This window comes from Streptomyces changanensis (genome assembly GCF_024600715.1).
GTDB lineage: Bacteria > Actinomycetota > Actinomycetes > Streptomycetales > Streptomycetaceae > Streptomyces > Streptomyces changanensis.
Genome location: NZ_CP102332.1, coordinates 3998938 through 4054705, shown reverse-complemented (window position 1 = coordinate 4054705; position 55768 = coordinate 3998938). Strand labels below are relative to the sequence as shown.

Here is a 55768-nt window from a genome sequence, read left to right as displayed (position 1 = left end):
TGCGGCGCGCGTCCGTGGCGACCACGAACGGCTCCTCGATGCCGGAGGCGTACGCGAGCCCGTCGAGCGTGCACAGCCCGTGGACGGGGACGCCGAGCGCGGAGGCGAAGGTGGCGGCCGTGACGAGGCCGACGCGCAGCCCGGTGTACGGGCCGGGCCCGACCCCCACGACGACGTCCGTGACGGCGTCGAGGCCGAGGCCCGCGTCGCCCAGCACGCGGTGGACGGCGGGGAGCAGCAGCTCCCCGTGGCGACGGGCGTCGACCTGGTGGGACCGGGCGAGGACGGACCGCCCGTCGTGCAGGGCGACGGTGACGGCGGGCGTGGCGGTATCCATGGCGAGCAACAGCACGCGAACAGCCTACGGCGCCCGTGGGCCGGGCACGGCGCCCCGGTACCGGCCCGGCGCTGCTGCTACCGTCACACACCGATACGTCGTACGAGAGGTGGGGCAGCGTGGCAAGGAGCAGCTCGGGATTCGTGGCCGGGCTCACGGCGGCGGCGCTCGCGGCGGTCGGCTTCCTCGCCTACCAGGCGTCGGCCGGCGCCGCCGACCTCCGGTCCCGCACGAAGCCCGCGAGCACCGCGTCACCGTCCCCGGCGACCGCCCCGGCCGCTCCGGGGTCCGCCGGCAAGCCCGCCCCCGACGCCCTGGCGCTGCCTCCGCGGTCCGGGTCGGGCGAGCGGGTCGTGTACGCGCTGGGCGACCGGCGGGTCTGGTTGGTCGACGACGGTGACAAGGTCCTGCGGACGTTCCCGGTCATGCCGAGCGCGGTCAGCCCGACGCCCGGCACCTACACGGTGACCTCCCGGACCGGAAAGGTCCGCGGCTCGGACGGGGTGCAGGTCGAGCACGTGGTGCGGTTCGCCGTGGTGGACGGCGTGACCGTGGGCTTCAGCGCGGCCGTGGACGGCTCGATGTCCAGCCCCGACCCGTCCCGCAGGACCGGCGGGGTGCGGATGGCGCGCGCCGACGGCGACGCGCTGTGGACGGTCGCGACGGTCAAGTCCACGGTCGTCGTCGTCCCCTGACGTCCCCACCGCCGCCCCGTTCGGGGGCGGGCCCCCCTCTCCGGACGCGCCTCGGCGCCGCGGTCACGCGGCCCGGGGCGCCTGGTGTTTCCGGGGCCCGGTGGACCCGTCCGCCCCGCCGGCACCCTCGGCCGGGGCCGCGGCGGCGTCGTCGGCCTCGCCCGCCGCCGCGTCGTCGGCGGTGTCCTCGACGGGGACACGGCGCGGCGGCGTGGACACGGCGTCGGCGGCAGCGCAGGACGCCAGCAGATCACGCATGGACACGTCCGACGGCTGCGGCCGCTCCGACTGCTGCTGCGGCATGGTTGCCTCCTGGCTCCACGGGCGGGACGAGCGTAGTTAGGCAGACCTAACCAACGGCTGGTATCCATGTGACCACGCCTCGGAGGTACGGCGCAACAATGTGCCGACGAGTTGTCGGAAAGTACGGCCCCGGGTCGGGGCGCACAGTGACGCGACGTCAGCGCAGCGCGAGGTCCGCGCCCTCCCAGCGCGACCCGAGGCCGGTCAGCGTGACCTCGCGCCGGTCGTCGTCGGTCGCGCCGACGACCCGGTCGATCACCACGTGCAGCCGGTCGTCGGTCAGCTCCTCGACCTTGCCGTCGCCCCACTCCACGACGACCACCGAGTCCGGCAGCGAGACGTCGAGGTCCAGGTCCTCCATCTCGTCCAGGCCGCCGTTCAGCCGGTACGCGTCGACGTGCACGAGGGCGGGTCCGTCGACCAGGGACGGGTGGACGCGGGCGATGACGAACGTCGGGGAGGTGACCGCGCCGCGCACGCCGAGCCCTTCGCCGAGGCCCCGCGTCAGGGTCGTCTTGCCGGCGCCCAGCTCGCCGGTGAGCATCACGAGGTCACCGGGGCGCAGCAGCCCGGCCAGGGCGCGGCCGAGCTCCTGCATCTCGTCGGGCGAGTGGACGGTCAGTCGGGCTGTGGCGGCCACGGGGACCCCCGCCGTCTCCGTGTGGGCCGCTTCCATGTGCGACGCCTCCGTGTGCGCCGCTTCGGTGTGTGCTGCTTCCATACCGCCAACCTAACCGCTGTCGGCGACCGCCCCCACCGCCCCCGGGGCCAGCGCGCCGGCCCGTACGAGCAGCGCGGCGAGGTGCTCGGTGACCGTCTCCGGGTGCTCCAGCATCACGAGGTGCCCGCCGTCCGGCACGACGACCAGCTCGGCCTCCGGCAGCAGGGCGGCGATGGCCTCCGTGTGGGAGCCGGGCGTCACCATGTCGCGCCCGCCCGCCAGCGCCAGCACCGGGACGCCCGCGGCGGCGAGGACGGCGAGCGCGTCCGCCTTGTCGTGCTCGGCGAAGGCCGGGTAGAACTCGGCGACCACGTCTATCGGGGTCGCCTCGATCATCCGCTCCGCGAAACGCGCGACGGCCGGGTCCACGTCCCGCGTCCCGAAGCTGTAGCGGCGCACCACCCCGGCGAAGAGGTCGGCGGTGGCCCGCCGGCCCCGCTCCACCAGCTCCGGCCGGGTGCCCAGGGCGCGCAGCACGCCCGGGAGCATCCGGCGCGCGGCGTTCACCCCGGTCACCGGCAGGCCGAAGGTGACCTCGGCGAGCCGCCCCGACGACGTACCGACGAAGGCGACGCCGGCGACCCGGTCCCGCACGAGATCGGGGTACTGGTCGGCCAGCGCCATGATCGTCATGCCGCCCATGGAGTGGCCCACGAGGACCAGCGGGCCCTCGGGCGCCGCCGCGTCGATGACGGCCCGCAGGTCGCGGCCGAGCTGGTCCATGGAGACCGGCGTCCCGTCGGCGCCGCCCTGCGCGACACCGCGCCCGGAGCGGCCGTGGCTGCGCTGGTCCCAGTGGACGGTGCGGACCAGGCCGCGCAGCGCGGCCCGCTGGAAGTGCCAGGAGTCCTGGTTGAGGCAGTAGCCGTGGCTGAAGACGACGGTGACGGGAGTGGTGATGGCACTCCCCCGCGCCTCGGCGTCCCCGCGCACCCGCCCGGCCGCGCCGGCCCCACCGGTTCCACCAGCCCCACCGGTCCTGTCGGGGTCCTCCGCCCTGCGGAGCTCGCCGCCCCGGCCGTCCCCGTCGACCTCGTCCGCCCCGCCGACCTCGTCGACCTCGTACCGCAGCGCCGTGCCGTCGTCGGCGTACGCCGTGCCGGGTGTGCCGCGCAGCGCGCCGTACGGGCCGGCCGTGTCGAGGGCGAGCCGGGCGTCGCGGCGGACGCCGCGTCCGACCGTGAGCCGCTCCAGGGCGACCCCGGCGGCCGCCGTCGCGGCGACGACCCCGAGCGCGGCCCCGGCGAACCCGGCGCGCCGGCGCCAGGCGCCGCCCGCCGCGGCCCCGGCGACGGCCCCGACGGTGTCGCCGACCATCCCGCCGACCACGTCACCGACCGCGCCCGCCGCCGCCCCGCCGACCGCGAACGCCCCCGCACCGGTCTCCGCCACGGCTCCCCCTACTCCCGCTCGTCGAGGTGGACGCGTGGGACGCGTGCGCCGACGCGGGTGACGATCTCGTACGCGATGGTCCCGGCCGCGCGCGCCCAGTCCTCGGCCGTCGGCTCGCCGTCGTCGCCGGGGCCGAAGAGCACCGCGCGTTCGCCCGGCTCGACGGTGTCGCCGCCCAGGTCGAGGACGAACTGGTCCATCGCGACCCGCCCCGCGACGGTCCGCACGGCCCCGCCGAGCAGGACCGGGCCACGGCCCGAGGCGTGGCGGGGGACGCCGTCGGCGTACCCGAGCGGGACGAGGGCGAGGGTGGTCTCCGCGTCGGTCACGTGGTGGTGGCCGTAGCTGACGCCCAGGCCGGCGGGCGCCTGCTTCACGGACGCCACGGAGGCGCTCAGCCGCATCACGGGGCGGAGCCCGAAGTCGGCGGGCGTGCCGATCTCGGGGCCGGGCGAGATGCCGTACATCGCCACGCCGGTGCGGACCAGGTCGAAGTGCGACTCGGGGAGGGTGAGGGTCGCCGGGGAGTTGGCCATGTGCCGCACCTCCGGGGTGACGCCGGCCTTCTCCGCGTGCTCCAGCATGTCGTGGAACCGTGCGAGTTGGGCGCCGACCGAGGGGTGGCCCGGCTCGTCGGCGCAGGCGAAGTGGGACCACAGGCCGGTCACCCGGACGAGCCCGTCGGCCTGCGCCCGCAGGGCCTCCCCGACGAGGCGCGGCCAGTCGGCGGCCAGGCAGCCGTTGCGGCCGAGGCCGGTGTCCGCCTTGAGCTGCACCCGGGCGGTGCGCCCGGCGGCCCGCGCCGCCGCGGTGACCTCGTCGAGCGCCCACAGCCCGCTGACCGTGATGTCGACGTCCGCCTCGATCGCCGCGCGGAAGGGCCCGCCGGGCGTCCACAGCCAGCACAGGACCGGGGCGTCGATGCCCGCGGCGCGCAGCGCGAGCGCCTCGTACGGCGTGGCGGTGCCGAGCCAGGCGGCCCCCGCCTGGAGTGCGGCGCGGGCGCACGGGACGGCGCCGTGGCCGTACGCGTCGGCCTTCACGACACCCATGAGCCCGGCGCCGCCGGGCGCGACGCGGGCGCGCAGCGCGCGGACGTTGGCGCGCAGCGCACCGAGGTCGATCTCGGCGCGGGCGCGGGTGTCGGGGCGCTCGGGCTCGCGGGTGGCGCTGGTGTGCTGCGGTGTCTCACTCATCGCGCCCAGTGTCTCAGGTGCGCCCCGGCACCCCGGCGCCCCGCCGTGTCGCCCCGGTCACTGTCGTCCCGGCCACTGTCGTCCCGACCGGTGCCAGCCGGCCGCCGGCACCCCGGTCACCGGCCGGCCGCCGGCGCCCGCTCGCCGGCACCCCGGTCACCGTCCCGCCCGCCGCCGTGGCCCGCTCGCCGCCGCCCTGCTCACCGTCCGGCCTCCGGCGCCCCGGTCACTCCGGTCCCGGGCCGTCCGCCGGGCGGTGCCGCGGCTGGGCGTACGGGTCGGGCTCGCCGGTGACCGGGTCGAGGCCGGCCACGTACCGCCGCTGCTCCTCGCGCCAGTGCACGAATCGGGCCGGCGTGCCGTCCCAGAAGACGAGGCTGACCGGCGGGTCGTCGAACTCGTCGGCGAGGAGGCGGTGCAGGAAGGCCGCCATCCCGTACGGGTGGACGCTGAACGTCGGGGAGGTGTGGCGCCCGCACACGACGACCGGCCAGCGGTCGGGGTCAGGGTCCGTGGTGAGCCAGCACAGGATGTCCGGACCGGCCGTGACGCCCCAGGCCAACAGGTGCTCCGGGTCCACGTCGAGGGCGTCGCGCCCGCCCTCCGCCCGCCACGCGAGGCGGACGTTCGCCGTCTCCTCCGCGAGGTCGCCCGGCTGCCACCGCACGCCCCGCCGCGGCAGCGGCAGCAGGACGACGGCCTCGCCGTTGACGGAACCGCCGCCGTAGCGCGCCATGAAGTCCCGGTAGTCGGCGGGGAACCGGACGCCCCACCGGGCCTCGGCCGCCGCCCAGTCGACCTGCTCGTCGGCCCCGTGGTCCGACGGCATGAGCCGCGCGAGCGCGGCGACGTGCGGGTTCTCCGCCACGATCTCTCCCACCCCTGGTGAACGAGGGAATCCTACGCAGCCGGGTCCCCGCTCCCCCGCCCCGGGGCGGGGCGGCAAGGGGCGGCGGCCGGCCGGGGCCGTCAGGCGGCGACATCCCGCCACGCGCCCGGCAGCGCGTCGGCCACGTCGTGCGCCGCGACCGGCGCCCCGGCGGCGGCCCGGCGGGCGGCGAGCCCGTGCAGGTACGCGGCGGCCGACGCGGCGTCGCGCGGGGCGAGCCCGGTGGCGAGCAGCGAACCGGCGAGGCCCGACAGGACGTCGCCGCTGCCGGCGGTCGCGAGCCACGGCGTGCCTGTCGGGTTCACCCGTACCGGAACGCCCGGGTCGGGGTCGGCGACGAGCGTCGTGGACCCCTTGAGCAGGACCGTCGCCCCGTACCGCGCCGCCAGTTCGCGCACCGCCTCCAGCCGCCGCGCCTCCACGTCGGCGCGGTCCGTGCCGAGCAGCGCTGCCGCCTCGCCCGCGTGCGGGGTGAGGAGCGTGGGCGCGGGGCGGGCCCGTACCGCCGCCATGTCCAGCGCGCGCAGGCCGTCGGCGTCGACGAGGACCGGCACGTCCGAGCCGAGGACGTCGTCCGCGCCCGGCGTGTCGCCGAGCCCCGGCCCGAGCACCCACGCCTGGACGCGCCCGGCGTCCGCCGGCGGCCCGGCGTGCACCAGCGTCTCCGGGTACCGCGCCAGCACGGCCGCGCCCGCGGGCCCCACGTACCGCACGGCCCCGGCCCCGCCGCGCAGCGCCCCCGCGACGGCCAGCACGGCCGCGCCCGGGTAGCGGGCCGACCCGGCGACGACCCCGACGACGCCGCGCCGGTACTTGTCGCTCTCGGCGGCCGGCACCGGCAGCAGCCCCGCCACGTCGGCGTGGTGGAGCGCCTCCAGCTCCGGCGGGGACGGCAGCAGATCGGCCAGGCCGATGTCGACGAGCCGCACCGCGCCCGCGTACTCCCGCGCCGGGTCGACGAGCAGCCCCGGCTTGTACGCCCCGAACGTCACCGTCGCGTCGGCCCGCACGGCCTCGCCGTCGACGGCCCCGGTGTCGGCGTCCACGCCGCTCGGCAGGTCCACGGCCACCACGACGGCGCCGGAGCCGCGCGCCGCCCGCACCAGGGGCACGGCCTCCGGGCGGAGCCCGCCCCGGCCGCCGATGCCGGTGATGCCGTCCAGCACCAGGTCGGCGCGGGCCAGCACGGCGAACGGGTCGTCGGCCACCCGGCCGCCCGCCGCGAGCAGCGCGGCCAGCCCGCCCTCGTGGGCCCGTGCGCCGAGCAGGACGGCCGTCACGCCGGCGCCGCGCCGCGCGAGCCCCGCCCCGGCGTACAGGGCGTCACCGCCGTTGGCACCGCTGCCGACCAGCAGCACGACCCGCGAGCCGTACACCCGCCCGAGGAGCCCCGCGCAGGCCCCCGCGAGCCCGGCGGCGGCCCGCCGCATCAACGTCCCCTCGGGGAGCCCCGCCATCAGCGCCGCCTCGGCGGCCCGCACACTCTCCACGCGATACGCAGTACGCATGACGTCAACCCTCCGCGATCACCACGGCCGACGCCACCCCCGCGTCGTGGCTGAGCGACACGTGCCAGTTCCGCACGCCCAGTTCGGCCGCGCGCGCGGCGACGGTCCCCCGCACCCGCAGCCGCGGCTGTCCGCTCTCCTCGACGTACACCTCGGCGTCCGTCCAGTGCAGTCCCCCCGGCGCGCCGAGCGCCTTGGCGATGGCCTCCTTGGCGGCGAACCGCGCGGCGAGCGAGGCGACTCCGCGCCGCTCGCCGCTCGGCAGCAGCAACTCCCGCTCCAGGAAGAGCCGTTCGGCCATCTGCGGCGTCCGCTCCAGCGCCTCCGCGAACCGGACGATCTCGGCGACGTCGATCCCCACCCCGATGATCATTCGACGGTGACCGACTTGGCGAGGTTGCGCGGCTGGTCCACCTCGTTGCCGCGGGCCGTCGCCAGCTCGCAGGCGAAGACCTGGAGCGGCACGGTCGAGACGAGCGGCTGCAGGAGCGTGGGCGTCACCGGGATGCGGATCAGGTGGTCCGCGTACGGCACGACGGCCTCGTCCCCCTCCTCGGCGATGACGATGGTCCGCGCGCCGCGCGCCCGGATCTCCTGGATGTTCGACACGACCTTGCCGTGGAGCACCGACCGGCCGCGCGGCGAGGGCACCACCACGACGACGGGCAGGTCCTCCTCGATGAGGGCGATGGGGCCGTGCTTCAGCTCGCCCGCGGCGAACCCCTCGGCGTGCATGTAGGCCAGTTCCTTGAGCTTCAGCGCGCCCTCCAGCGCCACCGGGTAGCCGACGTGCCGGCCGAGGAAGAGCACCGTGTCGTGGCCGGCGAGGGACCGGGCGAGCGCGCGGACGGGCTCCATGGTCTCCAGGACCCGCTCCACGTCCTCGGCGATCCGGGCGAGGTCCCGGATGACGGCGCGGATCTCGTCGCCCCACTTGGTGCCGCGCACCTGGCCGAGGTAGAGCGCGACGAGGTAGCAGGCGACGAGCTGGGTGAGGAACGCCTTCGTCGACGCGACGGCGACCTCGGGCCCGGCGTGGGTGTAGAGGACGGCGTCCGACTCGCGCGGGATCGTCGACCCGTTGGTGTTGCAGATCGCGAGGACGCGGGCGCCCTGTTCGCGGGCGTGGCGCAGCGCCATCAGGGTGTCCATGGTCTCACCGGACTGCGAGATGGCGACCACCAGCGTCCGGTGGTCGAGGATGGGGTCGCGGTAGCGGAACTCGCTGGCCAGCTCCACCTCGCAGGGGATGCGGGTCCAGTGCTCGATGGCGTACTTGGCGATGAGCCCGGCGTGGAAGGCCGTGCCGCAGGCGACGATGACGACCTTGGTGGCCTCGCGCAGCACGGCGGCGGGGATGCGCACCTCGTCCAGGGTGAGCGAGCCCTCGGCGTCGATCCGGCCGAGCAGCGTGTCGGCGACGGCCTTCGGCTGCTCGGCGATCTCCTTGAGCATGAAGTAGTCGTAGCCGCCCTTCTCGGCGGCGGAGGCGTCCCAGTCGACGTGGTACGCCCGCACGTCGGCGGGGGCGCCGTCGAAGGTCGTGACGGTGACGCCGTCCCGGCGCAGCTCGACGACCTGGTCCTGGCCGAGCTCGACGGCCGAGCGGGTGTGGTCGATGAACGCGGCCACGTCGGAGGCGAGGAACGACTCGCCGTCACCGATGCCGACGACGAGCGGGGAGTTGCGCCGGGCGCCGACGACCACGTCCGGTTCGTCGGCGTGGACGGCGACGAGCGTGAACGCCCCTTCGAGCCGGCGGCACACCTGCCGCATGGCCTCGGCGAGGTCGGCGGTGGACGAGTGGGCCTCGGCGAGGAGGTGGGCGACCACCTCCGTGTCGGTCTCGGAGGCGAGTTCGTGCCCCCGCTCGGCGAGCTCGGTCCGGAGCGACGCGAAGTTCTCGATGATCCCGTTGTGCACGACGGCGACGCGGCCCGCGTTGTCCAGGTGCGGGTGCGCGTTGGCGTCGGTCGGTCCGCCGTGCGTGGCCCACCGGGTGTGCCCGATCCCGGTGGACCCGCTCGGCAGGGGCCGGCCGGCCAACTCCTTGTCGAGGTTGACGAGCTTGCCGGCCTTCTTCGCCGCGGCCAGGCCGCCGTCGGCGAGGACGGCGACCCCGGCCGAGTCGTAGCCCCGGTACTCGAGCCGCTTCAGACCCGCGATGACGACATCAAGCGCCGACTGCCCGCCGACGTATCCCACGATTCCGCACATGGCGGCAGCCTACGGCTCCGGGGGCGCCACGGGCGGCCCCGACGGGCGGACACCGCGTCAGGCCCCGGCCGGATGGACGCCGGGGCGGTCCCCGGCCGGACGAACGGCGGGTCAGCCCGGCGGGACGGACGGCCGGACGGACGGCGGGCGAACGGGAGGTCACCCTCGCCGGACCGACGGAAGGTCAGCCCCGCCGGACCGACGGGAGGTCAGCCCCGCCGGACGGGCGGTAGGTCGCCCCCGCCGGACGTCGGCCCCGCGGGGGCGGACGGCGGGTCAGCCCTGCTTGGCGACCTTGGCGACCTGGGCGTCGATGACGGCGGTCGGCAGCGGGAAGTCCTTGCCGCCGACGGCCGCGCCGATGTTCACCGCCGTGAAGGTGGCGAGCGTGGAGCCCTGGCGGACGGCCGCGACCTTGACCGCCATGGTGTCGCCGTCCTCCATGTCGGCGGCGAGCACCCAGGCGCCGGCCTCGTCGCCGCCGGACACCTTGGCCTCCGTCACCTTGACGATCTTCGTCTTCTCGCCGTCCTGCGTCAGGGTGAAGCCCCCGGCGCAGGCGGTGGCGGCGGCGCGCAGCGAGGCGAGCGCGTCGGCCGCGCCCTTGGCCTCGTACGAGGCGAGCTTGTCGATGGTGACCGTGACGGCCATCGTCGAGGCGAGGGCCTCCTCGATCTGCTTCTCCGTCATGCCCTCGAAGGACGGCTTCTCCGCGCCGGCCTTCGGCTCCTCCATCACCTTGCGGGTGACGTCGGCGGTGGACTTGCCGAGCGCGACGCCGGAGCTGGCCTCGGCCAGCGGGAGGCACTCGGCCTTGTCGACGGTGACCGAGCCGGGCTTGCCGACCTCGTCCGCCCCGGCCGGCTGGACCTTGTGGCCCTTGACGTCACCCTGGGCCAGCACCGCCTTCTCCAGCTCCGCGGCGGTGAGGACCTTGGCGGCGGGCGCGGCCGGCGCGGCCGACGTCGCGTCCTTGGCGGCGCCCTTGTCACCGTCACCCGCCTTCTCACCACCGCCACAGGCGGTCAGGAGCAGGGCGAAGGAGACCGCGGAGGCGGCGACGGCGGAACGACGGATGACGGAGGCGCGCATGGACACAACTTTCTCTGTGAATGTTGTGCACACGATAAGTGCCGGTTCCCGACGGCCCGCCCGCTTCCCGATCCACGGTCCATGCCGGTACCCGACCGTGATGCGGGCGTGATCAGCGGGCCTGCCGGGCGGCCCGTCCGGCGGGGGCCCGGTGGCGCGCCGGGGCGGCCTCGCCACCCACGTGACCGACCCCACCCCCCACGCCGGTCCCGTACGCCCGACAATGGCCCTGTGATCACTTCGCCGCCACGAAGCAGCACACCGCCGCCCGGCAGCGCCGCCGCCCCGGCCCGGCGTGCCGAGACGACGCCGTATGTCGACCTGACCCGGGACCAGTGGAGCGCGCTGCGGGACAAGACGCCACTGCCGCTCACCGCCGACGAGGTGGAGCGGCTGCGCGGCCTCGGCGACGTCATCGACCTCGACGAGGTCCGCGACATCTACCTGCCGCTCTCCCGGCTCCTCAACCTCTACGTGGGCGCCACCGCGAACCTCCGCGGGACGCTCAACACCTTCCTCGGCGAGAAGGGCGCCCAGCGGGGCACCCCGTTCGTCATAGGCGTCGCCGGCTCCGTCGCCGTCGGCAAGTCGACCGTGGCCCGCCTCCTGCAGGCGCTGCTGGCGCGCTGGCCGGAGCACCCGCGCGTCGAGCTGGTCACCACGGACGGCTTCCTGCTGCCCATGAAGGAGCTCCAGGCGCGGGGGCTGATGTCGCGCAAGGGGTTCCCCGAGTCGTACGACCGGCGGGCGCTCACGCGGTTCGTCGCCGACATCAAGGCCGGCAAGGACGAGGTGACCGCGCCCGTCTACTCGCACCTGATCTACGACATCGTCCCCGGCCGGCTCCTGACCGTACGACGCCCCGACATCCTCATCGTCGAGGGCCTCAACGTCCTCCAGCCGGCCCTGCCCGGCAAGGACGGCCGCACCCGTGTGGGCCTCGCCGACTACTTCGACTTCTCCGTGTACGTCGACGCCCGGCCCGAGGACATCGAGCGCTGGTACCTGAACCGCTTCCGCAAGCTGCGCGCGACCGCCTTCCAGGACCCCTCCTCGTACTTCCGCAAGTACACGCAGGTCGGCGAGGAGGAGGCGCTCGACTACGCGCGCACGATGTGGCGCACGATCAACAAGGTGAACCTGCTGGAGAACGTCGCCCCGACCCGCGGCCGTGCCAACCTGGTCGTCCGCAAGGGCCCGGACCACAAGGTGCAACGGCTCTCCCTGCGCAAGCTCTGACGCCCACCGGACCCCTGGAAGGGAGCGCGGTCGTGCTGCACCTGCGCCTGATCGTCCCCGCCGACCACACCGACGAAGTGGTCCGCACGATCGAACGGACGGTCGGCACGACCCACCTCGCCGTCCTCCCCGGCGCCGCCCGCGACCCCGCCGGCGACCTCGTCCTGTGCGACGTGGCCCGTGAGGCGGGCGACGGGCTGATCTCCGACCTGTGCGCCCTGGGCCTCGACCGGTCCGGCTCGATCGCCGTCGAGGACATCGGCCTGTCGCTCTCCGCCCACGCGGAGAAGGCCGAGGACGACGCGCCCGGCGAGGCCGCCGACGCCGTCCTGTGGGACCAGCTCCAGGACGCCACGCACGAGGAGTCGACCCTCAGCGTCACGTACGTGGCGTTCCTGACGCTCGCCACGATGATCGCGGCCTGCGGCGTGGTCCTGGACAACGCCGTCCTGATCGTGGGGGCGATGGCGGTCGGCCCGGAGTTCGGCCCGCTGGCCGGCGTCTGCACGGCGCTGGTGCAGCGTCGCCCGCGCCTGGCCGTGCGGTCGCTGGTCGCGCTGCTCGTGGGCTTCGCGGCGGCCATGGCGCTGACGGTGGTGTTCAGCCTGGCGATGGACGCGGCGGGGCTGTTCACGGAGGAACGGCTGCACGGCGACCGGCCCAACACCGGATTCGTCTACGCGCCGGACTGGTTCTCGTTCGTCGTCGGGCTGCTCGCCGGCGCCGCCGGCACCCTGTCGCTCACGTCCGCGAAGTCCGGGGCGCTGGTCGGCGTGGCCATCTCGGTCACCACCGTCCCGGCGGCGGCCAACGCCGCCGTGGCGCTGGGGTACGGCGACCTCGGTCAGACCAAGGGCTCGGTCGAGCAGCTGCTGCTGAACCTGCTGGCGATCGTGCTCGCCGGCACCCTGACCCTGCTGACGCAGAAGGTCCTCTGGGCGCGCCGGCGCCCCCGCGTCCGCCGGGCCTGACCCCGCAGACGCCCCGCCTGACCCCGCAGACGCCCCGCCTGACCCCGGACGCGCGGAAGGGGCGCCCCACGGAGGTGGGGCGCCCCTTCCCGGGTACGGGGAAACGGGCTGCCTAGCCGAGCGTGGCCTTCACCGCGTCCGCCAGCTGGCCGGCGACCGAGCGGGCCTGCTCGATGTCCGCGGCCTCGACCATGACCCGCACCAGGGGCTCGGTACCGGACGGGCGCAGCAGGACGCGGCCGGTGGTGCCGAGCGTGCGCTCGGCGTCCGCCACGGCGGCGGCCAGCTCCGCGGAGGTGCCCACGCGGCTCCTGTCGACGTTCTTCACGTTGATCAGGACCTGCGGGAGGCGTTCCATGACGCCCGCCAGCTCCGCGAGGGACCGCCCGGTCGCCGCGACGCGCGCCGCGAGGAGCAGCCCGGTCAGCGTGCCGTCGCCGGTGGTGGCGTGGTCCAGCACGATGACGTGCCCGGACTGCTCGCCGCCGAGGGCGTAGTCCTTGTCCTTCATCTCCTCCAGCACGTACCGGTCGCCGACCGCCGTCTGGACGAGCCGCAGGCCCTCGCGCTCCATGGCGAGCTTGAAGCCGAGGTTCGACATGACGGTCGCGACGACGGCGTCGCCGCGCAGCGTGCCCGCCTCGCGCATGGCGAGGGCGAGGACGGCGAGGATCTGGTCCCCGTCGACCTCGGTGCCGGTGTGGTCCACGGCGAGGCAGCGGTCGGCGTCGCCGTCGTGGGCGATGCCGAGGTCCGCGCCGTGCTCGACGACGGCGGCCTTCAGCAGCTCCAGGTGGGTGGAGCCGCAGCCGTCGTTGATATTGAGGCCGTCCGGGGTGGCGCCGATGGTGACGACCTCGGCACCGGCCTGCCGGAACGCGGCGGGCGACACGCCGGACGCGGCGCCGTGCGCCTCGTCGAGGACGACCTTCAGCCCGTCGAGCCGGTTGGGCAGCACGCCGAGCAGGTGGGCGACGTACTGGTCGAAGCCCTCGCGGTAGTCGGCGACGCGGCCGACGCCGGAGCCGGTGGGCCGGTTCCAGGGCGCGCCGGTGCGGTGCTGCTCGTACACGGCCTCGATGCGGTCCTCCAGCTCGTCGGCGAGCTTGTGGCCGCCGCGCGCGAAGAACTTGATGCCGTTGTCCGGCATGGCGTTGTGCGACGCGGACAGCATCACGCCGAGGTCGGCGCCGAGCGAGGCGGTCAGGTGCGCGACGGCCGGGGTGGGCAGCACGCCGACCCGCATGACGTCGACGCCCGCGCTGGCGAGGCCCGCGACGACGGCGGCCTCCAGGAACTCTCCCGACGCCCGCGGGTCCCGCCCGACCACGGCGGTCGGCCGGTGTCCTTCAAAGGTCCCCGCTTCGGCGAGCACGTGCGCCGCCGCGACCGACAGGCCGAGCGCGAGCTCCGCCGTCAGATCCGCGTTGGCGACACCGCGCACACCGTCCGTGCCGAAGAGTCGTCCCACAGCTGTCCTCCGAGTTACTCCGAAAAAGCAAGGTGAAGCATATAGACGTACGCCCCGGCAGCACGGAGGTGCCGCCGGGGCGTACGTCGAGCAGACCGAGCAGGCGTGATCAGCGCTTGCTGTACTGCGGGGCCTTACGGGCCTTCTTGAGACCGGCCTTCTTGCGCTCGACCGCGCGGTCGTCGCGGCTGAGGAAGCCGGCCTTCTTCAGGGCGCCGCGGTTGTTGTCCACGTCCGCCTCGTTCAGCGCGCGGGCCACGCCCAGGCGCAGGGCGCCGGCCTGGCCGGAGACGCCGCCACCCGAGATGCGGGCGATGACGTCGTAGCGGCCCTCGAGCTCGAGCACCTTGAAGGGCTCGTTGACTTCCTGCTGGTGCACCTTGTTCGGGAAGTAGTCCTCGAGGGTGCGACCGTTGATCTTCCACTTGCCGGTGCCCGGGACGATCCGGACGCGGGCGATGGCGTTCTTGCGGCGGCCCAGGCCGGCCGCGGGCTGCGGCTCGCCGAAGCGGGACGCGAGGGACTCCGAGGTGTACTCGCCCTCGACGGGCACCTCGGACTCGAAGGTGGTGACCTCGGCGTAGGTCTCCTCGCCCTCGATGGGGTTCTCAACAGTGGTCTCGGCCACGATGCTCCTCAGATTCTCTTCGTCTTAGGGGGTGGCCGGACTTACTGCGCGACCTGGGTGATCTCGAACGGAACCGGCTGCTGGGCAGCGTGCGGGTGGTTCTCGCCCGCGTAGACCTTCAGCTTCGAGAGCATCTGACGGCCGAGGGAGTTCTTGGGGAGCATGCCCTTGACGGCCTTCTCGACGGCCTTCTCGGGGTTGTTCGCGAGGAGGTCGTCGTAGCGCACGGAGCGCAGACCGCCCGGGTACCCGGAGTGGCGGTAGGCCATCTTCTGGGTCCGCTTGTTGCCGGACAGGTGCACCTTGTCGGCGTTGATGATGATGACGAAGTCACCAGCGTCGACGTGCGGCGCGTAGATCGGCTTGTGCTTGCCCCGGAGGAGCGTTGCTGCGGTGGTGGCCAGGCGACCCAGGACGACGTCCTGGGCGTCAATGACGTGCCACTGGCGAGTGACATCGCCGGGCTTGGGGCTGTACGTACGCACGGTCGTAGCCTTCGCTTCTTCAGTGAGTGGGTCCTGTCAAGGCCACCACGGACGATCACGACAGCCATGACCACACGTCGGTGACGCATACCGAGTGCAGGTCGCTGGTCATCGGCCCGGTGAGCCGGCGTAACGGCCTCTCACGTGAGATCGAGCAAGCCAGTACGCATAACGAACCAGAAGAATACGCGGCGTCCCCCACCCGGGTCAAAACGACTCCGCCGCGCCCGCCCCGCGGCGGCCCGCTACCGCTCGCGTTCCACCCTCCGCTCGTCCCAGACCGGCTCCGCCGTCTCCCGGACGACGCCGTCCGCGCCGAACACCAGGTACCGGTCGAAGGAGCGCGCGAACCACCGGTCGTGCGTCACCGCGAGCACCGTCCCGTCATACGCCTCCAGACCCGCCTGCAGGGCCTCCGCCGACTCCAGGTCGAGGTTGTCCGTCGGCTCGTCGAGCAGCAGCGCCGTCGCGCCCGACAGCTCCAGCAGCAGGATCTGGAACCGGGCCTGCTGCCCGCCGGAGAGCCGCCCGAAGGGCTGGTCCCCCTGCTTCTCCAGCTCGTACCGGCGCAGCACGGACATCGCCCCGCCCCGGTCCTTGGCGTGCTCGGTCCACAGGATGTCGACGAGGGGGCGGCCCTGGAGCTCCGGGTGGGCGTGGGTCTGCGCGAAGTGCCCCGGCACGACCCGAGCGCCGAGCTTCCAGGCCCCGGTGTGCGCCACCGAGGCGTCGCCCGCCAGGAGCCGCAGGAAGTGCGACTTCCCCGAGCCGTTCGAGCCCAGGACGGCGACCCGCTCCCCGTAGAAGACCTCCAGGTCGAACGGCTTCATCAGCCCGGTGAGCTCCAGGCGCGCGCACGTCACCGCCCGCACCCCCGTGCGCCCGCCGCGCAGCCGCATCCGGATGTCCTGCTCGCGCGGGGGCTCCGGCGGGGGCCCGGCCTCCTCGAACTTCCGCAGCCGGGTCTGGGCGGCCGCGTACCGCGACGCCATCTCGTGGCTGATCGACGCGGCCTGCCGCAGGTTGACCACCAGTTTCTTCAGCTGGGCGTGCTTCTCCTCCCAGCGCCGCTTCAGCTCCTCGAAGCGCGCGAACCGCTCCCGCCGCGCCTCGTGGAACGTCGCGAAACCGCCGCCGTGCACCCACACGTCCGACCCGGCCGGGCCCGGCTCCACCGCGACGATCTTCTGCGCGGCCCGCGCCAGCAGCTCCCGGTCGTGGGAGACGAACAGCACCGTCTTGCGGGTCTCGGCGAGCCGCTCCTCCAGCCACCGCTTGCCCGGCACGTCGAGGTAGTTGTCCGGCTCGTCGAGGAGCAGCACCTCCTCCGGGCCGCGCAGCAGGGCCTCCAGCACCAGCCGCTTCTGCTCACCGCCGCTGAGCGTGCGGACCTCGCGGAACTGCGCCCGGTCGTACGGGACGCCCAGCGCCGCCGTCGTGCACCTGTCCCACAGCGTCTCCGCCTCGTAGCCGCGCGCCTCCGCCCAGTCGCTCAGCGCCTGCGCGTACCCCATCTGCGCGGCCTCGTCGTCCACGGTCATGATCAGGTGCTCCGCCGCGTCGACCGCAGCGGCCGCCTCCCGGATCCGCGCCGGCGCCACCGACACCAGCAGGTCGCGGACGGTGCGCTCGTCCCGTACGGAGCCCACGAACTGCGGCATCACCCCGAGCCCGCCGCTGACCGTCACGGTCCCGCCGTGCGGCTGCGCCTCCCCCGCCACCAGGCGCAGCAGCGTCGTCTTGCCGGCTCCGTTCGGCCCGACGAGCGCCACCACGGCGCCCTCGCCGACCCGGAACGACACGTCGCCGAGCAGCGCCCGCCCGTCCGGCAGGTAGTACTCGAGGTGTGCGACCTCCACATGTCCCATGGCCGCATTGTGGCCGCCGGTCCCGCGGATACCCAACCGGATTAGGATGCGCGGCATGAGCTTTGGGGGACCGCGGTGGCCGCAGGAGCCACACCAGCCGGACGGGGGCACCGGCCACGACCCGTACGGGCAGCAGCCCGCCGGGCCGTACGGGCAGCAGCAGCCGCAGGACCCGGGCGCGGGCCCGGCGCCGTACGGGCAGGGGCGGGAGCCGTACGGGCAGCAGCCACAGGTCCCGCCGTACGGCCCGGCCCGTGAGCCGTTCGGGCAGCAGCCCGCGGCCCCCTTCGGCACCGCGGCCGACGGCACGCCCGACTGGAGCGCCCTGGCGGAGGCGTCCGAGACGCGCCAGCGCCGCCGGCGCTGGCTGATCGCCGGCGGCGGGGTCCTCGCCACGGCCGCGATCGCCACCGTCGTGGCCGTCGCCGTCGTCAACGGCGGCAGCGGCGGCGGCACCGCCCCGACCGCCTCCGCGACGACAGCGGTCCCGGGCGGCGCCGAGGTCCCGACCGACGGGACCGGCCCGCAGCCGTCCTTCTCCTCCGTCGCGCCCGCGCCCCCGGCGGACCCGATGGACTTCCTCGCGACGGCCGCCAAGGACACGGCCCCGCTCACCCCGGAGGGCCTCTTCCCCGGCAGGAAGCTGACCTTCGGCGACCGGGTGTACACCAAGGGCGCCACCGGCTCCACCACCCAGTGCGCGGGCGCCGGCCGGGACGGCCTGGGCGCCGTCCTGCAGCGGCACGGCTGCTCCCGCGTCATCCGCGCCACGTACGTCCGGGACGGCGTCGCCGTCACCGTCGGCGTCGCCCTCTTCGCCGACCAGGGCAAGGCCCTCGCGGCGAAGGAGGGCGCCCGGGGCGGGATCGCCCCCCTCGCGGGCGCCGGCGTCGGCGACTTCTGCCGCGCGACCGTCTGCCTGCGCCGCTCGAACGCGCTGGGCCGCTACGCGTACTTCACTCAGGCCGGCTTCACCGACGGCCGGAAGGTCACCACCTCCGACACCGCCGTCTTCAAGACCAGCGACGACCTGGGCGCCTTCGCCTTCAACCAGATCTACGCCCGCGGCCGCGCGCAGGCGTCAGCAGCAGCCACCGCTCCGGCCGGGGGCCAGTGACCGCTTGTTGCGGGCCTCCAGGTTCCTGGCGGCCAGCAGCTCGTCCGCCGGGTAGCCCACCGCCTCCAGGGTGAGCCCGTGCGGCCGTACGACGTGGACGGCGGAGTCCCGCACCCCCGCGGCGAGGACCTTCGCCGGCCACTCCACCGGCCGGTGCCCGTCGCCGACGAACAGCAGCGCGCCGACGAGCGAGCGCACCATGTTGTGGCAGAAGGCGTCCGCCTTGACCGTCGCCTCCATGACGCCGGACGGCAGCCGCTCCCACCGCAGCTCCTGGAGGGTGCGGATGGTCGTCGCGCCCTCCCGCCTCTTGCAGTACGCCGCGAAGTCGTGCTCGCCGAGCAGCGGCTCGGCGGCGGCGTTCATCGCGTCGACATCGAGCGGCCAGTCGTGCCACAGCACGTGTCCGCGCAGCAGCGGGTCGACGCCGCCCGGGTCGTCGGTGACGCGGTAGGCGTACCGCCGCCAGATCGCCGAGAAACGGGCGTTGAAGCCGCTCGGCGCCTCCTCGACCCGCCAGATCCGCACGTCGTGGGAGAGCCGCCCGGCGAGGCGCCGCAGCAGCTTCTCGCGGTGCTCGGCCCACACGGCCTCCGGCAGGTCGACGTGGGCGACCTGCCCGCGCGCGTGGACGCCCGCGTCGGTCCGCCCGGCGACGGTCAGCTCGTACGTCTCCGAGGAGCGCGTCACCGTGCGCAGGGCGTCCTCGATCTCCCCCTGCACGGTCCGCTGCCCGCCGGCCTGCTTAGCCCAGCCGTGGAAGTCCTTGCCGTCGTAGGACAGGTCCAGTCGCACCCGTACGGAGCCGGGCTTCACGTCATCGCTCACGCGTCAATCCTCTCAAGCCGAACGGGCCCGCCCCCCCGTGAGGGGGACGGGCCCGTCGTTGCGCCTTCAGAACGCGGTTCAGGCGTCCTTGGACTCTTCGGCCTTGGCCTCGTCAGCCTTGGCCTCCGCCTCGTCGGCCTTCGCCTCGTCGACCTTGGCGTTGGCCTCGTCGGACTCCTTGACCGCGCGCTTCGTGGCGGCCTCGGCCTCGGCGACGGTCGCCTTCTTGGCGATCTCGCCCTCGACCAGCTCGATCACGGCCATCGGGGCGTTGTCGCCACGACGGTTGCCGATCTTGGTGATCCGGGTGTAGCCACCCGGACGCTCGGCGTAGCGCGGGGCGATCTCGGTGAAGAGCGTGTGCACGATGCCCTTGTCCGTGATCGTCTGCAGCACCAGGCGACGGTTGTGGATGTCGCCCTTCTTCGCCTTGGTGATCAGGCGCTCGGCGACCGGACGCAGGCGGCGGGCCTTGGCCTCGGTCGTGGTGATGCGGCCGTGCTCGAAGAGCGCCTTCGCGAGGTTCGCGAGGAGCAGCTTCTCGTGCGCGGCGCTGCCGCCCAGACGGGCACCCTTGGCGGGCTTCGGCATGGTGTTTCTCCTTGTGATCTGCCCCGGCCGTGTCAGGTACCGGGGTCAGGGCCCCGCAGGCGGTCGCCTACGGGCAGCGATCAGTACTGCTCGGTCTCGACGAAACCGGCGTCCGCGTCGTCGTCGGCGCCGAAGGCGTCGGCGGCGGCGGTCGGGTCGAATCCGGGCGGGCTGTCCTTGAGGGCCAGGCCCATGCCGGCCAGCTTCGCCTTGACCTCGTCGATCGACTTCGCACCGAAGTTGCGGATGTCGAGCAGGTCGGCCTCGGAACGCGCCACGAGCTCACCCACGGAGTGGATGCCCTCGCGCTTGAGGCAGTTGTACGAACGGACGGTGAGCTCGAGCTCCTCGATCGGCAGCGCGAGGTCGGCGGCGAGGGCGGCGTCCGTCGGGGACGGGCCCATGTCGATGCCCTCGGCGTCGATGTTGAGCTCACGGGCGAGACCGAACAGCTCGACCAGGGTCTTGCCGGCGGACGCCATGGCGTCGCGCGGGCGCATGGCCTGCTTGGTCTCGACGTCGACGATGAGCTTGTCGAAGTCGGTGCGCTGCTCGACTCGGGTGGCCTCGACCTTGTAGGTGACCTTGAGGACCGGCGAGTAGATCGAGTCGACCGGGATGCGGCCGATCTCCTGACCCACCTGCTTGTTCTGCACCGCGGAGACGTAGCCGCGACCGCGCTCGACGGTCAGCTCCATCTCCAGCTTGCCCTTGCCGTTGAGCGTGGCGAGGACCAGGTCGGGGTTGTGCACCTCGACACCGGCCGGCGGGGCGATGTCCGCGGCGGTGACCAGGCCGGGGCCCTGCTTGCGCAGGTACATCACGACCGGCTCGTCGTGCTCCGAGGAGACGACCAGCTGCTTGATGTTGAGGATGAGGTCGGTGACGTCCTCCTTGACGCCCGGCACGGTGGTGAACTCGTGCAGGACACCGTCGATGCGGATGGACGTGACCGCCGCACCCGGGATCGAGGAGAGGAGCGTACGGCGGAGGCTGTTGCCGAGCGTGTAGCCGAAGCCCGGCTCCAGCGGCTCGATGACGAACCGCGAGCGGTACTCGTCGACGACCTCTTCGGTCAGCGAGGGACGCTGAGCGATCAGCATGGTGTTTTTCCTTCAGTCGTGGACGCCCGCTATTTGACGTCCTCGGTCAGTGCAAGGGTACGGGCGGCACGCCCCCGAAGAGCCGTACCGCCCGGGAATCCCTGCGCGGAGCGGCCGCGCGCGGACGCGCGGCGCTCCGGTCGGCCGTGCGTCAGACGCGGCGGCGCTTGGGGGGACGGCAGCCGTTGTGCGGCGTGGGGGTGACGTCCTGGATCGAGCCGACCTCGAGGCCGGTGGCCTGGAGGGAGCGGATCGCGGTCTCACGGCCGGAGCCGGGACCCTTGACGAAGACGTCGACCTTACGCATGCCGTGCTCCTGCGCGCGGCGGGCGGCCGACTCGGCGGCCATCTGCGCGGCGAAGGGGGTGGACTTGCGCGAGCCCTTGAAGCCGACGTGGCCGGCGGAGGCCCAGGAGATCACGTTGCCGGACGGGTCCGTGATCGAAACGATGGTGTTGTTGAACGTGCTCTTGATGTGCGCGTGGCCGTGAGCGACGTTCTTCTTTTCCTTGCGGCGCACCTTCTTGGCAGCGCCCTGACGTCCCTTGGGGGGCATGTCTTAACTCCTACGGGAGGTGGTCGGTCCTACAGCGAAGACCGTGGACAGTCGTCCGCTGCGGACTACTTCTTGCCCGGCTTCTTCTTGCCGGCGATGGCGCGACGCGGGCCCTTGCGGGTACGGGCGTTCGTGCTGGTGCGCTGACCGCGGACCGGCAGGCCACGGCGGTGACGCAGACCCTGGTACGTGCCGATCTCGACCTTGCGGCGGATGTCGGCCTGGACCTCGCGGCGGAGGTCACCCTCGGTCTTGAGGTTGGCGTCCACGTACTCGCGGATCTTGACCAGGTCCTCCTCGGACAGGTCACGAACGCGGGTGTTCGGGTTCACACCGGTGGCGGCGAGGGTCTCCTTCGCCAGGGTGCGGCCGATGCCGAAGACGTAGGTGAGTGCGACCTCCACGCGCTTGTCGCGCGGGATGTCAACACCGGAAACGCGTGCCATGCAATGGCTCCTGTGTGATCGGGGGTCTTCCGCAGCGCCGTTCTCTGGCCGCCGTACGAGGTACGGACCAGGTCCCCGGCCCCCGCCGGAGGTGTCGCCGACCCTGTCAGGGCTTGGCGGGCGCTGCGTATGTACGAATTTGCTTGCGTCGCGCGAAGTACTGCGAGGTGCAGGTCGGCGTGCGTCAGCCCTGGCGCTGCTTGTGGCGCAGGTTGTCGCAGATGACCATGACCCGACCGTGACGGCGGATCACCTTGCACTTGTCGCAGATCTTCTTGACGCTCGGCTTGACCTTCATGGGATGTGAGGTTCTCCGGGTCAGTGCCACCACCCGCGCGGGAAGCGGGGGTGCGGGCAAGATCTACTTGTAGCGGTAGACGATCCGGCCACGCGTCAGGTCGTACGGAGACAGCTCCACGACGACCCGGTCATCCGGGAGGATGCGGATGTAGTGCATCCGCATCTTGCCGCTGATGTGCGCGAGGACCTTGTGACCGTTCTGGAGCTCTACCTTGAACATGGCGTTCGGCAGGGACTCGATCACGGTGCCCTCAATCTCGATGGCACCTTGCTTCTTGGCCACGCTTCGCCCTTCGAATCGGCTACCTTGATCGACTCCCGCAGCCGAGTGCGAACACACGGGTACACGAGAGCCGACGCATCAGTCTACGCGAGGCCCCTGGAAAAGACGAATCAGCAGAGCATCCCCATCTGTGGAGATCCCTAAGCGCCCCCGGCGGCCCCGCTGCCCGTCCGACCCGGTCGCGTCCCGCGGGACCGTGGGGCCGATGGGGCGGGTCAGGCCAGCGGGTCGGGAGCGGCGGTGACGCCGAGCTCGGCGAGCTTCGCCCGGCCGCCGTCGGGGGCGGTCAGGACCAGGGGGCCGTCCTCGGTGAGGGCGACCGAGTGCTCCCAGTGCGAGGACCACGTGCCGTCGGTCGTGATGACCGTCCAGTCGTCCTCCAGCACCTCCGTGCGGGGCGTGCCCAGGGAGACCATGGGCTCGATGGCGAGGCAGAAGCCGGGGACGAGCCTGGGGCCCTTGCCGCGCTTGCGCGAGACGTAGTTCAGCAGGTGCGGGTCCATGTGCATCTCGGTGCCGATGCCGTGGCCGCCGTAGTCCTCGATGATGCCGAACTTGCCGAGGCTGTGCTCACCCGTGGCCGGCCGCGGCTGGCGGCGGATGTAGGTCTCGATCGCGCGGGAGACGTCCACCAGCCGGTTGCCGTTCTTCATCGCGGCGATGCCGTGCCACATGGACTCCTCGGTCACCCGGGACAGCTCGATCAGCTCCGGGGCGTGGCCGGAGCCGACGAAGGCGGTGTACGCCGCGTCGCCGTGCCAGCCGTCGATGACGGCACCGCAGTCGATCGAGATGATGTCGCCGTCCTTCAGCACGACCTCCTCGCTGGGGATGCCGTGCACGACGACCTCGTTCACCGAGGTGCAGATCGTCGCGGGGAAGCCGCCGTACCCGAGGAAGTTCGACTTCGCGCCGTGGTCGGCGAGGACCTTGCGCGCGGCCTCGTCGAGGTCCTTGGTGGTGGCGCCGGGGACGGCCACCTCGCGCGTCGCCGCGTGGATGGCGGCGACGACCAGCCCCGCCTCGCGCATCTTCGCGATCTGCTCCGGGGTCTTGATCTGCACCATGACGGCAAACGCCTTTCTCGGACTTCTCGGGGGGCGAGCGGGAGCTCTCGGTACAACGATACGGGCGCCCCCGCGGCAATGGCTTCGGCCGCGGCTCCCGGGACGGGGGCCGCGGCCGAAGCGCGGTACGGGGTGCGCGGTGCGCGGGGTCCTACGCGGCGTGCTCGCCGCGCAGGGCCGCCATGGCGCGGTCGGTCACGTCGTTGACCTTGCCGAGCGCGGGGATCGTGACGACCAGGCCCTGGGCCCGGTAGTGGTCGATGATCGGCTCGGTCTGCGTGTGGTAGACCTCCAGCCGCGTGCGGACGGTCTCCTCGGAGTCGTCGTCGCGCTGGTAGAGCTCGCCGCCGCAGACGTCGCAGACGCCGTCCTGCTTCGGCGGGGTGTACGTCACGTGGAAGACGTGCGCGCTGTCGTTGCGGCAGATGCGGCGGCCGGCGATCCGCTTGACGACCTCGTCCTCCGGGACCTCCAGGTCCAGGACGGCGTCGAGCTTCATGTCCGCGGCCTCGAGCATCCGGTCGAGCGCCTCGGCCTGGGCCACGTTCCGCGGGAAGCCGTCGAGGAGGAAGCCGTTCTCGGCGTCCGCCTGCTCCATGCGGTCCTTGGCCATGCCGATCGTGACCTCGTCGGGCACCAGGTTGCCGGCGTCCATGAACGCCTTCGCCTGCTTGCCCAGCTCCGTGCCCTGACTGATGTTTGCCCGGAACAGGTCACCCGTGGAGATGTGCGGAATCGAGAGATTCCTGGCGAGGAACGCGGCCTGCGTCCCCTTGCCTGCACCGGGTGGTCCGACGAGGACGATTCGCATCAGCGGAGGAACCCTTCGTAATTGCGCTGCTGGAGCTGGCTCTCGATCTGCTTCACGGTCTCCAGCCCCACACCCACGATGATGAGGATGCTCGTCCCGCCGAACGGGAAGTTGGCGTTCGCACCGCCGAAGCCGGCCAACGCCATCGTCGGCACAAGAGCGATCAGACCCAGATACAGCGAGCCGGGCCAAGTGATCCGGTTGAGCACGTAGCTCAAGTACTCAGCAGTAGGTCGACCAGCCCGGATACCCGGGATGAAGCCACCATACTTCTTCATGTTGTCGGCGACTTCCTCGGGGTTGAAGGAGATGGCCACATAGAAGAAGGCGAAGAACACGATGAGGAAGAAGTAGATCACCGTGTGGATGGGCTTGCCGTCAACCAAATGCTGCTGAATCCAGGCAGACCACCCGGTGGTCCCGCTACCGGCGAACTGCACGATCAGGATGGGGATGTAGAGCAGCGACGAGGCGAAGATGACGGGAATCACACCCGCCTGGTTCACCTTCAGCGGGATGTACGTCGAGGTCCCGCCGTACGAGCGGCGGCCGATCATGCGCTTCGCGTACTGGACCGGGATCCGGCGCTGGGCCTGCTCGACGAAGACGACGAGGGCGACCATCACGAAGCCGATCAGGATGACCGTGCCGAACTCGATCCAGCCCTTGGCGAGCTTGCCGCTCTCCTTGATGGCCCAGAGGGAGCCGGGGAAGCCGGCGGCGATCGAGATGAACATCAGGATCGACATGCCGTTGCCGACGCCGCGGTCGGTGACGAGCTCACCGAGCCACATCACGAGGGCCGTACCGGCCGTCATGGTGATGACCATGACGATGATGGTGAAGATCGACTGGTCGGGGACGATCTGGCTGGCGACGGTGCAGTTGCTGAAGAGCGCGCCGCTCTTCGCGGTGGCGACCAGGCCGGTGCCCTGCAGGACGGCGAGGGCGACCGTCAGGTAGCGGGTGTACTGCGTGATCTTCGACTGACCGGACTGTCCCTCCTTCTTCAGGGCTTCGAGCCGCGGGATGACCACGGTCAGCAGCTGAAGGATGATGCTCGCCGTGATGTACGGCATGATGCCGAGCGCGAAGATGGTGATCTGCAGCAGGGCACCACCGCTGAACATGTCCATCAGGCCGAGCAGGTTGTTGTTGCCCTGCTGGGCCTGCTTGACACATTGCTGGACGTTCTCGTAGTCCACACCGGGAACGGGGATGTGCGCACCGAGCCGGTAGAGCACGATGATGCCGAACGTGAAGAGCAGCTTCTTACGCAGGTCGGGCGTCTTGAACGCCCGGGCGAACGCGGTGAGCACGGTGCCTCCTGCGACCCCCGAGCTAGCGCGTCAGAGGCGACGGGTTTGAAAGATCAGCGGTTATTGGGCAGGGCGGCGCTGTGCTGGCACAGGCCGCCCGAAGATTAATGGCGCCACCCTACCTGGCCGTACGCCACGCGGGAAACATCTCCCACCACGCACGGTCCGGAACGCCCTGTTGGACCGGGTACGGAGGGCCGCCTCGAGCCCGGGATGTTCACCCTCAGGCAGGACGCGCGCACCCAGCGTACCCGCAGCGTACGCGGGGCCCGCGGGGCGAGCGCACCCCGGTACGGGAGTTCCGCCGGGAGCGGAACGGACGCCGCGGCCCCGGCCCCGACGCGGGTGGCCGACGGTCGGCGATCGCGACCCGGCGGCGGTCCCGACCGGCGGCGGTCGGACCGGCGGCGCTCGACGGCCGGCGGTCACGCGGCGGCGGGCGGTCGGCGGTCGGCGGGGTGTCGGACTGGCGCGGCCGGCGGGGCAGCGGCGGTCGGCGGTCGGCCCGGCGGCCGGCGGTCACGCGGCGGCGGGCGGGCGGACCCGTGTCGGACGGGCGCGGCCGGCGGGGCAGCGGCGATCGGCGGTCGGCGGTCGGCGGTCGGCGGTCGGCGATCGGCGATCGGCGGTCGGCGGTCGGCGGTCGGCGGTCGCGCGAACGACCAGGCGGCGGGCGGATCGCCCCGGCGCAAACGACCTGCGGCGGGCCGGCAGTCGGCAGTCGGCAGTCGGCAGTCGGCAGTCGGCAGTCGTGCGAACGACCCGCGGTGGGCGACCCGGCGGCGGGCGGACCGCCCCGGCGCGAGCGACCTGCGGCGGGCCGGCAGTCGGCGGTCGGCGGTCCTGCAGACGACCCGGCGGCGAGTGGCGGGCGGGACTGCCGGCGACGGGCGGCGCGAGCGACCCGGCGGCGGGCGGACGGCCCCGGCCGCGGTGGACGGGTGTGAGCAGTGGGAGGCTGGGGCCGCCGCGGGCGGCCCCGGACGCGGGGGTCCCGGGAAAGGCCGACGGCCCGGGTGCCGCCCCCACGGGGGCGGCACCCGGGCCGTCAGGTCAGTACGAGGCTCAGACGAGCTCGGTGACCGTACCGCCGGCGGCGGTGATCTTCTCCTTGGCGGAGCCGGAGACGGCGTCGACCGTCACCTGCAGCGCCACGGAGACCTCGCCCTGGCCGAGCACCTTGACGAGCTGGTTCTTGCGAACCGCGCCCTTGGCGACCAGGTCGGCGACCGTCACCTCGCCACCCTCGGGGTAGAGGGAGGCGAGCTTGTCCAGGTTCACGACCTGGTACTCGGTCTTGAACGGGTTCTTGAAACCCTTCAGCTTCGGGAGGCGCATGTGGAGGGGCATCTGCCCGCCCTCGAAGCGCTCCGGAACCTGGTAGCGGGCCTTCGTGCCCTTGGTACCACGGCCGGCCGTCTTACCCTTCGACGCCTCACCACGACCCACACGGGTCTTGGCGGTCTTGGCGCCCGGGGCGGGACGGAGGTTGTGGACCTTGAGCGGGTTGTTCTCCGCCATGTCAGTCGACCTCCTCGACCGTCACGAGGTGGCGGACGGTCTGCACCATGCCGCGGAACTCGGGGCGGTCCTCCTTGACGACCTGCGTGTTGATGCCCTTGAGACCAAGGGACCGCAGGGTGTCGCGGTGGTTCTGCTTGCTACCGATGTACGACTTCGTCTGCGTGATCTTGAGGCGGGCCATTACGCACCCGCCCCGGCACGCGCACGGAGGAGAGCCGCGGGGGCGACGTCCTCGAGGGGCAGACCGCGGCGGGCCGCGATCTCCTCGGGACGCTGCAGGCCCTTGAGGGCCGCCACGGTCGCGTGCACGATGTTGATCGCGTTGGAAGAGCCGAGCGACTTCGACAGGATGTCGTGGACGCCGGCGCACTCGAGCACCGCACGCACCGGGCCACCGGCGATGACACCGGTACCGGGGGAAGCAGGCTTGAGCAGGACGACGCCCGCGGCCTTCTCGCCCGTGATCGGGTGCGGGATGGTGCCCTGGATACGGGGGACCTTGAAGAAGTGCTTCTTGGCCTCCTCAACACCCTTGGCGATGGCGGCCGGCACCTCCTTGGCCTTGCCGTAACCGACACCCACGGTGCCGTCACCGTCGCCCACCACGACCAGCGCGGTGAAGCTGAAGCGACGACCACCCTTCACAACCTTGGCGACGCGGTTGATCGCGACGACGCGCTCAACGTACGCGGTCTTCTCGGCGGCAGCAGCGCCGCCGTCACGGCCCTTCCGGTCCCGCCGCTCGCCGCCACCGGCACCGCTTCCGCGGCGCTGGGGTCCAGCCATTGGAATTACCTCTCTTCGTTTTCCGCTGAGCTACGGAACCGGCTCAGAACTTCAGGCCGGCTTCGCGGGCGGCGTCCGCCAGGGCGGCGATGCGCCCGGCGTACCTGTTGCCGCCACGGTCGAACACGACAGCCTCGACACCGGCGGCCTTGGCGCGCTCGGCGACGAGCTTGCCGACCTGCTGGGCCTTCGCCGACTTGTCGCCTTCGCCGCCGCGGATGGACGCGTCCAGGGTCGACGCCGACGCCACGGTGTGACCCGCGATGTCGTCGATGACCTGGGCGGTGATCCCACGGTTGGACCGGGTCACGACCAGGCGCGGACGCTCAGCGGTACCCGAGACCTTCTTACGGATGCGGATGTGGCGACGCTTGAGAGCAGCGCCCTTGTAGGCCTTGCCCTTGGCAATCTTCACGCCGTATGCCATGGCTTACTTACCAGCCTTTCCGACCTTGCGGCGGATGACCTCACCCGCGTACTTCACGCCCTTGGCCTTGTAGGGGTCGGGCTTGCGAAGCTTGCGGATGTTCGCGGCGACCTCGCCGACCTTCTGCTTGTCGATGCCCTCGACCGAGAACTTGGTCGGCGACTCGACCTTGAAGGAGATGCCCTCGGGGGCCTCCACCAGGATCGGGTGGCTGTAGCCGAGCTGGAACTCCAGGTCGGAGCCCTTCGCGGCCACGCGGTAACCGACACCGCTGATCTCGAGCGCCTTCGTGTACCCCTGGGTCACACCGGTGATCATGTTGGCCACCAGCGTGCGGGACAGGCCGTGGAGGGCCTTGTTCTGACGCTCATCGTTCGGGCGGGTGACGTTCAGAACGCCGTCCTCACCCTTGACGATCTCGATCGGCGCGGCGACGGTGTGGCTCAGGGTGCCCTTGGAACCCTTCACCGTGACCGTGCGGCCCTCGATGGTGACGTCCACGCCGGCGGGAACCGTGATGGGGAGCTTGCCAATACGCGACATTAGCTTTACCTCCGTTCCCGACTACCAGACGTAGGCGAGGACTTCCCCACCCACGCCCTTCTTCTGCGCCTGCTGGCCGGTCAGGAGGCCGTGCGACGTGGAGATGATCGCCACGCCGAGACCGCCGAGGACCTTCGGCAGGTTGGTGGACTTCGCGTAGACCCGGAGGCCGGGCTTCGAGATCCGCTTGATGCCCGCGATGGAGCGCTCACGGTTCGGGCCGAACTTCAGCTCGAGGACGAGGTTCTTGCCGACCTCGGCGTCCTCGACCTTCCAGCCCGTGATGAAGCCCTCCTGCTTGAGGATCTCCGCGATGTGGGACTTGATCTTGCTGTGCGGCATCGTCACGGTGTCGTGGTACGCCGAGTTCGCGTTCCGCAGACGCGTAAGCATGTCTGCGATCGGATCAGTCATGGTCATGAATTGGCCTTCGGCCTCTCTCGCCGGGGTTTCCTGTATGCGCCATCCCTCTCCCCACTCATGGGCGGGACGGGTGCGGTGCGGGGACCTACGGCGTAGTAAGTCGTACGGGCGGCAGGCGCCCAACCCCACAAGCCTACGGCATGCGGAGGAGGGCCCCTGCCGTCCAGATGCTTACCGAGAGCCCGGCATCAACCCGTTGTCGATCCGTCGCCCGCCGGGCACCCCGTGGGGTGCTGGTGGGAGACGGGCGGGGGGTTGATTACCAGGAGCTCTTGGTCACGCCCGGCAGCTCGCCACGGTGAGCCATCTCACGGAGGCACACGCGGCACAGGCCGAACTTGCGGTAGACGGAGTGCGGCCGGCCGCAGCGCTGGCAGCGGGTGTACCCGCGCACACCGAACTTCGGCTTGCGGGCGGCCTTAGCGATCAGAGCCTTCTTCGCCACGGTCAGTTCTCCTTGAACGGGAAGCCGAGGTGACGGAGGAGGGCACGACCCTCGTCGTCGTTGGTCGCCGTGGTGACCACGGTGATGTCCATGCCCCGGACCCGGTCGATCTTGTCCTGGTCGATCTCGTGGAACATGACCTGCTCCGTGAGACCGAAGGTGTAGTTGCCACGGCCGTCGAACTGCTTCGGGGACAGACCGCGGAAGTCGCGGATGCGCGGCAGCGCGAGCGACAGGGTGCGGTCCAGGAACTCCCACATGCGGTCGCCACGGAGCGTGACGTGGGCACCGATCGGCTGGCCCTCACGCAGCTTGAACTGCGCGATGGACTTGCGGGCCTTGGTGACGGCCGGCTTCTGACCGGTGATCGTGGTGAGGTCGTGGATGGCGCCCTCGATCAGCTTGGAGTCGCGGGCGGCGTCGCCCACACCCATGTTGACCACGATCTTGACGAGGCCCGGAACCTGCATGACGTTCTCGTAGGAGAACTCCTCACGCAGCTTGCCGACGATCTCCTCGCGGTACTTCGTCTTGAGACGCGGGGTCGTGGTGGTAGCCATCAGATGTCCTCACCCGTCCGCTTGGCAACGCGGATCTTGTTGCCTTCCTCGTCGAAGCGGTAACCGACGCGGGTCACGACCTTCTGGCCGTCCTTCTCCACGACGAGCTGGACGTTGCTCACGTGGATGGGGGCCTCGACCGTGACGATGCCGCCGGCCTGGGAGGCACGGCCCGGCTGGTTCGCCTTGGTGTGCTTCTTGACCCGGTTGACACCCTCGACCAGAACGCGGTCCTCGCGGGGGAAGGCCGCGATGACCTTGCCCTGCTTGCCCTTGTCCTTACCGGTGATGACCTGGACCAGGTCGCCCTTCTTGATCTTCATGCTTACAGCACCTCCGGCGCGAGCGAGATGATCTTCATGAACTTCTTCTCGCGCAGCTCACGGCCGACCGGGCCGAAGATACGGGTGCCGCGAGGGTCGCCGTCGTTCTTCAGAATGACGGCGGCGTTCTCGTCGAAGCGGATGTACGAGCCGTCCTGGCGGCGGCGCTCCTTGACGGTGCGAACGATGACCGCCTTGACGACGTCACCCTTCTTCACGTTGCCACCGGGGATCGCGTCCTTGACGGTGGCGACGATGACGTCACCGATGCCCGCGTAGCGGCGACCGGAGCCACCGAGCACACGGATGCAAAGGATTTCCTTCGCACCAGTGTTGTCGGCGACACGCAGTCGCGACTCCTGCTGGATCACGTCTATCTCCTGATTGTCTGCCGGTTCCCGGCGCCCGTGGGCGAACCCACGGGACGCCGAGCCTGGCGGAACGAAACTCGAAGGGTTACCCCTTCAAGTGCTTACTTGGCCTTCTCGAGGATCTCGACGACGCGCCAGCGCTTCGTCGCGGACAGCGGCCGGGTCTCCATGATGAGGACACGGTCGCCGACACCCGCGGCGTTCTGCTCGTCGTGCGCCTTGAGCTTGTTCGTACGGCGGATGACCTTGCCGTACAGCGCGTGCTTCACACGGTCCTCGACGGCGACGACGACGGTCTTGTCCATCTTGTCGCTGACGACCAGACCCTCACGGGTCTTGCGGAATCCGCGCTCAACCTTGTTCTCAGTCACGTTGCTCTCGCTCATCAGGCGCTCTCCACCGTCTCGATGCCCAGCTCGCGCTCGCGCATCAGGGTGTAGATCCGGGCGATGTCCTTACGGACGGACTTGAGCCGACCGTGGTTCTCGAGCTGTCCCGTGGCCGCCTGGAAGCGGAGGTTGAACAGCTCTTCCTTGGCCTCGCGGAGCTTGCCGACAAGCTCCTCGTTGCCCAGCTCGCGCAGCTCGGACGCCTTGGTACCGGCCGACATCACGCCTCACCTGCCTCGCGCCGAACGATCCGGCACTTCATCGGAAGCTTGTGAGCAGCGCGGGTAAGCGCCTCACGCGCAATCTTCTCGTTCGGGTAGGACAGCTCGAACATCACCCGACCGGGCTTGACGTTCGCGACCCACCACTCCGGGGAACCCTTACCGGAACCCATGCGGGTCTCGGCGGGCTTCTTGGTCAGCGGGCGGTCCGGGTAGATGTTGATCCAGACCTTGCCGCCACGCTTGATGTGGCGGGTCATCGCGATACGAGCCGCCTCGATCTGGCGGTTGGTCACGTACGCCGGAGTGAGGGCCTGGATGCCGTACTCGCCGAACGCAACCTGCGTACCACCCTTGGACATACCGCTGCGCTTCGGGTGGTGCTGCTTGCGGTGCTTGACCCTACGGGGGATCAGCATTTCGGTCAGGCCTCCGTTCCGGTGCTCTCAGCCGGAGCAGCGGCAGCGGCCTCGGCCTTGGGGGCCTCGGCAGCGGCGTTCTGCTGCTGCGGCTTGCGGCCGCGACCGCCACGCTCGCCACCACGGCCACCACGGCCGGCGGGGCGGTCAGCGCCGCCACGGGCCGGACGGTTGCCGGCGCGGGCCGCGGCGTTCTCGGCGCGAACCTCGGCGATGTTCTTGACGTCGCCCTTGTAGATCCAGACCTTCACGCCGATGCGGCCGAAGGTGGTCTTGGCCTCGAAGAAGCCGTACTCGACGTTCGCGCGGAGCGTGTGCAGCGGCACACGGCCCTCGCGGTAGAACTCCGAGCGGGACATCTCGGCGCCGCCGAGACGGCCACCACACTGGATCTTGATGCCCTTGGCGCCCGCCTTCATCGCCGACTGCATGCTCTTGCGCATGGCACGGCGGAAGGAGACGCGGGAGGACAGCTGCTCGGCCACGGCCTGGGCCACGAGCTGAGCGTCGACCTCGGGGTTCTTGACCTCGAGGATGTTCAGCTGGACCTGCTTGCCCGTGAGCTTCTCGAGGTCGCCGCGGATGCGGTCGGCCTCGGCGCCGCGGCGGCCGATGACGATGCCGGGACGCGCGGTGTGGATGTCCACGCGGACGCGGTCACGGGTGCGCTCGATCTCCACCTTCGAGATGCCGGCGCGCTCCATGCCGGACGTCATCATCCGACGGATGGCGACGTCTTCCTTGACGTAGTCCTTGTACAGCTTGTCGGCGTACCAACGCGACTTGAAGTCGGTGGTGATGCCGAGCCGGAACCCGTGCGGGTTTACCTTCTGGCCCATTACCGGGTTCCTTCCTTGCTGCTGACGACCACGGTGATGTGGCTGGTCCGCTTGCGGATCCGGTAGGCACGGCCCTGGGCACGCGGACGGAACCGCTTCAGGGTCGGGCCCTCGTCGACGTACGCCTCGCTGATGAACAGCGAAGAGGCGTCCGTGTGGTCGTAGTTGTGCGCGGCGTTGGCAATGGCGCTGTCCAGCACCTTGCCCACCGGCACGCTCGCGGCCTGCGGGGCGAAACGCAGGACCGCCTGAGCCTCCGTGGCGTCCATGCCACGGATGAGGTCCACCACGCGGCGGGCCTTCATGGGCGTGACGCGGATGTACCGCGCCTGGGCCCTGGCTTCCATGGTTGTCCCTTCAGTGTCTGACACGTTCGTCATGGTCTGTCACCCCGCGTTAGCGGCGCTTCGACTTCCGGTCGTCCTTGACGTGGCCGCGGAAGGTGCGAGTCGGCGAGAACTCGCCGAGCTTGTGGCCGACCATCGACTCGGTGACGAACACCGGGATGTGGGTCTTGCCGTTGTGCACCGCGATCGTGTGGCCGAGCATGGCCGGGACGATCATCGAGCGACGGGACCAGGTCTTGATGACGTTCTTGGTGCCTGCTTCGTTCTGAGAATCCACCTTCTTGATCAGGTGGTCGTCGACGAAGGGCCCCTTCTTGAGACTACGCGGCATCTAAACCCGCTCCTAGCGCTTCTTGTTCGTCTTGCGGCGGCGGACGATGTACTTGTTGCTCGCCTTCTTGGGAGAACGAGTACGACCCTCCTTCTGACCCCAGGGGGAGACCGGGTGGCGACCACCGGAGGTCTTGCCCTCACCACCACCGTGCGGGTGGTCAACCGGGTTCATCGCCACACCGCGGACGGTCGGGCGAACGCCCAGCCAGCGCTTGCGGCCGGCCTTGCCCCAGTTGATGTTCGACTGCTCGGCGTTGCCGACCTCACCGATGGTGGCGCGGCAGCGGACGTCGACCAGGCGGATCTCACCGGACGGCATGCGCAGGTGGGCCATCTGGCCCTCCTTCGCGAGCAGCTGCACGGAGGCACCCGCGGAGCGGGCGAACTTGGCGCCACCACCGGGACGGAGCTCGATCGCGTGGATCGTGGTACCGACCGGGATGTTGCGCAGCGCCAGGTTGTTGCCGGGCTTGATGTCGGCGCCGGGACCGTTCTCGATCCGGTCGCCCTGGCTCAGGCCACGGGGGGCGATGATGTAGCGCTTCTCGCCGTCCGCGTAGTGCAGGAGCGCGATGCGCGCGGTGCGGTTCGGGTCGTACTCGATGTGAGCGACCTTCGCCGGCACGCCGTCCTTGTCGTGACGACGGAAGTCGATCACTCGGTAGGCGCGCTTGTGGCCACCGCCCTGGTGGCGGACGGTCACACGACCGGTGTTGTTACGGCCGCCCTTGCTGTGCAGAGGGCGGACCAGCGACTTCTCCGGCGTGGACCGCGTGATCTCGACAAAGTCGGCGACGCTGGAGCCACGACGGCCCGGAGTCGTCGGCTTGTACTTGCGGATACCCATTTCTCAGTCCTCGTCCGATATTCGGACGATCCAGACCGCCCTTAGGCGGTCGGACCGCCGAAGATGTCGATACGGCTGCCCTCGGCAAGGGTCACGATGGCGCGCTTGGTGTTGGCGCGCTTGCCGAAACCGGTGCGGGTGCGCTTGCGCTTGCCCTGACGGTTGATCGTGTTGACCCCGACGACCTTGACCGCCGGCCAGACCGCCTCGACGGCCTGCTTGATCTGGGTCTTGTTCGCGCGCGGGTCGACGATGAACGTGTACTTGTTCTCGTCCAGCAGCGCGTAGCTCTTCTCGGAGACGACCGGCTTGACGAGAATGTCGCGCGGGTCCGAGAAGGTCTTGCTGGTGACGACGGCCTCAGTCATCAGGCGTCGCTCCCTTCGGTCTCAGCGGTCTGGGGGCCAGACACGAAGGACTCGAAAGCGGCCTTGGTGAAGACCACGTCGTCGGAGACGATCACGTCGTACGTGTTCAGCTGGCCCGGCTCCAGGATGTGAACCTGGGGCAGGTTGCGGGCGGAGAGCCACGCGGCCTCGTCGGCGCGGTCGACGACCAGGAGCAGGTTCTTGCGCTCCGAGATCTTGCCGAACAGCGTCTTGGCGGCCTTGGTGGAGACCTCGCCCTCGACCACGCCGGTGACGACGTGGATGCGGGAGTGACGCGCCCGGTCCGAGAGGGCACCGCGGAGGGCGGCGGCCTTCATCTTCTTCGGGGTGCGCTGCGAGTAGTCACGCGGCACGGGGCCGTGGACGACGCCACCGCCGGCGAACTGCGGGGCGCGGGTCGAGCCCTGACGGGCGCGGCCGGTGCCCTTCTGGCGGTACGGCTTCTTGCCGCCACCGCGGACTTCGCCACGGGTCTTGGTCTTGTGCGTGCCCTGACGGGCAGCGGCCAGCTGGGCGACGACGACCTGGTGGATCAGCGGAACGCTGGTCTTCGCGTCGAAGATCTCCGCGGGGAGCTCGACGGTACCGGCCTTGTCGCCTGCCGGCGAAAGGATGTCAATGGTGCTCATCGTTACCTCAGGCCCCCTTGGCCGCGGTACGGACCAGGACGAGGCCGCCGTTCGGACCGGGGACCGCGCCCTTGATGAGCAGCAGACCCTTCTCCGCGTCAACGGCGTGGACGGTCAGGTTCTGGGTGGTGACCCGCTCGTTGCCCATGCGGCCCGCCATGCGGAGGCCCTTGAACACGCGGCCCGGGGTGGCGCAGCCACCGATGGAACCGGGCGAGCGGTGCTTGCGCTGGGTGCCGTGACCGGCGCCGAGGCCCTTGAAGTTGTGACGCTTCATGACACCGGCGAAGCCCTTGCCCTTGCTCTTGCCGGTGACGTCGACCTTGACGCCCGACTCGAACACGGCAGCGGTGATCTCCTGGCCGAGCGTGTACTCGCTGGCGTCAGCGGTACGCAGCTCCACCAGGTGGCGGCGCGGGGTGACGTCGGCCTTGGCGAAGTGACCCTTGAGGGGCTTGTTCACCTTGCGCGGGTCGATCTCGCCGAAGGCGATCTGGACCGACTCGTAGCCGTCGATGTCGTTCGTGCGGACCTGGGTGACGACGCAGGGCCCGGCCTTGACGACGGTGACCGGGACGACCCGGTTGTTCTCGTCCCAGACCTGGGTCATGCCGAGCTTCTCGCCCAGGACGCCCTTAATGTTCTTAGCCATCTCGCGCGTCACCTCAGAGCTTGATCTCGATGTCGACGCCCGCCGGCAGGTCGAGACGCATGAGCGAGTCGACGGTCTTCGGCGTGGGGTCGAGGATGTCGATGAGGCGCTTGTGCGTGCGCATCTCGAAGTGCTCGCGCGAGTCCTTGTACTTGTGCGGCGACTTGATGACGCAGTACACGTTCTTCTCAGTGGGCAGCGGCACCGGGCCCGCGACCGACGCACCAGTGCGGGTCACCGTCTCGACGATCTTCTTCGCCGAGGAGTCGATGACCTCGTGGTCGTAGGCCTTGAGCCGGATGCGGATCTTCTGTCCCGCCATGGCTACTCAGTAGTCCTGTCTCTCGTAACGCTCTGGAACCTGGTGGGCTTCATGTCTTCTCCGACCCACGCGGTCGGGCGTGTCGCATTCCCTCTACGAAGATCTCCCGAAGGATTTCCCAACCAAGGGGGTGCGGGCCTGTGACCGCGGGTCCGGGGGAGACACCCACCGGGTGCCTGGTCGGAGCCCCGCTGACACTTCCCGGAAGATTCCCGTACGTCCGCCCCACGTAGGGACGACGAGTACTGTGGGACTCGCTTCCGGTCCTCCCGGCGGGAGGCGCGCAGCATCGGCACTCAACCGAGCAACCCGGACAGTCTGCCATACGGGGCAGCCGCAAAGCGAATCGAGCCGATGAGAATACCCCGGGGCTCCTATCGATCAAACCGGGGCACGCGGGTACGCCGCCTTCACCCCGCCTCCGACCGCCGGTAGGACGGGGGCGCGGGGGTGGCGCCGGGCCGTCGGCGAGGCGGGTGGGGCCGACCCCGAAGAGGGCGCCGAGGGCGGGTCGTGGTCGTGGTCGTCGTGGCCTTCGCCTTCGCCCTCGCCAGTCCGCCCAGGCCGCGAGCAGCCCCTCGCCGTGCGCATCGACTTCGGCGGCGGCAGCGAGCGGGTGTCCGGGCCGGGGTGCGCGAGCCGGGGCGCGCGAGCCGGGGGTGGCGGCGGCCGCCCGCGCCATCGCGCCGGGCGGCTGAGCCCGGAGGGCCGGCCGGCGGTTAATCGGTCGTACGGCGTCGGGGCGGCTCCTACAGTGACCGGGCACGTCACAGACCGACGGGGGTCGATCCAGCATGGTCGCGCAGCAGCCGCGCACCCACTATCCGCGCACGCCGCACCTGCCCTGGTCGCCGGGGGTGGCCGGGGACGACGTCCGGGCCGCCGACCTGTCGGGGTTCGCCGGGCGGGAGGTGGTGGTCACCGAGAAGCTCGACGGGGAGAACACCACCCTGTACGCCGACGGGCTGCACGCGCGGTCGCTCGACTCGGCGCACCACCCGTCGCGGGCGTGGGTCAAGGCGCTGCAGGCGCGGATCGGGCACGCGGTCCCGGCGGGGTGGCGGGTGTGCGGCGAGAACGTGTTCGCCCGCCACTCGCTCGCGTACGACGCGCTGGACGGCTACTTCTACGGCTTCTCCGTATGGGACGGGCACGGGTGGTGCCTGGACTGGGACCGGACGGTGGTGTTCCTGCGCGGGCTGGGGGTGCCGGTTCCGCGCGTGCTGTGGCGCGGGGTCTTCGACGAGCGGGCGCTGCGGCGGCTGCGGGTGGACACCGCCCGGCAGGAGGGGTACGTCGTCCGGACCGTCGAGGGGTTCCCGGCGGCGGAGTTCGGGCGGCGGGTCGCGAAGTGGGTGCGCGCCGCGCACGTGCGGACCGGTACGCACTGGGTGCACGCCGCCGTCACCCCGAACGGCCTCGGGGCGTCCGCCGCGCTGTGGGACGTACGGTCCGGGGCGGCGCCCGACGCGGGGGCGCTGCTCGCCGCGGTCGGCGTGGCCGACGGGGACGCGACGGCCGCCGCCGAGACCGCCGCACGGCTGGGGGCGGGCGGCGGTCTCGGCGCGGGGCCCGAGGCGGGCGGCCCGGGGCCCGGCGGTGGGGGCGGCGGGAGGCCCGGCGCGGGGCTGGGCGCGGGCGGCGTGTGGCTCGGCGGCGGGGGCGGCGTGTGGCTCGGCGGCGGGGGCGGCACGGGGCCGGACGTGGCCGGGGGCGCGGGCGCGGGCGGCGGTGACGCGGGGCGTGGCGGTGGCCGTGACGTGGTGGTGGGCGGGGGCGGTGGTGACGCGCGGCTGGCCGGGGTGCTGGCGGCGCTGCTGCACCGGGAGCGGCGGGGCCCGCTCGCCGGGCGGCTGGCGCGGGCGGTGGGGCTGCCCCTGGCCCGGCGGGTCGCCGACCTGGTGGGGTTGCAGGGCGTGCTGCACCGCCCGTACCCGGACGAGGAGCGGGCCGCCGGCCTCGTACGCCTGTCGTACGCCGCCGACCTGCGCGTCCTGCACGCCGTCGCGGCGGCCACCGCTCCCGGGGCGGAGGCGCGGGAGCAGGTGGAGTGGTCGGTGCTCTTCGCGGAGGAGGTGCGCGGGCTGCCCGGCGGACCCGACGGGACGTGCGCCGCGGTGGACCCGTTCGCCGGGCTGGAGCCGGACGCGGCCGCGCGGTGCCGGGGCGAGGCGCGCGAGCTGCGCGCGCTGGGGCGCGTCACCACGCCGGAGGAGGCCGTCGCCGCCACCTGGCGCTGGCGGGACGGGGGCTTCCCGCGCCTGGTGCACCTGGTCGGGCCGTCGGGCAGCGGCAAGAGCACCTTCGCGCGGGGCCTGCCCGGGGTGGGCGCGTACGTCTCCCTGGACGCCGTCCGCGAGGAGCGCGGGGACCGTGCCGACCAGCGGGCGGGCGGCGACGTGCTGCGGGCCGCCCTGGGGCGGCTCGACGCGGCGCTCACGGCGGCCGCCCCCGCCGGCGGGACCGTCGTCTGGGACGCCACCTCGCTCAACCCGCACCAGCGCTCCCTGGTCCACGCCGTGGCACGCCGCCGGGACGCCCTGGTCACCCACGCGGTGGTGCTGGTCGACGAGGAGGAGCTGGTACGGCGCAACGCCGTGCGGGAGCACCCCGTACCGGCCGCGGTCCTCACGGCGCAGCTGCGCCGGTTCGTACCGCCGTACCCGGGCCAGGCGCACCGCACCTGGTACGTCGGCGCGTGCGGCACCGTGGAGGAGGAGGCGTAGGTGCGCACGAGTGACGAGATCTACCACCGGGTCCGGTGGGACGCCCGGTTCGACCCGGCGCGGTTCACCGTCGGCGTCATGCAGCGCGGGGCGGCGCCGAAGCGCGTGCCGCTGCCGGCGTTCGTGCCCGGCGGGGACGTGCCGTGGCACCGGGTGCTGTTCTTCGAGGCCGACGGCGAGGTGGTCTGGGACCGGGTGACCGGGGTCGACCGGATCGACGCGACCGCCGCGGGCCGGGTCCGGGAGGCGCGGCTGCTGCGGTCGCCGTTCTTCACGGCGCGCCGGCCGTACGCGTGGGACTCGGCGGCCGGTCGCTGGGAGCCGTGCGGCGGCTCGGGCGGCGCCGGCGGCGGGCCGGGCGGCGGACTTGCTGCGGGCGGGGGGCCGGGCGGTGGGGCCGGCGGCGGGCTTGCTGCGGGCGGGCGCGCCGACGTGGTTCCGGCGGTCGCCGGGCTGCGGGTGCTGACGTGGAACACCTTGTGGGACCGGTACGACAGCGACCGCATCGACACGGCGCGGCGCCGCCCGCTGCTGCTGGAGGCGCTGCGCGACGCCGACGCGGACGTGATCGCCCTGCAGGAGGTCGAGGCGGAGCTGCTCGGCATGCTGCTCGCGGCGCCGTGGGTGCGCCGGGGGTACGCCGTGTCGACGGACCCGGGCGGGCGGGACGTCGGCGAGTGCGGGCTGCTGCTGCTCAGCCGCGTACCGGTGCGGGAGACGGCCGTGCACGTCCTGGGCCCGCACAAGGCGGTGGCGGCGGTGGTCCTGGAGACCGGTGCGGTTCGGCCGCCGGTGGTCGCGGTGACGCACCTGAGCAGCGACCACTCGCAGGACGGCGCCGGGCGGCGGGCGGCCGAACTGGCCCGGCTGGCCGAGGGGTTGGCGGCAATCGACGCGGACGTGGTGCTGGCCGGGGACCTCAACGACGGCGGCGACCTGCCGCAGACCGCGCTCGGCATGCGGGACGCGTGGAGCGAGGTGCACGGGCCGGGCGACCGCACGCCGACGTTCGACCCGGGCAGGAACCCGCTGGCCGCCGTCTCCTCGCTGTCGGGCCGCGCGTCGCGGCTGGACCGGGTGCTGCTGCGCGGCCAGGGGCTGCGCGCGGACGCGGCGGTACTGGCCGGTGACGCGCCGGGACCGGAGGGGCTGTTCGTCTCGGACCACTACGGGGTGGTGGTCGACCTGGGCGTCGACGGCCCGCCGGACACGGGCTCGGGCCCGGGCTGCGGCTCCAGCTCCGGCTCCGGCTCCGGCTCCGGCTCCGGCTCCGGCTCCGGCTCCGGCTCCGGCTCCGGCTCGGTGGACGGTGATGTGGCGGGGGCCGGGGCCGGGACGCTGGACGTGGGGCCGACGGTCCGTACGGCGGTGGCGTGGCTGCCACCCCGAGGGCTGTGGCCGGGGATCCAGGACGTCCGGCGGGAGCACGACCCGGGGTTCCTGCGGTGGCCGCCGCACGTGAACCTGCTGTTCGGCTTCGTCCCGGAGGCGGAGTTCGAACGGGCGGCGGAACTGGTGGCGAAGGCCGTGCGGGGGGTCGCGCCCTTCGACGCCCGGTTGGAGGGCGTCCACAGCTTCGGCCACGGCGAGGACGCCACCGTGTGGCTGGACCCGGCGGCCGGTGGCGAGGCGCCGTGGGGGGAGCTGCGCCGGGCGCTGGAGCGGCGGTTCCCCGGGTGCCGCGGCACCCGGTCCGGGTTCACGCCGCACCTGACCCTGGCCAGGACCGGTGACGCGCACGCCCTGGCCGCCTCGTCGGAGGGGCGGGTGGGCGGCGGTTCGGAGGCGCGCGTCGGCCACCTGGCGCTGCTGTCGCGGCGCGGCGACGAACCGATGCGGGTCCGGGCGACGGTCGCCCTCGGCTCCGGCGAGGTGCGGTGGCGGGACGACGAACCGCCGGCGGACGCGGGGCCGGCGGACCGGGAGTCGGCGGACCCGCGGCCGGTGGATGCCGGACCGGACCCGTGGGCAGCCCCGGCCCTGACACCCGCCGAGGAGGACCCCGACACGACCCACGCGGCACACGCGACCCACTCGGCCCGTGCCGCGCGGGCCGCACGTCCCGCACGTGCCGCGTGCCTCGCGCGGCTGGTGGCCGAGGCGCTGCCCGAGGGCGTCGTACACGTGGTGGGCTCGCGCCGCATGGGCTGCGCCCTGCCGGGCGCCGACCTGGACCTGGTGGCGGCCCTGCCCGGTGACGCGGACCTGGCCGGGGTGCGGGCCCGCGTCACCGCCGCGCTCCCCGGGGTCCGGCACGTACGCGAGGTGATCGGCGCCCGCGTGCCCGGGTTGCGCCTCACCGTCCGCTACGACGACACCCCCGCCCCGGACGGGACCGAGGCCGGCCCGGGCGGCGGCAGGGCCCGAGCCGCAGATCCGGACCCCGCCGTGGACCGGACCGTGGACGCGGTCGCGGACGGGTCCGCCGACCTCGTCGTGGACCTCGTCGTGGTCGCCACGGGCGCCGTACCGCCGGGGGACGCCGTGGCGCGCCGGGCGGAACTGGACGCGGCCGCCGCCGTGGCGCTGAGCGCGGTGAGCGACGCGGACGCCGTCCTCGCCGAGGTGGGCGACCGGCGGGCGGCCTTCGTCGGGCTGGCGCGCGAGGTGAAGCGGTGGGCGCGGGCGCGCGGCCTGGACGCGGCACCCCTCGGTGGCCTTCCCGGCCTGGCGTGGAGCCTGCTGGCGACCCGTACGGTCGGCGAGGCCGACGACCTGCGGCCGGCGGAGCTGCTGCGGCGCTTCTTCGCCACCTGGGCCGCGTGGGACTGGCGGGTCCCCGTGGACTTGCCCGGAGGTCCCGGGGACGCGCGGCCGACGGCGCCCGGGGCCCTGCCGCTGACGGTGGTGACCCCGACGCATCCGCGGCGCCCCTGCACGGACCAGGTGACCCCGGGCGGCCGGGACCTGCTCACGCAGGAGCTGTACCGGGCGTGGGAGCTGCTCGAAGACGGCGGGCCCGGCGGCCTGGAGCGGCTGTGCGCCCCACCTGCGCTGCACCGCCGCCACGCCGCCTGGGCGGTCGTCTCCGTACCGCCGGGTCCCTTGGAGGGGCGCGTACGCGGCCGTATGCGCGCCCTGCTCACCGCGCTGACCGAGGCGGGCGCGCCGGACGCCCACGCCTGGCCCCGGCCGTTCGACACGGGGCCGGGCGGGCTCCGGTACGCCGTGGGGCTGGGCGCCGTACCGCCGGACCGCGCCGCCCTCGCGGCCGTCGCGGAACGCTGGCTGCGGGGCCTGCCCGGGGTGACGCTGACGTGGGCGGACGGCGGGGAGGTGCCCACGCTCCGCTGACGTGCGCGGGTGCGCGGCCGTCGTCGGGTCCCGGCCCGTCGTCGGGGTCCGACCGGACGACGGTCGTGCCCTGCTCCTCGGCCCGCTGTGACCGGGTCTGCCGCCCCCGGGGCGCCCCGTGGCCCCGGGAGTCGCCTCAGCCCCGGCCACCACCCCCCACCCCACCGGCCTCAGCCCCACCGGCCGCCGCCTCGGCGACCCCCACCCCACCGGCCTCAGCCCCAGCGACTGCCTCCGCCCCACCGGCCGCCGCCTCGGCCTCCGCCTCAGCCCTCGCCGAAGCCGCCGCCGCGTTCGCCGCCATCCGGCGCAGCACCCGCAGCGCCGTCACGTACTCCTCGTCCGGCACGCCCTCGTGGACCTCGGACCTCAGCCGGGTGACGAGCCGCTTGATCCGGGCGTGGGCCTCCCGTCCCGCGTCCGTCATGCGCAGGGCACCGGCCGCGTCGGCGGCGATCCACCCGCGGTGCAGGAGCTGGTCGAGGGCGCGCGGCACCTCCCTGGGGCCGTCCGCGACCTCCGCCAGCTGGACCGCGACGGCCGCGCGGGTCACGCCCTCGTCACCGGCGACGAGCACCCGGTTCAGGGACCACCACTGGGGCTGGGTGACGTCGAGGCGGGCCATGGAGTCACGGAGGTGCGTGATGACGGCCCGGTGGGCGGCCCCACTCCAGTAGCCGATGGGCTGCGCGGCGAGCTCGGCGTCGGAGGCGTGCGGGTCGGCGATGGCCGGGACGGTGGGTGTCGTGGTCATGCCTCGACGCTAGGACCTCGACTCGACTTGAGGTCAAGCCCGCCCGGCCACCCGCTCCCCCGCTGAACACCCCGCTGCGCCCTGGGCAACCCGCGGTGTCGATAATCCGTCTAGCTGATCGCGGGAGGCGCTTGGACCTGCGCCACGTCCGCCACTCCCAGCTCCACCCACCCAGCAGTACCAGCAGCATCCGCCGCAGTAGCAGTACGGGGGCACAAGTGAACGACATACCGGGGGGCCGGACTCGCGCTGCCGTGTTCCGGAACGGCGCGCGGCCCGGCCAGGCGCCCCGCGCCACCAGCCACACCACCGCCGGCCACGCCCCGGACGGCCGCACCCCCGACTGCGGCGCCCCCACCCCCGGCACCACCGCCCCCGGACGCACCACCGCCCCCGGCGCCACCACGGCCGGCCGCCCCGCCCCCGGACGCCCCGCGGCGAGCCCCGCGCCCTCCGGCCCGACCCGGCGCCGCACCCTCGCCACCGCCACCGTCGCCGCCCTCGCCGGGACGGCCGGCCTCGCGGGCCTCACCGGCTGCTCGGTCCCCACCCCGCGCCGCAGCGGCCCCACGGCCGACCCGGCGCCCGGCATGTCGATCACCAGCTCGCGGCGTGCGCAGCTCCTGCAGATCATGGCGCACCCGGACGACGACCTGTACTTCATGAACCCCGACTGCCAGCGCATGGTCGACGCCGGCGTCCCCCTCGTCTGCGTGTACGTCTCCGCCGGCGAGCACAACGGCAAGAACCACGTCCCCGGCAGCCGCACCGAGCCCGTCGCCGACCGCGCCGCCTACTCCTCCGCCCGCCACCAGGGCCTGCGCCAGGCGTACGCCGAGATGATCGGCCTGGACAAGTTCACGCCCTGGCAGAAGGGGGTGGCCACGCTCCGCGGCGGCCGCGAGGCCGAGATCGACACGCTCACCCACGGCCCCCGCCGCGTCGAGCTGGTCTTCCTCAACCTCCCCATGCACACCCCCCGCCGCTGGATGGCGCTGCCCGCGCTGTGGCAGGACCGCGCGCTGGGGCTGCGGACCGTCGTCGCCACCGACTCCCCCGTCCGCCGCGCCTGCGACTACGACTACGACGGCCTCGTGGACGTGCTCGTCGGGCTCATGGAGCGCTACCGGCCGACCGTCGTCCACACGCTCGACCCGGACCCCGACATCCAGCACAGCGACGAGGCGACCCGCAAGAAGGACTCCGAGCAGCCCGGGTACTCCGACCACGCCGACCACACCGCGGTCGCCTCCTTCAGCTGGGCCGCGATGGTCCGCTGGGTCGCCGAGGCCACCGGCGACGGCGGGTCCGTACCGGGATTCGTGGCCACCTCGTTCCGCGGCTACTACAACCGCCACTGGCCCAAGAACCTCCCCGAGCCGGTCCTGCGGGAGAAGGCAGCCCACCTCGTCCCCTACGGCGGCGACCCGTCGTGGCAGTGCGGCAACAGCGCGGGCTGCGGCGACTACATGGTCGGGGGCACCCGTCCCCTCACCAACAAGAAGGGCTGGGTCCGCGCCACCCACCACCGCTACCCCGGCCCGGGCCCCGTCGTGGCGACCGCCCCGGACGGACGGCTCCGCGTGTACGGGGTGCTCGGCCTGCGCGCGGTGTGCTGGCAGGAGACCGAGCCGGGCAGCGGCCAGTGGGGCGACCCGACCGACCTCGGCGGCGGTCCCCTCGCCCCGGAGCTCGGCGCGGCGACCCTGCTCGACGGCCGTCAGTTGCTGTTCGGGCTGCGGTTCGCCGCGCTCGGCGGGCACGGCGGCGCCAACGAGCGCGAGGTCGTGGTGCTGGAACAGCGGGCGCCGGGCGGGCCGTTCCTCGCCTGGGCGGGCCTCGGCAACCCCGAGCGCGGCGACGACCGCGGGCGCCGCGTCGGGGTGCCGGTCGCGGTGACGGCCCCCGACGGGCGCGTCCACCTCTTCGTGCGCAACGCGGACAAGGGCGTCAGCACCCGCGTCCGCGAGGTCGACGGCACGTGGTCCCGCTGGCGGGACGCGGGCGGCGCCGAGGTCCAGGACGGGCTGTCCGCGGCGGTCGACGGACGGGGCCTGGTGCACCTCTTCGCCGCCGGACGGGACACGGTGCACCACTGGGCGCAGGACGCGGCCGGCGGGCCGGTCGGCTTCCGGCCCGGCGCCGCCCTGCCCGTGCCGGGCGGACCGGTCGACGTGGCGGTCACCCCGTCGGGCGACCTCGCCCTGTACTACCGGCAGCCGGCCCGGCAGGAGCTCACGGCCGTCCGGGTCGACGGCGGCCGCCTGCCCGTACCGCGCTTCGACGGGTACGGCGCGGTCACCGCGGCCGGCACGCCCCGGGGCCCGGTCCTCCTCGGCCGCGACCTGCGCGGCCGGGTGCAGCTGCACGTCGGCGGCCGCGTCGCGGTCCGCGCGCGGGGCGTCGCCGCCCTGGAGCCGGTGACGCTGCACTTGGGCCCGAAGGGCGCGACGGCGGTCGGCGTCGGCGCGGACGCGTACCCCTGGTCGTGGTCCTCCCACACCGACTCGGCCTGACCCCCGCCCTCCCCCGGCCCGGATCCCCGGAACCCGCGCCCCGGGGGCCGGGACCCGGTCCCCCGACCCCTGGCCTGACTCCCCGGCCGACGCCCCGCCCACCGGCCCGCCCCGACCCCCCGGCAGCCCCGGCCGGCCCCTGATCCCCCACCTCCCGGGCCCCGGGCCCCGCCCCCCGACGACCACGACGAGGGGCCCCGCACCTCACGGTGCGGGGCCCCTCGCGTGCAGCTCCAGGAGCTACCAGGTCAGCCGTTCAGGCCGTCGAGCAAGCGGAGCTTACTTGACGATCTTGGTGACCTGGCCGGCGCCGACGGTCCGGCCACCCTCACGGATGGCGAACTTGAGGCCCTCCTCCATGGCGACCGGCTGGATCAGCGAGACCGACATGGTGGTGTTGTCGCCCGGCATGACCATCTCGGTGCCCTCGGGGAGGGTCACGACGCCGGTCACGTCCGTGGTACGGAAGTAGAACTGCGGGCGGTAGTTGTTGAAGAACGGCGTGTGCCGGCCACCCTCGTCCTTGGACAGGATGTACGCCTGCGCCTCGAACTCGGTGTGCGGGGTGACCGAGCCCGGCTTGATGATGACCTGGCCGCGCTCGACGTCCTCGCGCTTGATGCCACGGAGGAGCAGACCGACGTTCTCACCGGCCTGGCCCTCGTCGAGCAGCTTGCGGAACATCTCGATGCCGGTGACCGTGGTGGTGGTCTTCTCCTGCTTGATACCGACGATGTCGACGGTCTCGTTGACCTTGAGGACACCACGCTCGATACGGCCGGTGACGACGGTGCCACGACCGGTGATCGTGAAGACGTCCTCGATCGGCATCAGGAACGGCTTGTCGACGTCACGCTCGGGCTGCGGGATGGACTCGTCGACGGCCTTCATCAGGTCGAGGACGGACTGGCCCCACTCGGCGTCGCCCTCGAGCGCCTTGAGCGCCGAGACCTTGACGACCGGGAGGTCGTCGCCCGGGAACTCGTACTCGGAGAGGAGCTCACGCACCTCGAGCTCGACGAGCTCCAGGATCTCCTCGTCGTCCACCATGTCGGCCTTGTTCAGGGCGACGACGATGTACGGCACGCCGACCTGGCGGGCCAGGAGCACGTGCTCCTTGGTCTGCGGCATCGGGCCGTCGGTGGCGGCGACCACGAGGATGGCACCGTCCATCTGGGCCGCACCGGTGATCATGTTCTTGATGTAGTCCGCGTGACCCGGGCAGTCGACGTGCGCGTAGTGACGCGACTCCGTCTGGTACTCGACGTGCGCGATGGAGATGGTGATACCGCGCTGACGCTCCTCAGGAGCCTTGTCGATCTGATCGAAGGCCGAGGCCTCGTTCAGGTCCGGGTACTTGTCGTGCAGCACCTTGGTAATGGCGGCCGTGAGGGTCGTCTTACCGTGGTCGATGTGACCGATGGTGCCGATGTTGACGTGCGGCTTAGTCCGCTCGAACTTCGCCTTCGCCACTGGGGTCCTCCTGTGGAGTGGTTCTGTACGCCTTACTCATCGGCGCCAGGTGATCTTTGCTGGGATGCCGGCCCCGGGGACGTTCCGCCACTCCGCTCGCGCGGTGTGCGGCAGAACGCCCCGGTGTATCCGGTGACAAGCCTAAAGCGTGAACTCGGTGGAGTTACTCGCCCTTGGCCTTCGCGATGATCTCCTCGGCGACGTTCCGGGGAACCTCGGCGTAGGAGTCGAACTGCATCGAGTAGCTTGCGCGACCCGAGGTCTTGCTGCGGAGGTCGCCGACGTAGCCGAACATCTCCGACAGCGGCACCAGGCCCTTGACGACACGGGCACCGGCACGCTCCTCCATGGCCTGGATCTGGCCACGGCGGGAGTTGATGTCACCGATCACGTCACCCATGTAGTCCTCGGGCGTGGTGACCTCGACGGCCATCATCGGCTCGAGGAGCACGGGGGACGCCTTGCGCGCGGCCTCCTTGAAGGCCTGCGAGCCGGCGATCTTGAAGGCGAGCTCGGAGGAGTCGACCTCGTGGTAGGCACCGTCGAGCAGCGTGACGCGCACGCCGGTCATCTCGTACCCGGCGAGGATGCCGAACTGCATGGCCTCCTGCGCACCGGCGTCGACCGAAGGGATGTACTCCTTCGGGATGCGACCACCGGTCACCTTGTTCACGAACTCGTACGAGGCGTCGCCGCCCTCGATGGGCTCGACCGCGATCTGCACCTTGGCGAACTGACCGGTACCACCGGTCTGCTTCTTGTGGGTGTAGTCCACGCGCTCGACGGCCTTGCGGATCGTCTCACGGTACGCGACCTGCGGCTTGCCGACGTTGGCCTCGACCTTGAACTCGCGCTTCATGCGGTCGACGAGGACCTCGAGGTGAAGCTCGCCCATACCGCCGATGACGGTCTGGCCGGTCTCCTCGTTGGTGTGCACCTGGAAGGAGGGGTCCTCCTCCGCGAGACGCTGGATGGCGACACCCAGCTTCTCCTGGTCACCCTTGGACTTCGGCTCGATGGCGACCTCGATCACCGGCGCCGGGAAGTCCATGGACTCCAGGATCACCGGGGACTTCTCGTCGCACAGCGTCTCACCGGTCGTGGTCTGCTTCAGACCCATGACGGCGATGATGTCGCCGGCGCCCACCGAGTCGATCTCCTCACGCTTGTTCGCGTGCATGCGGTAGATCTTGCCGATGCGCTCCCTCTTGCCCTTGACGGAGTTCAGCACCGAGGTGCCGGACTCCAGGCGACCGGAGTAGATCCGGACGAAGGTGAGCTTGCCGAGGTGCGGGTCGCTCATGATCTTGAACGCCAGCGCCGACAGCGGCTCGTCGTCGGACGGCTTGCGCTTCACGACCGTCTCGGCGTCCTTGACGTCGTGGCCCTCGATGGCCTCGATGTCGACGGGCGACGGCAGGTAGCGCACGACCGCGTCGAGCAGGGGCTGGACGCCCTTGTTCTTGAACGCGGTACCGCAGAACACCGGGGTCACCGTGGTGCCGGTGCCCTTGCCGGAGGCGATGGTGATACGACGGATCGCGGCGTACAGCTGCTCCTCGGAAGGCTCCTGGCCCTCCAGGTACAGCTCCATGATCTCTTCGTCGTTCTCCGCGACAGCCTCGATGAGCTTGTTGCGGTACTCCTCGGCGGCCTCGGTGTGGGTGTCCGGGATGTCGACGACGTCGTACATCTCGCCCTTGGCGGCCTCGGCGGACCAGACCAGCGCCTTCATGCGGACCAGGTCGATGACGCCCTTGAAGTCCGCCTCGGCACCGATCGGCAGCTGCATGACGAGCGGCTGCGCGCCCAGGCGGTCCGAGATCATGTCCACGCAGCGGTGGAACTCGGCGCCCGTACGGTCGAGCTTGTTGACGAAGCAGATGCGCGGAACGCCGTAACGGTCCGCCTGCCGCCACACGGTCTCGGACTGCGGCTCCACACCGGCCACACCGTCGAACACCGTCACGGCGCCGTCGAGGACGCGGAGCGAACGCTCCACCTCGACGGTGAAGTCGACGTGACCCGGGGTGTCGATGATGTTGATGGTGTGATCGACGTCCTCGAGCGACCAGTGGCAGGTCGTCGCGGCGGACGTGATCGTGATGCCGCGCTCCTGCTCCTGCTCCATCCAGTCCATCGTGGCAGCGCCGTCGTGGACCTCACCGATCTTGTACGAAACACCGGTGTAGAAGAGGATGCGCTCGGTGGTGGTCGTCTTGCCCGCGTCGATGTGGGCCATGATCCCGATGTTGCGGACCTTGGCCAGGTCAAGCGAAGTGGTAGCCATAAGGCTTCAGTCTTCTCTCGGTCTCGATGTGGGTGCGACTACCAGCGGTAGTGCGCGAAGGCCTTGTTGGACTCGGCCATCTTGTGCGTGTCCTCGCGCTTCTTGACCGAGGCGCCGAGGCCGTTCGAGGCGTCCAGCAGCTCGTTCATCAGGCGCTCGGTCATGGTCTTCTCGCGACGGGCGCGCGAGTAGCCCACGAGCCAGCGCAGGGCGAGGGTGGAAGCGCGACCGGGCTTGACCTCGATCGGCACCTGGTAGGTGGCGCCACCGACACGGCGGGACTTCACCTCGAGAGCCGGCTTGACGTTCTCGAGCGCGCGCTTCAGCGTGATGACCGGGTCCGCGCCGGTCTTCTCACGGAGGCCCTCCATGGCGCCGTACACGATGCGCTCGGCGGTGGAACGCTTGCCGTTGAGCAGGATCTTGTTGATGAGCGAGGTCACCAGAGGAGAACCGTAGACCGGGTCGATGATGACCGGGCGCTTCGGGGCGGGGCCCTTACGAGGCATTCTTACTTCTCCTTCTTGGCGCCGTAGCGGCTGCGGGCCTGCTTGCGGTTCTTGACACCCTGGGTGTCGAGCGAACCGCGGATGATCTTGTAGCGAACACCCGGCAGGTCCTTCACACGGCCACCACGCACGAGCACGATGGAGTGCTCCTGCAGGTTGTGTCCCTCACCCGGAATGTAGGCCGTGACCTCGATCCCGGAGGTCAGACGCACACGCGCGACCTTGCGGAGGGCCGAGTTCGGCTTCTTCGGGGTGGTCGTGAACACACGCGTGCAGACGCCGCGGCGCTGAGGGGAACCCTCGAGGGCGGGCGTCTTGTTCTTCTCGACCTTGTCCTGCCGGCCCTTCCGGACCAGCTGCTGGATCGTAGGCACTACTTCTCCGGTTTCTGTGTGCCGTGTAGTGAAGCTAACCTGGAACGTCGCCGACCCACGCGGTCGGGTGTGTCGAATCCGCCGAACCCCCGCCCCGGGCGGGGAGGAGCGCGAATTGCGGTGGCCCTTGAGGACTCGCCGTGCGGTTGAAGACACGCACAGGAGCCCAGGCACACCCCAGGCACAAGGTCTGAGCGTACCTATCGCATGGACTCCGGTCAAAACAAATGCCACGCCGAAGATCAGTCACGACCGGCCGGAGACCGCCCCCCGCACGGGTGATCGGCCGGGCGGGCGGCCGGACCCCCCGCCGGGCCCCGGCCACACCCCCGTCGCCGCCCTGAACTGCCTCTTCCCGCCCGCCTGGGCGCCTCTGGAGGCCCGCGCGGAACAGGAGGCGCCGCCCTCGTACCGCGAGCGCCGCGGGGCTCGTACGGGCCCGCGGGTCCGCGCCGACCGCCGCACGCTCCGGCGCCCCGCGAGCCGCCTCCGGGCGGGCACACGGACATTCGTACGAGGAGTGGCCGGGTCGCGCGGCCGGACCGACGTGACCGACGCGACTGCCGGGCGGCCGCAGCGACGTGACCGACGCGACTGCCCGGCGGCCACCCGCGACCCCCGACCAGCCCCGACCCGACCCCGTGCCGGGGTGCCGCGGCCCGGACCCGCGTCTGGGTGCCGGACACTCGTCGGGGTGCCGGGCCCGTGCCGGGGTGCCACAACCCGGACCCGCGTCGGGGTGCCACAAACCCCGGACCCCTATCCGACTGCCGCGCCGGTGTGCTGCGGCCCCGGCCTGTGCAGGACGCCGCCGACCGGACCCGCGAAGAGGTCTGCGGCCCGGACCCCCGCCCGGGTACCGCCCCCGGCGCTTGCCGGCCGGAGCCGGTGTCCGGGTGCCGCGGGGTGGACGTGACGGGTTGCTCCGGTCCCGGACCGCGTCCAGGCACGGCGGCCCGGACCGTGACCGCGCGTCGCGGCCGCACCCGTCGGGCGTTGCGGCCGAACCCGCGACGGGGTGCTGGGGCCCGGACCCGCGTACAGGCGCTGCGCGCCGGGCCCGTGACCGCGCAGCGCGGACTGGGACCACGACCAGACGCGGCGGCCCGGGCCCATGACCGCGCGATGCCCGCCGCACCCGTGTCGGGGTACTGCCGGCCGACCCCGTGACGGGGCGCTGGGGACCGGACCCATGTCCGGGTGCCGCGGGGCGAACCCGTGTCGGGGTACCGCGGACTGGGACCAGGTCCAGGCGCGGCGGCCCGGACCGTGACCGGGCGATGCGGCCGCACCCGTGTCGGGGTACCGCCGGACGCGCCCATGTCCCTGGTACCGCGCGCCGGCCCCGCGTCCACGTGCCGTGGGCCGCGCCCGCGGGCCGAGACCCCCGGACCGGGTTGCGGAGTCACGACCCCGGACCAGGCCCGCACCCCGACAGACCCCGGACCAGGCCCGCACCCCGACAGACCCCGGACCAGGCCCGCACCCCGACAGACCCCGGACCAGGCCCGCACCCCGACAGACCCCGGACCCGTCGGCACCCGACAGGCCCGGACCCGTCGGCATCCGAGAGGCCCGGACCGGGCGCCCGGCCGAGCCCCCGGCCCGGCTGCCTGCCGGCGGGCGGCCCGGCCGGTGGCCCAGCCGGTGACCGGCCCCGGACGCGCCGGAGGGCGGCACCCCGTCCCACGACGGGGTGCCGCCCTCCGATCAGACTGCGCGCTTACTGGTTGTACGGACCGTAGTCGTAGTCCTCCAGCGGAACGGCCTGGCCGGAGCCGGTGCCGAACGGCGAGTAGTCGATGTCGTCGTAGCCGACGGCCGAGTACATCGCGGCCTTGGCCTCCTCGGTCGGCTCGACCCGGATGTTGCGGTAGCGGGACAGGCCCGTACCGGCCGGGATGAGCTTACCGATGATGACGTTCTCCTTGAGGCCGATCAGGGAGTCGGACTTGGCGTTGATCGCCGCGTCCGTCAGGACCCTGGTCGTCTCCTGGAAGGAGGCCGCGGACAGCCACGACTCCGTCGCCAGCGACGCCTTGGTGATACCCATCAGCTGCGGACGGCCGGAGGCCGGGTGGCCGCCTTCCGTGACCACACGACGGTTCTCCTGCTCGAAGCGCGAGCGCTCGACGAGCTCGCCCGGCAGCAGCTCCGCGTCGCCGGACTCGATGATCGTCACGCGGCGGAGCATCTGCCGGATGATGATCTCGATGTGCTTGTCGTGAATCGACACGCCCTGCGAGTTGTAGACCTTCTGCACCTCGCCGACCAGGTGGACCTGGACGGCCCGCTGACCGAGGATGCGCAGCACGTCGTGCGGGTTCTCGGTACCCACGGTGAGCTTCTGGCCCACCTCGACGTGGTCGCCCTCGCCGACCAGGACACGGGCGCGCTTCGAGATCGGGTAGGCCGTCTCGTCGCTGCCGTCGTCCGGCGTGATGACGATCTTCTTGGTCTTCTCGGTCTCCTCGATGCGGACCCGGCCCGACGCCTCGGCGATCGGGGCCATGCCCTTCGGGGAGCGGGCCTCGAAGAGCTCGACGACACGCGGCAGACCCTGCGTGATGTCGTCACCGGCCACACCACCGGTGTGGAAGGTACGCATCGTCAGCTGAGTACCGGGCTCACCGATGGACTGGGCGGCGATGATGCCGACCGCCTCGCCGATGTCGACCAGCTTGCCGGTCGCGAGCGAACGGCCGTAGCAGTACGCACACGTGCCGACCGCGGACTCGCAGGTGAGGACCGAGCGGGTCTTGACCTGCTCGACACCCGCCGCGATGAGCTGGTCGATGAGCACGTCACCGAGGTCGACGTTGGCCGGCGCGATGACCTTGCCGTCCACGACGACGTCCTCGGCGAGCATCCGGGCGTACACGGAGGTCTCGACGTCCTCCGCCTTGCGCAGGATGCCGGCCTCGTCCTTCGAACCGATCCGCAGCTTCAGACCGCGGTCGGTGCCGCAGTCCTCCTCGCGGATGATCACGTCCTGCGAGACGTCCACCAGACGACGGGTCAGGTAACCCGAGTCGGCGGTACGCAGGGCGGTGTCGGCCAGACCCTTACGGGCACCGTGGGTGGAGATGAAGTACTCCAGCACGGACAGGCCCTCGCGGAAGGACGCCTTGATCGGACGCGGGATCGTCTCGTTCTTGGCGTTCGACACCAGACCGCGCATACCCGCAATCTGGCGCATCTGCATCATGTTTCCTCGAGCGCCCGAGTTCACCATCATGAAGATCGGGTTCGTCTTCGGGAAGTTCTCGTTCATCGCGTCGGCGACCTTGTTGGTCGCCTCGGTCCAGATCTGGATGAGCTCCTGCGTGCGCTCGTCCTTGGTGATCAGACCACGCTCGTACTGCTTCTGGACCTTCTCGTCGCGCGCCTCGTACTCGGCGACGATCGCCTTCTTCGCCTCCGGGACGACGACGTCCGAGATGGCGACGGTGACGCCGGAGCGGGTGGCCCAGAAGAAGCCGGCCGCCTTCAGGTTGTCGAGCGTCGCCGCCACGATGACCTTGGGGTAGCGCTCGGCGAGGTCGTTGACGATCTCGGAGAGCTGCTTCTTGCCGACCGTGTAGTCGACGAACGGGTAGTCCTCGGGCAGCAGCTCGTTGAAGAGCGCGCGGCCCAGGGTCGTCCGCAGACGGAACGAGTCGCCCTGCTGCCAGGGACCGAGGCCCTCGTCACCCTCCTCCTCGACCGGCGGGGTCCAGCCGCGGGGCGGGACGGAGCCGATCGGGAAGCGGATGTCGACCTTCGCCTGGAGCGAGAGCTCCCGGGCGTCGAAGGCCATGATCGCCTCGGCGGTCGAGTTGAAGGCGCGGCCCTCACCCTTGACCTCGCGCTCCTCCTCGTCCGTGGTGAGGAAGAAGAGGCCCAGCACCATGTCCTGGGTCGGCATGGTGACGGGACGGCCGTCGGCCGGCTTGAGGATGTTGTTCGAGGACAGCATCAGGATGCGCGCCTCGGCCTGCGCCTCCGCGGAGAGCGGCAGGTGGACGGCCATCTGGTCACCGTCGAAGTCCGCGTTGAACGCGGTGCAGACGAGCGGGTGGATCTGGATGGCCTTGCCCTCGACCAGCTGCGGCTCGAAGGCCTGGATGCCGAGGCGGTGCAGCGTGGGCGCACGGTTCAGCAGCACCGGGTGCTCGGCGATGACCTCTTCGAGCACGTCGTACACGACCGTGCGGCCGCGCTCGACCATGCGCTTCGCCGACTTGATGTTCTGCGCGTGGTTCAGGTCCACCAGGCGCTTCATCACGAACGGCTTGAAGAGCTCCAGCGCCATGGCCTTGGGCAGACCGCACTGGTGCAGCTTGAGCTGCGGGCCGACGACGATGACGGAACGCGCCGAGTAGTCGACTCGCTTGCCGAGCAGGTTCTGACGGAAGCGACCCTGCTTGCCCTTCAGCATGTCGCTGAGGGACTTCAGCGGGCGGTTACCGGGACCGGTGACCGGGCGACCGCGGCGGCCGTTGTCGAAGAGCGCGTCGACGGCCTCCTGGAGCATGCGCTTCTCGTTGTTCACGATGATCTCGGGCGCGCCGAGGTCGAGAAGCCGCTTCAGACGGTTGTTGCGGTTGATGACGCGGCGGTACAGGTCGTTCAGGTCGGAGGTCGCGAAGCGGCCACCGTCCAGCTGCACCATCGGACGCAGGTCCGGCGGGATCACCGGGACGCAGTCCAGCACCATGCCCTTGGGGCTGTTGCTGGTCTGCAGGAAGGCGGAGACGACCTTGAGGCGCTTGAGCGCGCGGGTCTTCTTCTGGCCCTTGCCGGTACGGATGATCTCGCGGAGGCGCTCGGCCTCCTCGTCGAGGTCGAAGGACTCCAGGCGCTTCTGCAGCGCGGCGGCGCCCATCGAGCCGTCGAAGTAGGTGCCGAAGCGGTCGCGCAGCTCGCGGTAGAGCAGCTCGTCGCCCTCGAGGTCCTGGACCTTGAGGTTCTTGAAGCGGCTCCACACCTCGTCGAGACGGTCGATCTCGCGCTGGGCGCGGTCGCGCAGCTGCTTCATCTCGCGCTCGGCGCCCTCGCGGACCTTGCGGCGCACGTCGGCCTTGGCGCCCTCGGCCTCCAGCTCGGCCAGATCGGTCTCGAGCTTCTTGGCGCGGGCCTCGAGGTCGGCGTCGCGGCGCTGCTCGATCTGCTGGCGCTCGACGGAGACGTGGGCCTCCAGCGACGGCAGGTCGCGCTGGCGGCGCTCCTCGTCGACGTACGTGATCATGTACGCCGCGAAGTAGATGACCTTCTCCAGGTCCTTCGGGGCGAGGTCCAGCAGGTAGCCGAGCCGGGACGGGACGCCCTTGAAGTACCAGATGTGGGTGACGGGGGCGGCGAGCTCGATGTGGCCCATCCGCTCGCGGCGCACCTTGGCGCGGGTGACCTCGACGCCACACCGCTCACAGATGATGCCCTTGAAGCGGACACGCTTGTACTTGCCGCAGTAGCACTCCCAGTCCCGGGTGGGGCCGAAGATCTTCTCGCAGAAGAGTCCGTCCTTCTCGGGCTTGAGGGTGCGGTAGTTGATGGTCTCCGGCTTCTTGACTTCGCCGTGGGACCACTGTCGGATGTCGTCCGCGGTGGCCAGGCCGATCCGCAGCTCGT

At 72.0% G+C, this 55768-nt stretch carries 58 protein-coding genes (2 of these 58 running past the window's edge); 7 read left to right on the top strand and 51 right to left on the bottom strand.

The features are described from left to right. Positions 1 to 352 carry the 5' portion of a tRNA (adenosine(37)-N6)-threonylcarbamoyltransferase complex dimerization subunit type 1 TsaB gene (tsaB, locus tag NRO40_RS18145; protein ID WP_058943135.1) on the bottom strand. 302 nt of this gene lie to the left of the window's left edge, so only the first 352 of its 654 coding nucleotides appear in the window; it begins with the start codon at positions 350 to 352; its stop codon lies off the left edge, out of view. 104 nt (positions 353 to 456) lie between these two features. On the opposite strand from tsaB, the gene NRO40_RS18140 reads away from it, so the two are divergent. Beyond that, complete coding sequence (locus tag NRO40_RS18140; RefSeq protein ID WP_232791130.1) at positions 457 to 1032, top strand: L,D-transpeptidase; 576 nt, start codon at positions 457 to 459, stop codon at positions 1030 to 1032. A gap of 63 nt (positions 1033 to 1095) precedes the next feature. On the opposite strand, the gene NRO40_RS18135 is transcribed toward NRO40_RS18140, so the two are convergent. The 9 genes from NRO40_RS18135 to NRO40_RS18095 all read right to left on the bottom strand — a co-directional run bounded on the left by NRO40_RS18135 (position 1096) and on the right by NRO40_RS18095 (position 10350). Next, on the bottom strand, positions 1096 to 1335 hold the full coding sequence (locus NRO40_RS18135) for a hypothetical protein (protein WP_058943137.1): 240 nt from the start codon (positions 1333 to 1335) through the stop codon (positions 1096 to 1098). Between the two features lie 157 nt (positions 1336 to 1492). After that, a complete protein-coding gene (gene tsaE, locus NRO40_RS18130; RefSeq protein ID WP_058943138.1) occupies positions 1493 to 2011 on the bottom strand; it encodes a tRNA (adenosine(37)-N6)-threonylcarbamoyltransferase complex ATPase subunit type 1 TsaE in 519 nt (172 codons plus the stop codon). Positions 2012 to 2065: 54 nt separating this feature from the next. Next, entirely contained in the window at positions 2066 to 3373 is a 1308-nt protein-coding gene (locus NRO40_RS18125; RefSeq protein ID WP_058943157.1) for an alpha/beta fold hydrolase, read from the bottom strand. 83 nt (positions 3374 to 3456) lie between these two features. Continuing rightward, positions 3457 to 4644, bottom strand: coding sequence for an alanine racemase (alr, locus tag NRO40_RS18120; RefSeq protein ID WP_058943139.1), 1188 nt, complete (start codon positions 4642 to 4644; stop codon positions 3457 to 3459). A 226-nt stretch (positions 4645 to 4870) separates the two neighbouring features. Beyond that, on the bottom strand, positions 4871 to 5512 hold the full coding sequence (locus tag NRO40_RS18115) for an SMI1/KNR4 family protein (protein ID WP_232791131.1): 642 nt from the start codon (positions 5510 to 5512) through the stop codon (positions 4871 to 4873). 101 nt (positions 5513 to 5613) lie between these two features. Further along, on the bottom strand, positions 5614 to 7041 hold the full coding sequence (locus tag NRO40_RS18110) for a bifunctional ADP-dependent NAD(P)H-hydrate dehydratase/NAD(P)H-hydrate epimerase (RefSeq protein ID WP_058943140.1): 1428 nt from the start codon (positions 7039 to 7041) through the stop codon (positions 5614 to 5616). A 4-nt stretch (positions 7042 to 7045) separates the two neighbouring features. Beyond that, positions 7046 to 7414, bottom strand: a complete 369-nt coding sequence (locus tag NRO40_RS18105) for a holo-ACP synthase (RefSeq protein ID WP_058943141.1) — start codon at positions 7412 to 7414, stop codon at positions 7046 to 7048. Then, positions 7411 to 9258 carry a glutamine--fructose-6-phosphate transaminase (isomerizing) gene (gene glmS / locus NRO40_RS18100; RefSeq protein WP_058943142.1) on the bottom strand — a complete coding sequence of 616 codons (1848 nt, stop codon included), beginning with the start codon at positions 9256 to 9258 and terminating at the stop codon, positions 7411 to 7413. The genes NRO40_RS18105 and glmS overlap by 4 nt, the downstream gene beginning before the upstream one ends. Before the next feature lie 276 nt (positions 9259 to 9534). After that, entirely contained in the window at positions 9535 to 10350 is an 816-nt protein-coding gene (locus NRO40_RS18095) for a hypothetical protein (protein WP_058943143.1), read from the bottom strand. Between the two features lie 231 nt (positions 10351 to 10581). Between NRO40_RS18095 and coaA the strand changes: the two genes are divergently transcribed. Together coaA and NRO40_RS18085 are read left to right on the top strand one after the other, a co-directional pair. Beyond that, entirely contained in the window at positions 10582 to 11589 is a 1008-nt protein-coding gene (gene coaA / locus NRO40_RS18090) for a type I pantothenate kinase (protein ID WP_058943144.1), read from the top strand. Between the two features lie 32 nt (positions 11590 to 11621). Further along, the gene (locus NRO40_RS18085; protein ID WP_058943145.1) at positions 11622 to 12560 is read left to right on the top strand and encodes a DUF389 domain-containing protein; all 939 of its coding nucleotides are present in this window, start codon (positions 11622 to 11624) and stop codon (positions 12558 to 12560) included. A 112-nt stretch (positions 12561 to 12672) separates the two neighbouring features. Here NRO40_RS18085 and glmM read toward each other — a convergent pair whose 3' ends face one another. The 4 genes from glmM to NRO40_RS18065 form a co-directional block, all read right to left on the bottom strand. After that, on the bottom strand, positions 12673 to 14031 hold the full coding sequence (gene glmM / locus NRO40_RS18080; protein WP_058943146.1) for a phosphoglucosamine mutase: 1359 nt from the start codon (positions 14029 to 14031) through the stop codon (positions 12673 to 12675). A 109-nt stretch (positions 14032 to 14140) separates the two neighbouring features. Next, positions 14141 to 14659 carry a 30S ribosomal protein S9 gene (rpsI, locus tag NRO40_RS18075; RefSeq protein WP_058943147.1) on the bottom strand — a complete coding sequence of 173 codons (519 nt, stop codon included), beginning with the start codon at positions 14657 to 14659 and terminating at the stop codon, positions 14141 to 14143. A 41-nt stretch (positions 14660 to 14700) separates the two neighbouring features. Next, positions 14701 to 15144: a 50S ribosomal protein L13 gene (rplM, locus tag NRO40_RS18070; RefSeq protein ID WP_023587008.1), complete on the bottom strand. Its 444-nt coding sequence runs from the start codon at positions 15142 to 15144 to the stop codon at positions 14701 to 14703. A gap of 245 nt (positions 15145 to 15389) precedes the next feature. Next, positions 15390 to 17012, bottom strand: a complete 1623-nt coding sequence (locus NRO40_RS18065) for an ATP-binding cassette domain-containing protein (protein ID WP_058943148.1) — start codon at positions 17010 to 17012, stop codon at positions 15390 to 15392. Between the two features lie 55 nt (positions 17013 to 17067). On the opposite strand from NRO40_RS18065, the gene NRO40_RS18060 reads away from it, so the two are divergent. Next, positions 17068 to 18129 (top strand): chromosomal replication initiator protein DnaA, encoded by a 1062-nt coding sequence (locus NRO40_RS18060; RefSeq protein WP_058943149.1) that lies wholly within the window; start codon positions 17068 to 17070, stop codon positions 18127 to 18129. Here the strand turns inward: NRO40_RS18060 and truA are convergent. The 31 genes from truA to rpsJ all read right to left on the bottom strand — a co-directional run bounded on the left by truA (position 18094) and on the right by rpsJ (position 36222). Continuing rightward, complete coding sequence (truA, locus tag NRO40_RS18055) at positions 18094 to 18957, bottom strand: tRNA pseudouridine(38-40) synthase TruA (RefSeq protein ID WP_058943150.1); 864 nt, start codon at positions 18955 to 18957, stop codon at positions 18094 to 18096. The genes NRO40_RS18060 and truA overlap by 36 nt on opposite strands. Before the next feature lie 78 nt (positions 18958 to 19035). After that, the gene (rplQ, locus tag NRO40_RS18050) at positions 19036 to 19548 is read right to left on the bottom strand and encodes a 50S ribosomal protein L17 (protein ID WP_058943151.1); all 513 of its coding nucleotides are present in this window, start codon (positions 19546 to 19548) and stop codon (positions 19036 to 19038) included. 80 nt (positions 19549 to 19628) lie between these two features. Further along, entirely contained in the window at positions 19629 to 20651 is a 1023-nt protein-coding gene (locus tag NRO40_RS18045) for a DNA-directed RNA polymerase subunit alpha (protein WP_003956430.1), read from the bottom strand. Between the two features lie 151 nt (positions 20652 to 20802). Further along, complete coding sequence (gene rpsK / locus NRO40_RS18040; protein ID WP_003956432.1) at positions 20803 to 21207, bottom strand: 30S ribosomal protein S11; 405 nt, start codon at positions 21205 to 21207, stop codon at positions 20803 to 20805. 65 nt (positions 21208 to 21272) lie between these two features. Continuing rightward, on the bottom strand, positions 21273 to 21653 hold the full coding sequence (gene rpsM, locus NRO40_RS18035) for a 30S ribosomal protein S13 (protein ID WP_058943152.1): 381 nt from the start codon (positions 21651 to 21653) through the stop codon (positions 21273 to 21275). Between the two features lie 184 nt (positions 21654 to 21837). Continuing rightward, positions 21838 to 21951 carry a 50S ribosomal protein L36 gene (gene rpmJ, locus NRO40_RS18030; RefSeq protein WP_003956441.1) on the bottom strand — a complete coding sequence of 38 codons (114 nt, stop codon included), beginning with the start codon at positions 21949 to 21951 and terminating at the stop codon, positions 21838 to 21840. Between the two features lie 63 nt (positions 21952 to 22014). After that, complete coding sequence (gene infA, locus NRO40_RS18025) at positions 22015 to 22236, bottom strand: translation initiation factor IF-1 (protein ID WP_003956442.1); 222 nt, start codon at positions 22234 to 22236, stop codon at positions 22015 to 22017. Between the two features lie 215 nt (positions 22237 to 22451). After that, positions 22452 to 23303: a type I methionyl aminopeptidase gene (map, locus tag NRO40_RS18020; RefSeq protein ID WP_058943153.1), complete on the bottom strand. Its 852-nt coding sequence runs from the start codon at positions 23301 to 23303 to the stop codon at positions 22452 to 22454. A gap of 151 nt (positions 23304 to 23454) precedes the next feature. Further along, positions 23455 to 24114, bottom strand: a complete 660-nt coding sequence (locus tag NRO40_RS18015) for an adenylate kinase (RefSeq protein WP_058943154.1) — start codon at positions 24112 to 24114, stop codon at positions 23455 to 23457. After that, the gene (gene secY, locus NRO40_RS18010; protein WP_257375445.1) at positions 24114 to 25433 is read right to left on the bottom strand and encodes a preprotein translocase subunit SecY; all 1320 of its coding nucleotides are present in this window, start codon (positions 25431 to 25433) and stop codon (positions 24114 to 24116) included. Before secY ends, NRO40_RS18015 begins: the two co-directional genes overlap by 1 nt. A 1065-nt stretch (positions 25434 to 26498) precedes the next feature. Further along, a complete protein-coding gene (gene rplO, locus NRO40_RS18005; RefSeq protein ID WP_058942725.1) occupies positions 26499 to 26954 on the bottom strand; it encodes a 50S ribosomal protein L15 in 456 nt (151 codons plus the stop codon). Between the two features lies 1 nt (position 26955). After that, complete coding sequence (gene rpmD / locus NRO40_RS18000) at positions 26956 to 27138, bottom strand: 50S ribosomal protein L30 (protein WP_058942724.1); 183 nt, start codon at positions 27136 to 27138, stop codon at positions 26956 to 26958. Next, complete coding sequence (gene rpsE, locus NRO40_RS17995) at positions 27138 to 27743, bottom strand: 30S ribosomal protein S5 (protein WP_006376045.1); 606 nt, start codon at positions 27741 to 27743, stop codon at positions 27138 to 27140. The genes rpmD and rpsE overlap by 1 nt, the downstream gene beginning before the upstream one ends. Before the next feature lie 43 nt (positions 27744 to 27786). Next, positions 27787 to 28170 (bottom strand): 50S ribosomal protein L18, encoded by a 384-nt coding sequence (gene rplR / locus NRO40_RS17990; RefSeq protein ID WP_010473938.1) that lies wholly within the window; start codon positions 28168 to 28170, stop codon positions 27787 to 27789. A gap of 3 nt (positions 28171 to 28173) precedes the next feature. Then, a complete protein-coding gene (gene rplF / locus NRO40_RS17985; RefSeq protein WP_058942723.1) occupies positions 28174 to 28713 on the bottom strand; it encodes a 50S ribosomal protein L6 in 540 nt (179 codons plus the stop codon). 21 nt (positions 28714 to 28734) lie between these two features. Next, positions 28735 to 29133, bottom strand: a complete 399-nt coding sequence (gene rpsH, locus NRO40_RS17980) for a 30S ribosomal protein S8 (RefSeq protein ID WP_010473942.1) — start codon at positions 29131 to 29133, stop codon at positions 28735 to 28737. 262 nt (positions 29134 to 29395) lie between these two features. Then, positions 29396 to 29581, bottom strand: coding sequence for a type Z 30S ribosomal protein S14 (locus NRO40_RS17975; RefSeq protein ID WP_003948630.1), 186 nt, complete (start codon positions 29579 to 29581; stop codon positions 29396 to 29398). A 2-nt stretch (positions 29582 to 29583) separates the two neighbouring features. Further along, positions 29584 to 30141: a 50S ribosomal protein L5 gene (rplE, locus tag NRO40_RS17970; protein WP_058942722.1), complete on the bottom strand. Its 558-nt coding sequence runs from the start codon at positions 30139 to 30141 to the stop codon at positions 29584 to 29586. Beyond that, complete coding sequence (rplX, locus tag NRO40_RS17965) at positions 30141 to 30464, bottom strand: 50S ribosomal protein L24 (protein ID WP_058942721.1); 324 nt, start codon at positions 30462 to 30464, stop codon at positions 30141 to 30143. Before rplX ends, rplE begins: the two co-directional genes overlap by 1 nt. Before the next feature lie 2 nt (positions 30465 to 30466). Then, the gene (gene rplN, locus NRO40_RS17960) at positions 30467 to 30835 is read right to left on the bottom strand and encodes a 50S ribosomal protein L14 (protein WP_003956455.1); all 369 of its coding nucleotides are present in this window, start codon (positions 30833 to 30835) and stop codon (positions 30467 to 30469) included. A 101-nt stretch (positions 30836 to 30936) separates the two neighbouring features. Then, positions 30937 to 31221 (bottom strand): 30S ribosomal protein S17, encoded by a 285-nt coding sequence (rpsQ, locus tag NRO40_RS17955; RefSeq protein ID WP_058942720.1) that lies wholly within the window; start codon positions 31219 to 31221, stop codon positions 30937 to 30939. Further along, positions 31221 to 31445, bottom strand: a complete 225-nt coding sequence (rpmC, locus tag NRO40_RS17950) for a 50S ribosomal protein L29 (protein ID WP_058942719.1) — start codon at positions 31443 to 31445, stop codon at positions 31221 to 31223. Before rpmC ends, rpsQ begins: the two co-directional genes overlap by 1 nt. Then, positions 31445 to 31864 carry a 50S ribosomal protein L16 gene (gene rplP, locus NRO40_RS17945; protein WP_017949658.1) on the bottom strand — a complete coding sequence of 140 codons (420 nt, stop codon included), beginning with the start codon at positions 31862 to 31864 and terminating at the stop codon, positions 31445 to 31447. The genes rpmC and rplP overlap by 1 nt, the downstream gene beginning before the upstream one ends. A 5-nt stretch (positions 31865 to 31869) precedes the next feature. After that, positions 31870 to 32703 carry a 30S ribosomal protein S3 gene (gene rpsC, locus NRO40_RS17940; protein WP_058942718.1) on the bottom strand — a complete coding sequence of 278 codons (834 nt, stop codon included), beginning with the start codon at positions 32701 to 32703 and terminating at the stop codon, positions 31870 to 31872. Continuing rightward, the gene (gene rplV, locus NRO40_RS17935) at positions 32703 to 33050 is read right to left on the bottom strand and encodes a 50S ribosomal protein L22 (RefSeq protein WP_009327087.1); all 348 of its coding nucleotides are present in this window, start codon (positions 33048 to 33050) and stop codon (positions 32703 to 32705) included. The genes rpsC and rplV overlap by 1 nt, the downstream gene beginning before the upstream one ends. Before the next feature lie 49 nt (positions 33051 to 33099). Next, on the bottom strand, positions 33100 to 33381 hold the full coding sequence (rpsS, locus tag NRO40_RS17930) for a 30S ribosomal protein S19 (protein ID WP_031076666.1): 282 nt from the start codon (positions 33379 to 33381) through the stop codon (positions 33100 to 33102). Positions 33382 to 33393: 12 nt separating this feature from the next. After that, positions 33394 to 34230, bottom strand: coding sequence for a 50S ribosomal protein L2 (rplB, locus tag NRO40_RS17925; protein WP_058942717.1), 837 nt, complete (start codon positions 34228 to 34230; stop codon positions 33394 to 33396). Positions 34231 to 34271: 41 nt separating this feature from the next. Continuing rightward, entirely contained in the window at positions 34272 to 34598 is a 327-nt protein-coding gene (rplW, locus tag NRO40_RS17920) for a 50S ribosomal protein L23 (protein WP_058942716.1), read from the bottom strand. Then, on the bottom strand, positions 34598 to 35248 hold the full coding sequence (rplD, locus tag NRO40_RS17915; protein ID WP_058942715.1) for a 50S ribosomal protein L4: 651 nt from the start codon (positions 35246 to 35248) through the stop codon (positions 34598 to 34600). The genes rplW and rplD overlap by 1 nt, the downstream gene beginning before the upstream one ends. A 7-nt stretch (positions 35249 to 35255) precedes the next feature. After that, positions 35256 to 35900 (bottom strand): 50S ribosomal protein L3, encoded by a 645-nt coding sequence (gene rplC, locus NRO40_RS17910; RefSeq protein WP_058942728.1) that lies wholly within the window; start codon positions 35898 to 35900, stop codon positions 35256 to 35258. A 13-nt stretch (positions 35901 to 35913) separates the two neighbouring features. Beyond that, on the bottom strand, positions 35914 to 36222 hold the full coding sequence (gene rpsJ / locus NRO40_RS17905; RefSeq protein WP_003948644.1) for a 30S ribosomal protein S10: 309 nt from the start codon (positions 36220 to 36222) through the stop codon (positions 35914 to 35916). Between the two features lie 794 nt (positions 36223 to 37016). Here rpsJ and NRO40_RS17900 point away from each other — a divergent pair. Both NRO40_RS17900 and NRO40_RS17895 read left to right on the top strand, forming a co-directional pair. Further along, on the top strand, positions 37017 to 38948 hold the full coding sequence (locus NRO40_RS17900; protein ID WP_058942714.1) for an RNA ligase family protein: 1932 nt from the start codon (positions 37017 to 37019) through the stop codon (positions 38946 to 38948). Beyond that, the gene (locus tag NRO40_RS17895) at positions 38949 to 42242 is read left to right on the top strand and encodes a poly(A) polymerase (protein WP_058942713.1); all 3294 of its coding nucleotides are present in this window, start codon (positions 38949 to 38951) and stop codon (positions 42240 to 42242) included. It abuts the gene before it with no gap. Positions 42243 to 42378: 136 nt separating this feature from the next. Here NRO40_RS17895 and NRO40_RS17890 read toward each other — a convergent pair whose 3' ends face one another. Beyond that, on the bottom strand, positions 42379 to 42996 hold the full coding sequence (locus NRO40_RS17890; RefSeq protein ID WP_306674876.1) for a MarR family winged helix-turn-helix transcriptional regulator: 618 nt from the start codon (positions 42994 to 42996) through the stop codon (positions 42379 to 42381). Positions 42997 to 43250: 254 nt separating this feature from the next. Here NRO40_RS17890 and NRO40_RS17885 point away from each other — a divergent pair, with 254 nt between their 5' ends. Continuing rightward, positions 43251 to 45512: a PIG-L family deacetylase gene (locus NRO40_RS17885; RefSeq protein ID WP_408057018.1), complete on the top strand. Its 2262-nt coding sequence runs from the start codon at positions 43251 to 43253 to the stop codon at positions 45510 to 45512. Between the two features lie 279 nt (positions 45513 to 45791). On the opposite strand, the gene tuf is transcribed toward NRO40_RS17885, so the two are convergent. The 5 genes from tuf to NRO40_RS17860 form a co-directional block, all read right to left on the bottom strand. Then, positions 45792 to 46985 (bottom strand): elongation factor Tu, encoded by a 1194-nt coding sequence (gene tuf / locus NRO40_RS17880; protein WP_058942712.1) that lies wholly within the window; start codon positions 46983 to 46985, stop codon positions 45792 to 45794. Between the two features lie 163 nt (positions 46986 to 47148). Beyond that, on the bottom strand, positions 47149 to 49275 hold the full coding sequence (fusA, locus tag NRO40_RS17875; protein ID WP_058942711.1) for an elongation factor G: 2127 nt from the start codon (positions 49273 to 49275) through the stop codon (positions 47149 to 47151). A gap of 38 nt (positions 49276 to 49313) precedes the next feature. Beyond that, complete coding sequence (gene rpsG, locus NRO40_RS17870) at positions 49314 to 49784, bottom strand: 30S ribosomal protein S7 (RefSeq protein WP_058942710.1); 471 nt, start codon at positions 49782 to 49784, stop codon at positions 49314 to 49316. 2 nt (positions 49785 to 49786) lie between these two features. After that, on the bottom strand, positions 49787 to 50158 hold the full coding sequence (gene rpsL, locus NRO40_RS17865; RefSeq protein ID WP_003948652.1) for a 30S ribosomal protein S12: 372 nt from the start codon (positions 50156 to 50158) through the stop codon (positions 49787 to 49789). 1723 nt (positions 50159 to 51881) lie between these two features. Continuing rightward, positions 51882 to 55768, bottom strand: the 3' portion of a protein-coding gene (locus NRO40_RS17860; RefSeq protein ID WP_058942709.1) for a DNA-directed RNA polymerase subunit beta'. Its footprint extends 22 nt past the window's final position; 3887 of the gene's 3909 nt are visible here — the last part of the coding sequence; the start codon falls outside the window, past its right edge; its stop codon occupies positions 51882 to 51884.

Excerpts from the sequence above, each read along its gene's own strand:
- NRO40_RS18135 (WP_058943137.1), bottom strand. The coding sequence starts at position 1,335 with ATGCCGCAGCAGCAGTCGGAGCGGCCGCAGCCGTCGGACGTGTCCATG.
- tsaE (WP_058943138.1), bottom strand. The coding sequence starts at position 2,011 with ATGGAAGCGGCCCACACGGAGACGGCGGGGGTCCCCGTGGCCGCCACA.
- NRO40_RS18125 (WP_058943157.1), bottom strand. The coding sequence starts at position 3,373 with ATGGTCGGCGACACCGTCGGGGCCGTCGCCGGGGCCGCGGCGGGCGGC.
- alr (WP_058943139.1), bottom strand. The coding sequence starts at position 4,644 with ATGAGTGAGACACCGCAGCACACCAGCGCCACCCGCGAGCCCGAGCGC.
- NRO40_RS18110 (WP_058943140.1), bottom strand. The coding sequence starts at position 7,041 with ATGCGTACTGCGTATCGCGTGGAGAGTGTGCGGGCCGCCGAGGCGGCG.
- NRO40_RS18105 (WP_058943141.1), bottom strand. The coding sequence starts at position 7,414 with ATGATCATCGGGGTGGGGATCGACGTCGCCGAGATCGTCCGGTTCGCG.
- glmS (WP_058943142.1), bottom strand. The coding sequence starts at position 9,258 with ATGTGCGGAATCGTGGGATACGTCGGCGGGCAGTCGGCGCTTGATGTC.
- NRO40_RS18095 (WP_058943143.1), bottom strand. The coding sequence starts at position 10,350 with ATGCGCGCCTCCGTCATCCGTCGTTCCGCCGTCGCCGCCTCCGCGGTC.
- NRO40_RS18065 (WP_058943148.1), bottom strand. The coding sequence starts at position 17,012 with ATGGGACATGTGGAGGTCGCACACCTCGAGTACTACCTGCCGGACGGG.
- NRO40_RS18060 (WP_058943149.1), top strand. The coding sequence starts at position 17,068 with ATGAGCTTTGGGGGACCGCGGTGGCCGCAGGAGCCACACCAGCCGGAC.
- rplQ (WP_058943151.1), bottom strand. The coding sequence starts at position 19,548 with ATGCCGAAGCCCGCCAAGGGTGCCCGTCTGGGCGGCAGCGCCGCGCAC.
- NRO40_RS18045 (WP_003956430.1), bottom strand. The coding sequence starts at position 20,651 with ATGCTGATCGCTCAGCGTCCCTCGCTGACCGAAGAGGTCGTCGACGAG.
- rpsK (WP_003956432.1), bottom strand. The coding sequence starts at position 21,207 with ATGCCCCCCAAGGGACGTCAGGGCGCTGCCAAGAAGGTGCGCCGCAAG.
- rpsM (WP_058943152.1), bottom strand. The coding sequence starts at position 21,653 with ATGGCACGCGTTTCCGGTGTTGACATCCCGCGCGACAAGCGCGTGGAG.
- rpmJ (WP_003956441.1), bottom strand. The coding sequence starts at position 21,951 with ATGAAGGTCAAGCCGAGCGTCAAGAAGATCTGCGACAAGTGCAAGGTG.
- map (WP_058943153.1), bottom strand. The coding sequence starts at position 23,303 with ATGGTGCAGATCAAGACCCCGGAGCAGATCGCGAAGATGCGCGAGGCG.
- NRO40_RS18015 (WP_058943154.1), bottom strand. The coding sequence starts at position 24,114 with ATGCGAATCGTCCTCGTCGGACCACCCGGTGCAGGCAAGGGGACGCAG.
- rplO (WP_058942725.1), bottom strand. The coding sequence starts at position 26,954 with ATGGCGGAGAACAACCCGCTCAAGGTCCACAACCTCCGTCCCGCCCCG.
- rpmD (WP_058942724.1), bottom strand. The coding sequence starts at position 27,138 with ATGGCCCGCCTCAAGATCACGCAGACGAAGTCGTACATCGGTAGCAAG.
- rpsE (WP_006376045.1), bottom strand. The coding sequence starts at position 27,743 with ATGGCTGGACCCCAGCGCCGCGGAAGCGGTGCCGGTGGCGGCGAGCGG.
- rplR (WP_010473938.1), bottom strand. The coding sequence starts at position 28,170 with ATGGCATACGGCGTGAAGATTGCCAAGGGCAAGGCCTACAAGGGCGCT.
- rplF (WP_058942723.1), bottom strand. The coding sequence starts at position 28,713 with ATGTCGCGTATTGGCAAGCTCCCCATCACGGTTCCCGCCGGCGTGGAC.
- rpsH (WP_010473942.1), bottom strand. The coding sequence starts at position 29,133 with ATGACCATGACTGATCCGATCGCAGACATGCTTACGCGTCTGCGGAAC.
- rplE (WP_058942722.1), bottom strand. The coding sequence starts at position 30,141 with ATGGCTACCACCACGACCCCGCGTCTCAAGACGAAGTACCGCGAGGAG.
- rplX (WP_058942721.1), bottom strand. The coding sequence starts at position 30,464 with ATGAAGATCAAGAAGGGCGACCTGGTCCAGGTCATCACCGGTAAGGAC.
- rpsQ (WP_058942720.1), bottom strand. The coding sequence starts at position 31,221 with ATGAGCGAGAGCAACGTGACTGAGAACAAGGTTGAGCGCGGATTCCGC.
- rpmC (WP_058942719.1), bottom strand. The coding sequence starts at position 31,445 with ATGTCGGCCGGTACCAAGGCGTCCGAGCTGCGCGAGCTGGGCAACGAG.
- rplP (WP_017949658.1), bottom strand. The coding sequence starts at position 31,864 with ATGCTGATCCCCCGTAGGGTCAAGCACCGCAAGCAGCACCACCCGAAG.
- rpsC (WP_058942718.1), bottom strand. The coding sequence starts at position 32,703 with ATGGGCCAGAAGGTAAACCCGCACGGGTTCCGGCTCGGCATCACCACC.
- rplV (WP_009327087.1), bottom strand. The coding sequence starts at position 33,050 with ATGGAAGCCAGGGCCCAGGCGCGGTACATCCGCGTCACGCCCATGAAG.
- rpsS (WP_031076666.1), bottom strand. The coding sequence starts at position 33,381 with ATGCCGCGTAGTCTCAAGAAGGGGCCCTTCGTCGACGACCACCTGATC.
- rplB (WP_058942717.1), bottom strand. The coding sequence starts at position 34,230 with ATGGGTATCCGCAAGTACAAGCCGACGACTCCGGGCCGTCGTGGCTCC.
- rplW (WP_058942716.1), bottom strand. The coding sequence starts at position 34,598 with ATGACTGAGGCCGTCGTCACCAGCAAGACCTTCTCGGACCCGCGCGAC.
- rplD (WP_058942715.1), bottom strand. The coding sequence starts at position 35,248 with ATGAGCACCATTGACATCCTTTCGCCGGCAGGCGACAAGGCCGGTACC.
- rplC (WP_058942728.1), bottom strand. The coding sequence starts at position 35,900 with ATGGCTAAGAACATTAAGGGCGTCCTGGGCGAGAAGCTCGGCATGACC.
- rpsJ (WP_003948644.1), bottom strand. The coding sequence starts at position 36,222 with ATGGCGGGACAGAAGATCCGCATCCGGCTCAAGGCCTACGACCACGAG.
- NRO40_RS17900 (WP_058942714.1), top strand. The coding sequence starts at position 37,017 with ATGGTCGCGCAGCAGCCGCGCACCCACTATCCGCGCACGCCGCACCTG.
- NRO40_RS17890 (WP_306674876.1), bottom strand. The coding sequence starts at position 42,996 with ATGACCACGACACCCACCGTCCCGGCCATCGCCGACCCGCACGCCTCC.
- fusA (WP_058942711.1), bottom strand. The coding sequence starts at position 49,275 with ATGGCTACCACTTCGCTTGACCTGGCCAAGGTCCGCAACATCGGGATC.
- rpsG (WP_058942710.1), bottom strand. The coding sequence starts at position 49,784 with ATGCCTCGTAAGGGCCCCGCCCCGAAGCGCCCGGTCATCATCGACCCG.